Here is a 57671-nt window from a genome sequence, read left to right as displayed (position 1 = left end):
GCATTTTTTATGCCTCGACCTTAAAGTTGTACCTTGCGCTTTACGCTATCAAAGTGCTTACTGCAAAAACGTTACTGGAGGGCATTTATGGCACCAGCTCAGTCCGATCTTCAACCGCAATCAGCGCCCAAGGCCACCGCGGCGGCGCAGGCCGCTATCGGTGACGGTCTTGTTGCAGAAGCTCAGGCGTTTGCCAACGAGCTTGCCGCATGGCGCCATGATCTCCATCAAACGCCTGAGCTCGGTAACAACCTTCCGCAGACGTCCGCCTTTATCCAGGCGCGTCTGGACGAGATGGATATTCCCTATGCCGTGCTTGTTGACGGCACCTGTGTCGTTGGCCTAATCGGTGCCGGCGCGGCAGCTGCTGCTCGGGGTAACGGTACGTGCACGGACAAACAGGCCGGTACGGTCATCATGCTCCGTGGCGACATGGATGCCCTGCCTGTTGCTGAAGAGTCAGGCGAGCCTTTCGCCTCTACGAACGGCTGCATGCACGCATGCGGACACGATATGCACGCGACGGCGCTGCTTGGTGCGGCGCGCCTGCTCAAGGCCCGCGAGTCCGAGCTTGTCGACGCCAACGCCACGATTAAGTTGCTGTTCCAACCGGGCGAGGAAACTTTTGAGGGTGCCCGCGCCGCCATCGCCGACGGTCTGCTGCAGAACCCGCGTCCCCAGGCCGCCTTCGCCATGCACGTTAACAGCCAATCGCCGCTTGGCCTGGTGCTCTACGGCAGCCCGGCGCTCTCGGGCGTGTACGGTTTTCGCATCACGCTTCAGGGCAAGGGCGGCCATGGCTCGAGCCCCGAGATCTGCATCGACCCCATCACGGCCGGCGTGCATGTGCACCTGGCGCTTCAGGAGCTTATCTCCCGTGAGGTGCCGGCGGCCAAGGAGGTCGCGCTTACCGTGGGTAAGTTCGCTGGCGGCTTGGCGGCCAACGTCATCCCCGACACCTGCGTGCTCGAGGGAACGTTGCGCGGCTTCGACGTCGAGCTCATGGAGCACCTCAAGACCCGCATCGCCGAGGTCGTCAACGGTGTGGCCGCAACGTATCGCACGCCGGCGACTATCGAGACGCTTTCGGATGTTCCGCCGCTGGTACTCGACGACGGCATGACGCAGGCGTCGCTTGGCTACGTGGGCGCGGTGCTGCCCAAGTCCGCCTTCCTGCCGCTGTTCCACGCCATGGCGAGCGAGGACTTCGCGTTGATCTCGAGCGAGATCCCGAGTGCGTACTTTACCGTGGGCGCTGCCGTGACTGATACGGACGAGCATTTTGCTCAGCATCATCCCAAGGCACGTTTTAGCGATGCCGAGCTTCCCCTTGGCGCCGCGGCCTATACCGCCGTCGCTTTGGGCTATATCGCCGACCACCGGTAGCACCCAACCTTGCCTTTCAAGCCTGCGGGCATGGCCGTAAGGCCTATGCCCTTGTCTTTCAAGGCAATCTTGGGCACTACCGGCGCCCGGCGCCGGCTATTCGTTTGTTAAATAAGGAGCAGTATGTCCCAGCAGCGTAAGTTCTTCCCCGGCTGGCTCGTTGTGACCTCCGGCTTCGTGATCATGGCCACGTGCTACACGATTTTCGTCAACTGCATGAGCCTGTTCCGGCCGCTGATCGTCAGCGACCTGGGCATTTCCCTTGCGCAGTACAACATCTCCAATGCCATCTCCACCGTGGTGAGTGTCGTGGGTTCGCTCGTTATCGGCCATGTTGCCGATAAGGTGAGTGGCCGCGTATTGGGCTCGCTCACCGTTATCGCTACCTCGGCGGTGCTTGCCGGCATGAGCTTTGTCGGTGAGCTGTGGCAGGTCTACGTGCTCTTTGCCGTCTCGGGCTGCTTTGCTGTGGCCTCGACCCGTCTGCTCATTAGCCTGGTGACCGCCAACTGGTTTACCGCCAAGCGAGGCCTTGCCATCTCCATCGCACTTTCGGGCTCGGGCTTTGGCGGAGCCATTCTCTCGCCGATCGTGAGCTCGCTTATCGTGAGTGTGGGCTGGCGCTCTGCGTTCCTGGTACTCGCTGCCGTCTGCATTGTGGCGGCACTGCCCATCACGGCCTATTCCTTCCGCACCAAGCCTTCTGAGATCGGCCTTAAGCCGCTCGGCGAGAACCCGGGCGATCCGTCCATCTCGACGGCTGGCGACAAGGACGAGCACACGGCGCCCGAGGTTAGCGTCGGCTGGTCTCGTATCAAGAAGAGCCCGGCGTTTTGGCTGCTTGTCGTTGCCTTCCTCTTTATGGGCTTGGTCAATGGCGCCATCCTGCCCAACCAGGTTACCAACATGACGAGTGTTACCGTCAACGGTGCCAAGATCGTCACGGGCGGCCACGATCCCATGTGGGCGGGTACCGTGCTTTCGGCCTATATGGTCACCGTCGTTATCGCCAAAATTTCGCTCGGTGCGATCTATGACCGCTTTGGCCTGCGCTTTGGCAATATCCTTGGCTCCGTTGCGTGCATTATCGCCTGCGTGGCGCTGTGCTTCCCGACGACGGACCTCGGTCCTATAGTCGCCGCTGTGAGCTTTGGTATCGGAACGTGCATGGGCACCATCACGCCCACGATCGCGGCTTCCAAGCAGTTTGGCATGGCCGACCTTGGCAAGGTCACGGGAACCATCACCTCGCTCGAGATGGTCGGCGGCACCGTAGGTGCCATTGTCTCGGGCGTGCTGTTCGATGCCACGGGCTCCTTTGCGAGCACCTGGATCGTGTGCCTGGCGTGCTCCGTGGTCATGCTCGTGTTCCTGCTGGCATCCGAGCCCATCGCCGCCAAGCTGCGCGCGAGCGTGGCGGGGGAGTAGACGTCCGTCGCTCTTTTCTGTTTGCCCTGTTCTGTCCGTGGCCGCCTTGGAAGCCGAATGGATGCTCGTACCATCATTCGGTTTCCAAGGCGGCCACGGGCCTACGAAATGGTCCCTTTTCCTCCGTCCCCAACAGATCACGTGATCCGAAGGGGACGGAGGAAAACGGATCACAAACAGCGGCGGCGCGTCTGGCCGAACGAGTCCCCATACCCTCGTTCGGTCAGACGCGCCGCCGCGTTGCTGCTTTGTGCCGTATAATGACCATTACCTATGACGCGATACAAAAGAAAGGTGTTTGCCCATGCAGGCACAGAAGGCGGAGGGAACCCGCGACCTTATCGGCGCCGAGATGCGCGCCTGGCAAAAGATGCAGCAGATTGCGGCCGGCGTGTTCGAGCCGTTTGGTTTTAAACCCATCGAGACACCCGCGATCGAGCAGGTGGACGTGTTTGTCCACGGCATCGGCCAGTCGACCGACGTCGTGCGCAAGGAAATGTTCCGCGTGTTCAGCGGTGCCAACCTGGAGCGCGTCTTTACCGAGGGCACCGACACCAAACTCAAGCCCAAGCAGCGCCTGGCGCTTCGCCCCGAGGGCACGGCCGGCGTGGTGCGCGCTGTCGTCGAGAACAATCTGGTGCCCCAGGGCTCCACGCCGTTTAAGGCGTACTACGCCGAGGCCATGTTCCGCGGCGAGCGTCCCCAGAAGGGCCGCCTGCGCCAGTTCCACCAGGTGGGCATCGAGTGGCTCGGCGCTCCCGATCCGGCGGCAGACGCCGAGTGCATCATCATGCTCATGGAGTTCTACAAGCGCCTGGGCTTCGATCTTTCCAAGCTTCGTCTGCTCATCAACTCGATGGGTGACGCCCAGTGCCGTCCGGCTTATCGCGAGCAGGTTAAGCAGTTCATTCTCGATCACGCTGACGAGATGTGCGACGAGTGCCGCGAGCGCGCCGAGCTTAACCCGCTGCGCGCCTTCGACTGCAAGAACGACCACTGCCGCGAGATCATGGCCGAGGCTCCGCTGATGGGTGACAACCTGTGCGACGAGTGCCGCGAGCACTACGAGCAGGTCAAGCGCTATCTGGATGCCGCCGGTATCGAGTATGTCGAGGATCCCACCTTGGTGCGCGGCCTGGACTACTACACCCGTACTGTCTTTGAGGTCGAGGCCCCTGGCGCCGGCGTCGGCTCCATCGGTGGCGGCGGCCGCTATGACGGCCTGGTCGAGCTCGAGGGTGGCAGGCCCACGGCGGGCGTCGGCTTTGCCGTTGGTTTTGAGCGCGCCCTGCTGGCCCTGCAGGCCTTTGGCAACGATTTGGGTGCCGATGAGGCCCCGTGCGTCTATGTCGCCAACGCCGGCAAGGAGCTGCGCCAGAACGTCTTTGCCATCACGCAGGAGCTTCGCGCCGCAGGTATCGTGACCGAGGCCGACTATCAGGGCCGTTCGCTCAAGGCCCAGTTTAAGCAGGCCGACAAGGTGGGCGCTAAGCTCATTTTGGTCCTGGGCGGCGACGAGCTTGCCGCTGGCAAGGTCAAGGTGCGCGACATGGAGAGCCATGACGAGGTACTGGTCGATCTGGCCAACGTGGTCGAGGCGGTTCGCGAGCGCCTGTAGCGCATCTTTTTGAGCTGCGGGCCTGCTAACGTGCCCTGCTCATGGAGAGCGATTGTTACGGGGGTGTTTCGCTTTTATGCGGAATGCCCCCGTTTGTGTATGCCGTCCACCGAGAAATACGACCATTTAGGGCAAAAACCCTTGCAATGCAGAAAATACTTTTGTGTGGTAAAGCGCAATCAGTGTCGAAAGTATTTCTCAAGCGCCTATAATGAATACCGCATGTTACGTGCATAGAAGGAGGAATGGGAGGAAACGTGGCTGAGAACCTAAGCAACCAGTCTGTACCCGAAGCCGCGGCGCGCGTCGCTGCCGTGGTCAACCGCCTCGTTAACCGAATCGGCTCGAATGCCGAGTCCAGGGAGCGTCTCGCCGAGATCGAGATCCCCGAGGAGCTGCGCGATGATCTGGCGCTGTTCCTGCGCCTGGAGCGTCGTGTGCTTAGCGAGTATGATCCCGAGATCGCGGACCTGTTCGACAAGATTCTGTCGGCCGAGATTGTGGCCAATGCCGGTAACCCCGGCAGCCGTGCTGCCGACGAGGCCGTCGACGAGCAGGGCGTGCCTACTGCCGATGAGTCCACCGCCGTGGCATTCCGTGAGGTCGTCGATCTGATCGACAGCCTGCCGCTCGATAAGCAGCAGGTCATCGTTCGCGCCTTTACGAGCTTCTTCCACCTGGCAAACCTGTCGGAGGAGAATTACCGCGTGGCGCAGCTGCGCGAGCGCGAGGCCGGTGCGTCGACCGATACCGAGGTCGATCCCGCCAACGAGCTCACCGTTGCCTATCACCAGCTGGTAGACGAGATGGGTGTCGAGGGTGCCAACGAGCTGCTCGGCAAGCTTGAGTTCCATCCCGTCTTTACCGCGCATCCCACCGAGGCCCGTCGTAAGGCCGTCGAGGGCAAGATTCGCCGTATCTCCAACCTGCTGGAGGAGCGTCCGCGTCTGGGCGGCTCCGACCTGGTGGAGAACGAGCGCCATATGCTGCAGGAGATCGACGCCCTGGTGCGTACGAGCCCCATCGCGCTCAAGAAGCCCACGCCGGTCGAGGAAGCCGATACCATCATCGACATCTTCGATAACACGCTGTTTGACGTCATCCCCGTTATCTATCGTCGTTTTGACGATTGGGTGCTGGGCGACAAGGCCGGTACTGTGCCGCCGCTGTGCCCGGCGTTCTTCCATCCCGGCAGCTGGATCGGTTCCGACCGCGACGGTAACCCCAACGTCACCGCCAAGGTGAGCCGTGAGGTCGCCGCCAAGTACTTTACGCACATGGTGCTCAAGCTCGAGGACAAGTGCCGCCGCATCGGCCGCAACCTCACGCTCGAGGCCACCTACAGCAAGCCTTCTGCCGAGCTCATTAACCTGTGGAACCATCAGGTCGAGATGAGCCCTCGGTACACGGCCCGCGCCGAGCTGATCTCCGAGCACGAGCCGCATCGCGCCGTCATGCTCGTCATGGCCGACCGCCTGAACGCCACCGTGCGCCGCATCACCGACACCATGTACCACAGCGCCGATGAGTTCCTGGAGGACCTGCGCGTCGTCCAGCGCTCGCTGGCCGCCTGCGGTGCCGTCCGTGCTGCCTACGGCCCGGTCCAGACCATCATCTGGCAGGTCGAGTCCTTCGGCTTCCACATGGTCGAGATGGAGTTCCGTCAGCACTCGGTGGTGCACGCTCGCGCCCTCAAGGATATCCACGAGAACGGTATCCATGGCGACCTGCAGCCCATGACGCGCGAGGTCATCGATACCTTCCGCGCTATCGGCTCCATTCAAAAGCGCTACGGCAAGAAGATGGCGCACCGCTACATCATCTCGTTCACTAAGAGCGCCCAGCATGTGGCCGATGTCTTTGAGCTTGCCCACCTGTCCTTTGCGCACGAGGAGGATGTCCCCGAGCTCGACGTGATCCCGCTGTTCGAGCAGCTCGAGGACCTCGAGGGCTGCGTCGACGTGCTCGACCAGATGCTTACGCTGCCCGTGGTGCAGAAGCGCCTTGCCCAGACCAACCGCCGCATGGAGGTCATGCTGGGCTACTCCGACTCCTCAAAGGATGCCGGTCCTACCACGGCCATGCTCGCGCTGCACTCCGCACAGGAGCGTATTGCCAAGTGGGCCGAGAAGAACGATATCGACCTGGTGCTCATGCACGGCCGCGGCGGTGCCGTGGGCCGTGGCGGTGGTCCGGCCAACAAGGCCGTGCTGGCGCAGCCCAAGGGTTCGGTCAACTGTTTCTTTAAGCTCACCGAGCAGGGCGAGGTCATCTTTGCCCGTTACGGCAACCGCACGCTGGCTCAGCGCCATGTTGAGTCCGTTGCCGCCGCAACGCTTTTGCAGTCGGCCCCGAGTGTCGAGAAGACCAACACCGAGACCACGCAGAAGTTCTGGGATATGGCCGAGAAGCTCAACGCAGTAAGCCACGAGCGCTATCTGGACCTGCTGAACACCGAGGACTTTACGCCGTGGTTCTCGACCGTGACGCCGCTGACCGAGGTCGGCTTGCTGCCGATCGGCTCGCGTCCCGCCAAGCGCGGCTTGGGTGCCAAGTCGCTCGACGACCTGCGTACCATCCCGTGGATCTTCAGCTGGAGCCAGGCGCGCATTAACCTGGCCGCTTGGTACGGTCTGGGCACCGCCTGCGAGCAGCTGGGCGATCTTGACCAGCTCAAGGCTGCCTACCAGGAGTGGCCGTTCTTCCGCACCTTTATCGACAACATCGAGATGTCGATCGCCAAGACCGACCAGCGCATCGCCAAGATGTATCTGCACCTGGGCGACCGCCAGGATCTGTCCGAGAAGGTCTTTACCGAGATGCAGCTCACCCGTAAGTGGGTCCTTGCCATCGTCGGTGATGAGTGGCCGCTGCAGCGCCGCCGCGTGCTCGGCTGCGCCGTTCGCGTGCGTAACCCCTACGTCGACGCCCTGTCCATCGCCCAGGTCCGCGCCCTTCGCGAGGTGCGTATGAACCAGGACGAGATGGCCGAGGAGAAGAAGGCCGAGTACATGAGCCTGATTCTTTCGACTGTGACCGGCGTCTCGGCAGGATTGCAGAACACGGGGTAATCGATAGCCCTGTAGTCGTCCGGGCCCGCCATTAGTTTACTTTTAGGCACGTCCTCGGACATGCAAGAAGCCCTCGCTGCGCACTTCGTGCGGCGAGGGCTTCTTGCGTCCTGCGGAGTGTGCCTAAAAGTAAACTAATGGCGGACCCTGCGATGTCCGGTCTTCAGGGATTGGGGCTGAAGGGAATAAGGCGCGCTTCGCGCATAGCGTGGAGTGCGGCGAGGGCTTCTTGCGTCCTGCGGAGTGTGCCTAAAAGTAGACTAATGGCGGGCCCTGCGATGTCCGGTCTTCGGCGGATCAGCCGCTGGGTGAGGGTGGTGCTTGGGGCGACGTGCAAAAAACGGAGTTTTCAGCAGCCAAAGATTGATGCATAAGGCCATAGCCGGCTTTCGCTGCCTTTGTTGATGCTTTTGCACGACGATTGGGCTTTGGCGACGATCATATATGGCTGGTTTCTCGCCGCATGCTATCCAGATGGGTCGAGTCATGAGGACTATCTACCTTTTGAAAGATTTTTGGCACCAAAATCTTATCCCGCGATGCTGAATACTCGCAAAAATGCACGCTCCGGAGGGTACTACCCAGTTATGGCCAGAAATCCATGCGCCATCTTATGCAATTAATTAATGAATTTATGCAAAATGGCTTACGTGCGTACGTCTCGGACTAGATGTTTGCCTCGGCGCTGCGTAAATCATCCTGTCTATAGTGTCTTTGACAGGCGGCTGCTGTTCCGTTTGGGGTCGCGGCCGTTTTGTTGTGGGTCAAATATGAACGTTGTGTTAATGAGTCGGTGGACGGTGGTGTTTTTCGGTGAGCGGCGTATCCTTCCAACGGTTTATCTAGTGTGTCAGTTGAAAAGGAAGAGGGCGCTCGTCATTGTTTGAATGTGAACTGCCGTTTGACCACAAGACGTTGCATCTGGAGCTCGAGGATAAGAACTTCGCGGGTGTGATGGAAGGTCATCAAAACGAGTTTAAGACCACGAAATCGCAGGAAGAGCTGGTAGAGGAGTCGCTTGCCAACCCTTATGGCTCGCCGTCGCTCGAGGAGCTTTGTGCTGGCAAGAAGGATATCGTCATTATTAGCTCCGATCATACGCGTCCCGTTCCCTCGCGTGTGACCATGCCTATTCTGCTGCATCACATCCATTCCGCTGCGCCCGAGGCTCGCGTGCGCATTTTGGTTGCTACGGGTATGCATCGTCCGTCGACGCATGAGGAACTCGTCAACAAGTACGGCGAGGAGATCGTTGCCAACGAGGAAATCGTTATGCACGTCGCGACTGACGACAGCATGATGAAAAAGATCGGCACCCTGCCTTCTGGTGGCGAGTGCATCATCAACAAGATTGCCGCCGATTGCGATCTGCTGCTTGCCGAGGGCTTTATTGAGCCGCACTTCTTTGCCGGTTTCTCTGGTAGCCGCAAGTCCGTCCTGCCTGGCATCGCCAGCTACAAGACCATCATGTACAACCACAACGGTCAGTTTGTGAATGATTCCCACTCGCGTGCCGGCAACCTGTGCCACAACCACGTGAGCGAGGACATGTTTGCTGCCGCCGAGATGGCTCACCTTGCCTTTGTGCTTAACGTGGTGCTCAACGGCAAGCACGAGGTCATCGGCTCCTTTGCCGGCGACATCCACAAGGCGCACGAGGCTGGCTGCGAGTTCGTGAAGAGCCTTGCCGGCGTTGAGCCCGTCGAGTGCGAGATTGCCATTACCACCAACGGCGGCTACCCGCTCGACCAGAACATCTATCAGGCCGTGAAGGGCATGTGCTCTGCCGAGGCTACGCTTCCCGAGGGCGGCGTGATCATCGATGTCGCCGGTTGTGCCGACGGTCACGGTGGCGAGGGCTTCTATCACAACATCGCCGACAATGATCCGGCGGAGTTTGAGCGTGCCTGCATCGACCGTCCTAAGGACGAGACCCTGCCCGACCAGTGGACGAGCCAGATCTTTGCCCGCATCCTGGCGCATCACCCTGTGATCATGGTCACCGACCTGTGCGATCACCAGATGATCAAGGATATGCACATGACGCCGGTCAACACCCTCGATGAGGCGCTCAAGCTCGCCTTTGAGATGAAGGGCGCCGATGCCAAGGTGGCCGTCATTCCCGATGGCCTGGGCGTTGTCGTCGCTCAGCACTAGTACGCGGCCTAAACGAATCGTTTATAACCGACAAGAAAGATAAGGTTTTATGCTTACCAAACTCCTCTGCGAATTCGGCGCAACGGCCCTCATGATCATCTTTGGCGTGGGCGTGCACTGCGATACCGTGCTCAAGGGCACCAAGTATCAGGGCTCCGGTCATATGTTTGCCATCACCACCTGGTCTTTTGGCATCTCGGTCTGCCTGTTTGTCTTTGGCGGCGCCGTGTGCATGAACCCGGCTATGGTGCTTGCCCAGTGCATCGTAGGCCTGGTGCCGTGGAGCAGCTGCATCCCCTTCATGATTGCCGATATGCTCGGCGGCTTTGTGGGCGCTGTAATCGCTTGGCTTATGTACGCCGATGAGTTCAAGGCTTCCGAGGGCGTCGTCGACCCCATTGCCCAGCGCAACATCTTCTCGACCAACCCCACCACCGAGGGCACGAACTATGCCCGCAACTTCTTCTGCGAGGCTATCTGCACCTTTGTGTTCATCAGCGCCATCCTTGCTGCTGCTAACCGTGCTGGCGAGAACGTCCTGATGCTCGCTATCTGCGTCGGTCTGATCGTTTGGGCTGTTGGCATGGGCATGGGCGGTATCACTGGCTTCGCCATGAACCAGGCCCGTGACCTTGGTCCTCGCATGGCCTATCAGGTGCTGCCGATCAAGAACAAGGCTGACAACAACTGGAAGTACGGCCTGCTCGTTCCTGGCATCGCTCCGTTTATCGGTGCTGCTCTGGCCGCGCTGTTTGTGCATGGTTTCTTGGGCATGTTCTAGTCTGAGGCTACATAGTTGTCCGCCGTCCGCATTGGGTAACTTCCCAGCGCGTCCTCGGACATGCAAAAAGGCTCGCTGCGCACTTTGCGCGGCGAGCCTTTTTGCGTCCTGCGGAGTGCGCTGGGAAGTTACCCCATGCGGACGGCTGCGGGGTCTTTGTTGCGTTCGTACAAGCAACCCAATATATATCTGAATTTGGATGGGAGGGGCTTGTTGCTGGTAGGGGCGTTGGGCTGCTGTCGACACTTTGGGATGGATTGTGCTTTGGGTTGGGGCGGCGCTTTGAGATGAGGTCGGAACTTTGGGATGAGGGGTTTACTCAGTTGAAGAGAGGCTTAATGGCTGAGAGGTAGTCTTTGGCTACGTCGGCTTTATCTGCTTCGAAGTTGTGCCAGGCCCACCATTGGACCATTCCTACGAAGCTTGAGGCTATGTGGTGTAGTAGGAAACTGCGGTCCATGGTGCCGGCGGGGCCTGCGGGGTCGACGGGCACGGTTTCGGCTGCGCGCGACATGATGGTCTTGCGGAGGCAGTCGGCGAAGACGCGTGAGCCGGCGCCGGCTACGAGGGCTCGAACGCCCTGACGGCGCTCCCAGAGGTTGTTGAGGATATGCTCGACCTGTACGAGTGGGTCATTGAGGGGCGTACCGTCATCATCGAGGGCATGGGTGCAGATATCGCACACGAGCTCAGCGAGCAAGTCGTCTTTGCTCTTAAAGAGGCCGTAGAATGTCGCGCGGCCTACGTGGGCGCGAGCGATGATGTCGCCGACGGTGATCTTGCCGTAGTCCTCTTCGCGCAGCAGCTCGGAGAACGCCGCGACGATCGCGGCGCGGCTTTTTGCCTTGCGGGCATCCATGGCTATGCGTCTGCGTGAACGAGCAGGCAGCGGAGCGTACCGGAGCAACCCTCGTAGGGGCGCTTGCCGGCGCCGTAGCCGACGGCTTCGATGCGGTAGCGTGAGGGCAGTTGGTCGGACGTGCGCAGCGCGGTGACGATGGCGGCGCCCGTGGGCGTCACGAGCTCGCCGGCGACCGGTGCAGGCGTGAGGGCGATATTGCCCGCCTGGCACAGGTTGGCGACAGCGGGGACGGGAATGGGCATGAGGCCGTGGGCGCAGCGGATGGTTCCGTGGCCCTCGGAGAGTGACTCGACCACGATATCCTCAATACCCAGGTCGTCGAGGCAGATGGCGACCGAGCAGACGTCGACGATGGAGTCGACGGCGCCCACCTCGTGGAACATGACGGTCTCGGGCGTTTTGCCGTGGGCCTTGGCCTCGGCGGCGGCGAGCGCGGTAAAGATGGCGAGCGCACGACGCTTAGCGCCATCGCTTAGCTGCGAGCCGTCGATGATGGCGGTGACGTCCGCCAAAGAACGATGGTGATGGTGGTGGGCGTGATGATGACCCTCGTGGCCATGGCCGTGGGTCTCATGATCATGCTCATGGCAGTGCTCATGCTCGTCATGGTCATGATGGTGGTGCTCGTGCTCGTGCGTGTGCTCGGCAGCTGCTTCGTTGCCGTAGAGCCAGGCCATATCGTGATCGTGGTTCTCGAGCTCCTCTGCAAGCTGAACGTCAAAGTCGCAGGCGTCGATGCCATGCTTGTTTGCACGCGTGACGGCGATCGTAAAGCCGTCGACCGGCAGTGTGGCGAGCTGTTCGCGCAGGTGCTCCTCGCTGGCGCCCAGGTCGAGCAGGGCCGCGACAGTCATGTCGCCGCTGATGCCCGAGGTGCCGTCGATGATAAGCGTGTGCTGATGATTGGACATGGAATGCTCCTTAACGGGCGCAGGGCGTGCCGGCGTTCAGATGATTGATAAGACTTGCCTGGTAGGCGGCACCAAAGCCGTTGTCGATATTGACGACCGAAACGCCGCTGGCGCAGGAGTTGAGCATGGCGAGCAGCGCGGCTACGCCGCCGAAGCTCGCGCCGTACCCCACGCTGGTGGGAACGGCGATGACCGGGCAGCTCACCAGACCGCCGACGACGCTCGCCAGTGCGCCCTCCATGCCGGCGATGGCGATGACCACCTGTGCCTGAGCAAGTTCCTCGGCATGCGCGAGCAGGCGGTGCAGGCCGGCGACACCTACGTCGTAGAGGCGGTCGACCTCGTTGCCATAGAACTCGGCCGTCAACGCGGCTTCCTCGGCGACGGGCAAGTCGCTCGTGCCGGCGCAGGCGACGACGATGCGTCCGTTGCCAGTAGGGGAGGGCTTGCCGCCCACGAGGGCGAGCTGCGCGTCCGGGACATATCCCAGGTCGATGTCGTTGTCGAGGAGCTCCGAGGTACGGGCTGCTTTTTCGCTGTCCAGGCGCGTGACCAGGATGCGCTCCTGGCCGGCATCGCGCAGCGCCTCGATAATGGCGGCAATCTGCTCGGCGGTTTTACCGGCACCGTAGACAACCTCGCCGGCTCCCTGGCGTACCCCGCGTGAAAGATCGAGCTGCGCAAAACCCAGATCGGCGGTTGGCGCCGTCTGGATGCGCGTGAGGGCGACTGCCGGAGTGACTGCTCCGCAGGCAACATCGCTCAGCAATTGCTCAAGATCTCGCTTATCCATATATGTTCCTTTCGACGGCGCAAAGTCTAGCACTCAAAGGGTATGTTTCCGAACACTAAGACAAAATTGTTCGGAAACTATAGGACAGACTGATTCAATTGTTGGGCGGATCGACTAGTCACGCAGGATGATGTCCATGGCGAGCATCAGGTTGCGCTCGTCGATGGCAAACGGGGCGGCCTCGCGCGTCTTGGGCTTGGCGCAAAACGCGATGCCCGTGCCCGCAGCCTGAATCATGGGGATGTCGTTGGCGCCGTCGCCGATTGCCACGGTATGGGCCATGTCGACACCGCACTCAACTGCCCAGTCCAGCAGCTGGATGAGCTTGGACTCCTTGGTCACAATGTCTGCCGCCAGCTTGCCCGTGAGCTTGCCGTCTACGACCTCCAAGCGGTTGGCCAGGCAAAAATCGATGCCCGCGGCAGCCACGATCTTGTCGGCGACCTCGTGGAAGCCGCCACTCACGACGCCGACCTTCCAGCCCTTGCTGTGCGCCGAGCGCACAAGCTCCAGCGCACCGGGTGTAAATGTCACGCGCTCAAAGGTGCGCTCGAACACACTCTCGTCCAAGCCGGCAAGCAGCCCCACGCGTTCCTCGAGCGCCTGCTTAAAGTCGAGCTCGCCGCGCATGGCGCGTTCGGTGATCTTCGCCACTTGCTCGCCCACGCCGGCTTCCTCGCCCAACAGGTCGATGACCTCCTGGTTGATGAGCGTGGAGTCGATATCCATAACGATGAGGCGTGCAGTCATGGCGGGCCTTTCCGAGTGCAGTTGTATTGGGGCACATTGTCGCACGTGGCGCGCCTTGGCGACGGCCACGGTGCGTCAATTGTTTCGTCTCCGTCAAGTCTTTGGGCAGGAGCTACTTTTCCGCGGCACATCGACACAGGTGCGATAAGATAGAACGCCATGTCCGGCTGCGCGGTTTACGCAGGCTGGGCAAATCTGTACGACGCCGCCCGGAACGACACGGGGCGGCACAGATCCATAAAGGAGGATCACTGGTATGAGCCAGACCCGTCCCATTGACGAGCATTCCATGCACACCCGCACCTGCGGCGAGCTTCGCTTCGAGAACGTGGGCGAAGAGGTCACCCTCACCGGTTGGGTGAGCCGTCGCCGCGACCACGGCGGCCTTATCTTCTGCGACCTTCGCGACCGCGAGGGCATCACGCAGCTCACCTTCGACCCCGAGCATTCCGACGGCGACGCCTTTAAGATCGCCGAGACCATGCGTCCCGAGTGGCCCATCAAGATCCACGGCGTCGTGCGCGCTCGTGGTGAGGAGACCACCAACACCAAGCTCGCGACCGGCGAGATCGAGGTCCTGACCGACCACGCCGAGGTGCTCAACACGTCTGTCACCCCGCCTTTCCAGATCGAGGACGGCATCGAGACCAGCGAGGACACCCGCCTGCGCTATCGCTATCTGGACCTCCGCCGTCCCGAGATGATGGCCAACCTCAAGCTGCGCTCCGACTTTACCTTTGCCATTCGCGAGGCGCTGCACAACCGTGAGTTCATGGAGGTCGAGACGCCCTCCCTGTTTAAGTCCACGCCCGAGGGCGCCCGCGACTTCATTGTTCCCAGCCGCATCCAGCCGGGCAACTTCTACGCCCTGCCGCAGTCCCCGCAGCTCCTGAAGCAGCTGCTCATGGTTGGTGGCGTTGAGCGCTACTACCAGGTTGCCAAGTGCTTCCGCGACGAGGACCTGCGTGCCGACCGTCAGCCCGAGTTCACCCAGGTCGATATCGAGATGTCCTTCGTGGACCAGAACGATGTCATGAGCGCGCTCGAAGAGGTTCTTGCCGATGCCTTCGGCCGCATGGGTGTCGAGATGCCCACGCCGCTGCGTCGTATGAACTACTGGGATGCCATGGACACCTATGGCTCCGACAAGCCCGATACCCGCTATGGCATGCACCTGGTCGACCTGACCGACATCTTTGCCAACTCCAAGTTCAAAGTCTTTGCGACTGCCGCAAACGAGGAGGGCTCCGTCGTCAAGGCCATCAACGCCAAGGGCGCCGGTGCCTGGGCACGTGCCAAGATCGATAAGCTCGCCGGCGTGGCCTCCACGTTTGGCGCCAAGGGCCTGGCATGGATCGCCTTCCGCGAGGACGGCTCCATCAACAGCCCCATCGTCAAGTTCTTCTCGGACGAGGAGATGGCGGCTCTGCGCGAGCGCATGGACGTCGAGCCCGGCGACCTTGTGATGTTCGCCGCCGGCCCGCGCCTGCTCTCTGACGAGATCCTGGGCGGCATGCGTTCCCACATGGCCAATGCGCTCGAGATCAAGCGCGAGGGTCACGACTTCCTGTGGGTCGTCAACTTCCCGCTGTTCCATTGGGATGAGGACCGCAAGGCTTACGCTGCCGAGCACCAGCCCTTTACCCTGCCGACCGAGACCGACATCGCCAAGATCGAGGCCGACCCGTTGGCAGCCGGTTCTTGCACCTACGACTTTGTCATGGACGGCTTTGAGGCCGGCGGCGGCGGTATGCGTATCCACAACGCCGAGATGCAGATGTCCATGCTCAAGCTCCTGGGCTTTACCGAGGAGCGCGCCGAGTCGCAGTTTGGCTTCCTCATGGAGGCCCTCAAGTTTGGTGCGCCCCCGATGGGCGGTTTCGCTTTGGGCCTGGACCGCGTGTGCATGCTGCTTACCGGCTCCGACTCCATCCGCGACGTCATGGCGTTCCCCAAGACGGCCAGCGGCTCCGACCTCATGTCGGGTGCTCCGAGTACCGTTAGTGGCGCCCAGCTCAAGGACGTCAGCCTGCGCCTGATGTAGGCGAGCGGCTACATATTGCCTGTAACGAGGGAAGGACGCGTGCCTTCCCTCGTTTTTTATGCGCGGGCGTTGCGAGGGCATAGGTTGACTGGGCGTCGCGGAAACTACGACCCGGAATTTGCGTCCAGAACGGGTCGCAGTTTCCCAAACAGGCCCCTTTGGGAAACTGCGTCCCAGAATCCAGCCAAATAATGGGGCACAGTTTCCGGTTGAGCTGTCTAACGGAAACTGTGCCCCAGAATGAGCGCTCAAAACGGGGCAGGCTTTCCGCAACAACTGTCTGGCAGAAAGCCTGCCCCAGTTTCTTATAGCGAGTCTCTCTGGATCAGCTGCATGTGCATCACGGAGGTGGTGGGCTCGGCACCCTTGATCATGTCGAGCACAATGTTGGCGGCCATGTGTCCTTCTTCGCGCAGGGGCTGGCGGACGGTCGTGAGCGCGGGGACGCAGCGCGCCGCAATCTCGTGATCGTCGAAGCCGACGACAGAAACGTCCGCAGGAACGGATAGGCCTGCCTCGTTGAGTGCGGTGATGACGCCAGCCGCGATACGGTCCGATCCGCAGAGCACGCCATCGAAAGCGATCTCGCGCGCGAGAATCTGGTGCATGGCCTGATAGCCGTCTCCGCTGTTCCAGCCGGTATAGATAACGTTTGCGTCTGGGAGGTCTTCGCCCAAGACGGCGCGGTAGCCGCGCAGGCGGTCGGCAACAGCGGGGTTGTCTTGCGGTCCCAACACGGCGACGATATCTTTGCGCCCGCGATCCTTTATGGCGAGTGCCGCAAAGCGTCCGCCCTCTTCGTCGTCAGAGTAGACTGTCGAGAACACATCGCGATAGGGGTGGCCCTCGAGCTGGCCGCACAACACGGTGGGTACGCCCAGCTCGCACAGTACCTCGAGCAGCTCGCTGCCCTTGTAGGGGGAGACGTCGATCACGGCGTCGAACGAGCGGCGCTCAAAGTGCTCGCGTGCGCGGTTGCGCTCATGCGTAGAAGACGCCTGCAAGATAACGGGCAGATAGGACGACTCCGACAGTTCCTCGGTAATGCCGCTCAAAAACTCGCTATAGGTGGGGTCGCTGAAGAGTTCACTCAGAGGCTCGGTCACGAGCACGGCGATGATTTCCGTGCGCCCGACAGCGAGCGCTCGGCCACGAGCGTTGGGGACAAAATTGACTTCCTTGGCCGCCGCGCGGACGCGCTTTTTGGTTTCCTCGCTAATGCGGGGCGAATCGTTGAGGGCGCGCGATGCCGTGGAGCGCGACACGCCGGCAGCTGCGGCAACCTCGGCAAGCGTAGGTGCGGTGCGAACTGGTTGTGTCATGGCGTCTCCTGGAAAATGCGGTCGATGTTGTCACTGATACGGGCTAGTGCGGATACAGCTTACTATAGTGCGCCTGAACAGCGTTCATGATATCCGGTGACCGGTGTCGTTTTGCAACCAAGCCGAAATCGAATACGTCTCGTGTGGGTGAGATATCAGCGGGCGTGGAGGTTGCCTACGAGCTTAAGAACGATGTCTTGTGCTGAGTTTCGATACTCAGGGTGACATAAGTGTTGCGATTGTACAACCGGTTGCACAAGAATCACTACGATGATGAAGGAGCATCACCATGGACGCCATTAACGATTGGGAAAACCAAGCGCTCACCCACAGGAACCGCCTGGCACCCCATGCGTACTTTATGGGTTACGAGACCGCCGGTCTCGCTGCAACGTACAGCCGCGAGCTGTCGCGCGGGTTTGTCCAGCTGTCCGGCTCGTGGCAGTTCCGCCTCTTTGAGGGCCCCGCTGCCGTCTCCAACGAGGAACTCTCCACGTACAAGCCCGAGTGGGATCACGTGGAGGTTCCGCACCTGTGGCAGGTGGACGGCTATGGCAACCTTGCCTACACCGACGAGGGTTTCCCGTTCCCGGTTGATCAGCCGTTCGTTCCCTCCGACGACCCCACGGGCGTCTACCAGCGCATCGTCAACCTTCCCGCCGTTCCTGCCGGCGCTCGCGAGATCATTCGCTTCGACGGCATCGAGAGCTATGGCGAGCTGTACGTCAACGGTCAGTATATCGGCATGACCAAGGGTTCGCGCCTGTCTGCCGAGTTCGACGTGACCGACGCGCTCGTCGAGGGCGACAACCTGTTTGCGGTCAAGGTCCTGCAGTACAGCGATGGCAGCTACATCGAGGATCAGGACATGTGGTGGGCCTCGGGCATCTTCCGCGATGTGTACCTTATGCAGCGTCCCGCCGCGCACCTGGTCGACTTTAGGTTCCGCACGCACCGCGAGGGCGATGCCGCTCTGATCACGCTCGATACGGTTGCCGAGGGCGCTTCCCGCGTTGTGTTTACGCTCAGCGATGGCGAGAACGTGGTGGCTACGGGTGAGTGCGTCGACAGCCATGCCGAGTGCAGCGTGACCGATGCCCACTTCTGGAATCCCGAGGACCCCTTCCTCTACGATCTTACGTTTGAGGTCTACGACGACGACAAGGTGAGCGAGTACGTCCCGCATCGCCAGGGTCTTGCCGAGGTGACGGTCGAGGGCAATCATATCTACCTCAACGGCACTTACTTTAAAATGCATGGCGTCAACCGCCACGATCACGACGATCACAAGGGCCGCGCCGTGGGCCTCGATCGCATGCGCCGCGACCTGGAGCTCATGAAGCAGCACAACATCAACGCAGTGCGCACCTCTCACTATGCCAATGACCCGCGCTTCTACGAGCTGTGTGATGAGTATGGCATCATGCTGGTCGCCGAGACCGATATGGAGAGCCACGGCTTCGAGAATATCGGCAACATCGCCCTGGTTACCGACGACCCGGCATGGGAGCCGGCCTACGTCGACCGTATTGAGCGCCTGGTGATGCAGGAGCGCAACCACGCGTGCATCATCATGTGGTCGCTGGGCAACGAGAGCGGCTATGGCTGCAACATCCGCGCGATGTACGCCAAGGCTCACGAGCTCGATGGTCGTCCGGTCCACTACGAGGAGGACCGCAACGCCGATACCGTCGACGTCATTTCCACGATGTACTCCCGTGTGTCGCAGATGAACGACTTTGGTGAGCATCCGTTCCCCAAGCCGCGCATCAATTGCGAGTACGGTCACTCCATGGGCAACGGCCCCGGAGGCCTGTCCGAGTATCAGGAGGTCTTCGATCGCTGGGATTGCATCCAAGGCCAGTTTATCTGGGAATGGTGCGACCACGGTCTGGCTGCTGTGACCGAGGACGGCATTGCCTACGATATGTATGGCGGCGACAACGGCGATTACCCCAACAACAGCAACTTCTGCATCGATGGCATGGTGTTCCCCTGGCAGCAGCCGAGCCCGGGCCTTACCGAGTACGGCCAGGTCATCTGCCCGGTTCGCATGGCTTATGACGCCGAGGCGGGCGAGCTGACTGTCACCAACAAGCGCTGGTTTACCACCCTCGAGGATGTTTGCCTGTCGGCGGAGACCCTGGTGGACGGCGACGTGGCCTGCCGCAAGACGCTCATGCCCGGTGCGGTTGCCCCCGGTGAGTCCGTCCAGCTTCCGCTGGTGATTCACGAGGCCGCGGTAGGCGAGACCCTGCTGACTGTGCGCGCCTACACCATGGCCGCTCACGTCTGGTGCGAGCCGATGTTCCAACTGGGCGCAAACCAGTTTGCCATCGCAAACCATCCGGCGCCGGCCATTGCGGCTCCCACTCGTCCTGAGCTTACGGTCGAGGAGACCGAGCAGGAGATTCGCATTCACTCCCTCAACGGCGAGCTGACCTTCAGCAAGGTAAACGGCACCGTGAGCGAGTGGAAGGCATCCGGCCGTGACGTCATGGCCTCTGGTCCCCAGGTTGGTTTTTGGCATCCGCTCGTCGACAACCACGCCCAGGAGTACGACTCCCTGTGGAAGGACAACTTCATTGATGTAATGCAGACGTCCACCCGCCAGGTTTTTTGGAAGCAGGACGGCAATGCGGTCGTCGTTACCGTGAGCCAACGTATTGCTCCTCCCGTCCGCGCGTTCGGCATGCGCGTCGAGCTTGTCTACACCGTGCTTCCGAGCGGTCGCGTCGACCTCAAGGTTTCCGGCGAGCCCTACGGCGACTATTCGGACATTATCCCGCGCATCGGCATCTCCTTTGAGGTTCCCGGTTGCGATCGTGCCGTCGAGTGGTATGGCCACGGCCCGGGCGAGAACTATCCGGACTCGCTGCGTGCCAACCCGGTCGGTCATTACCGCACTACGGTCGACGACATGTTCACGCCCTACGTTATGCCTCAGGACTGTGCCAACCGCGAGGGTACCCGCTGGGTTGCCCTGCGCTCTAGCCACGGTGATGGCGTGCTGGTGACTCGTCCGGCCGACGCCGCTTCCAACCCGTTCTCGTTCTCGGCATGGCCCTATAGCTGCGAGGCTATTGATAATGCCAAGCACGTCTACGACCTTGTTCCGGGCGACACGGTCACGGTTAACATCAACGACCAGCTGCTCGGCCTTGGCTCGAACTCTTGGGGTTCCGAGGTGCTCGATTCCTATCGCACCCGTTTTGAGAGCTTCAGCTTTGAGGTGTCCCTGCGACCGCTGACGTCTGCCGATTTGGCTCAGGCGCTGGCACCCATTAAGGAGGCATAAGCCATGCATGTCTTTAACTCGCGCGCCGATTTCGACGCTCAGATGAAGTCCGTCAAGAAGTGGATGCGTACCGGCCAGGCGCTCGACGGCGTTTCTGAACTGCAGCACGATGTGGCGTACTCCATCGGCGACTCGCTGGTGTACTGGTGGGTCTATGCCCGCGAGGCCGCAACCGCCGACCTGGTCGGTCACCGTCGCTACCATGCCGTGCTCGCTCCGCTCGACGGCGACCTGACCGTCGAGGTTGCCCCCAAGGCAGGCCTCACCTGCACCCGCGCTTACAGCGATATCGATGATCGCGAGCGCTTTGAGGGGGCGGGGGAGACCGTGACGATTCCCGCCGGCGGCGTTGCCGTCGTCGAAATTGACGAGGCCTACCGTGTCGTGGCCGATGCCGCGGATCCCCGCGTCGTGGTACTGCACGTGACGGTCGAAGGTTATTCCTTCCCCAACAAGTAGTATTCGTCCGCCTGGACGTTTGCTTCGCGCCGTTAAGGGGGATGGCTTTGTTGACTCCCTTTTCCCCATTCCCCTTAGCAGGTGCGCCGTCCGTGTTTGCACTTGCAGCTCGGACGGGTTTAGATGACATTTAATAGATGATTGGGAGGGCTTATGAGCTCTGAAAAACGAGGAACGATTGGTTCGTTCGCTCTGCTGGGCATGACGGTCGCCGCCGTGTTCGGTATCAAGAACATCATCAACAACAACGCGGCCATCGGCTTAGCAGCCGCGCCGTCGTTCTTCTTCGCCACGCTTTTGTACTTTGTCCCCTATACCCTGGTTACCGCCGAGTTCGTCGGCCTTAACAAGGACTCCGAGTCGGGCGTGTACGCATGGGTTAAGACCTCGATGGGTGGTCGCTGGGCGTTCCTGACGGCATTTAGCTACTGGTTCGTTAACCTGTTCTTCTTTGCGTCCGTCCTGCCCAACGTCATCATCTACGCGAGCTACGTGTTCTTTGGTGCCAACGCCGAGCTTTCGCAGCTGTGGATCACCATTATCGAGATCGTTGTCTTTGCTATCGCCACGTGGGTTTCGACCAAGGGCGCTAAGTGGATCGGCTCCATTTCCTCCTTCGGTTCGACCGCGGCTCTCGGCCTGACCGCCGTGTTCATCCTGCTGTCCCTGGCTGCTGCCTTTGGCGGCGTTGAGTTCGCTACGGCTCCTACTCCCGCTAACATGGCTCCCGACATGAGCAACTTCGCAACTGCGTGGGGCTTCTTCGGTACGCTTGCCTGGATCATCCAGGGCGTTGGCGGCGCTGAGTCTGTCGGCGTGTTCCTTAACGACCTTAAGGGTGGCGTCAAGGCCTTCGTGCGCACCGTCGTTATCGCCGGCCTGACCATCGGCCTTCTGTATGCAGGCGCTTCGCTGCTGGTTAACCTGTTCATCCCCGAGGGCGGCGTTGCCATCTCCACCGGTATCTTCGACGTATTCGGCGCTGTCTTTGCCCACTTTGGCATTCCCATGGAAGTGTCTACGCGCGCCATCGGCTTGATCCTTCTCGCCGCCACGCTGGGCTCCCTCATGATGTGGACCTCCGCTCCCATCAAGGTCTTCTTCACCGAGATCCCCAAGGGCGTCTTTGGTAGCAAGATCGTCGAGCTCAACGAGCATGGCATTCCTGCCCGCGCTGCTTGGCTGCAGTTCGCCATCGTCGTCCCCATCCTGATCATCCCGGCCCTGGGCTCCGGCAACCTCGACGACCTGCTCATGATCGTCACCAACATGACGGCTGCCACCGCTCTGCTCCCGCCGCTGCTGATTCTGCTTGCCTACTTTATGCTGCGCAAGAACTTCGACGCCGCTCCCCGTGACTTCCGCATGGGCTCGCGCAGCTTTGGCCTGGTCGTTGCCGCATTCCTGCTTGTGGTCTTCTGCTTCGTGCTTATCTGCGGCACCATTCCGCTCGATCAGCCGCTGTGGCTGACGCTGGTCTACAACGTTGGCGGTGTGGTTGTCTTCCTGGGCCTTGCCGTGATGTGGTACAACCGCTATATCAACCGTCTGCGCGAGACCGATCCCGAGGCTGCCGAGAGCGAGCTGCGTCCGTCTGTTCTCGACATGATGGAGTAGAAGCTGGGATTTATTCACAGCTGAGGAACAACTTGATTCCCTTTCCTAAGGAGGGGCCCTTCGGGCCCCTCCTTTTGTGTTTTGAGACATGTTTTGGACCCTGTGGTCAAAAAATGCCAAATATGAGTACTGTTGCAAAAGAAGTGCCATATTTTTCGGCCTGCTCTGAGCGAAAATGGGCTCAAAATCGATTTATCTAACTCCCTTTAAAGGGCGTTTGACGGCTTTCAACCTCTTCGAATCGCTCAAATTAGGCAATTTGCTCTCGATTTTGCTGCTACTAAATTGGTGACAGTACTCATATTTGCCACTTTTTGACCACGAGGTGTTCAGAGGAGCTCTCGAGAAGCATCTAACGGTACAATAGCTACCACGTGGCTGGGTTTTGCCGGCCGAATGTGCGATGTCGTGGGAGGGGACATGGTCGAGTTTACAAAGACGATTAAAGATCCGTTGGGATTACATGCCCGCCCGGTTGCGCTGCTCTATGACATCATTGCCAAGCATCGTAGCGACGTGTCAGTCAGCATCGGCGATCGCCACACGGATGGCCGCGATGTCATGGGACTCATGGCTCTCTACGGCGAGTGCGGCGAGGACATCATCTTTCGCGTTTCGGGCGTAGATGAGGCCTCCTGCGTTACGTCGATCAGAAACCTCTCGCTCTAATCTCAACAATGTGACAAAGGGGCAGTCCCCTCTGTTGCATCAATTGGTGTGGCAAGGCGCCGCAAAGAGACAGTCTTTGCGGCGCCTTTGTTTCGTATAGGAAACTTTTTCGAAATCTGAATGCGGACCCTTTCCAAAAAGTTAACCACGTGTTAGTTTACTATAACGAACATAGGCGTGGTTAACTTTTACCGTGTCGATGTTAAGGACGAACTGACGTTAGGAGCCACTCATGTCTTGCGGACCGCAGATGCCGGCCATGCCGCTTTCGATGGTAAAAGCGGGCGAAACCGTGCGCGTGTCCCGTGTAAAGGGCAATGAGGACATGAAACACCACCTCAAGGACCTCGGCTTTGTCGAGGGCAACGAAATCCACGTGGTGAGCTCGAGTGGCGCCAATATTATCGTCACCGTGCTGGGCGCACGCTTTGGTATCGATTCCAAGGTTGCTATGCACATCATGACCGTCGGTTAGTCTGCAGCATTTCATAAAAACCGAAAGGGGGACAAGAGGATGAAGACGTTGGGTGACGTTAAGGTGGGCGAGAGCTCTACCATCGTCAAGCTTCACGGTGAGGGTGCGCTTCGCCGCCACCTTATGGACCTGGGGCTCATCAAGGGCACTTCGTTCAAGGTCGTAAAGGTTGCACCGCTCGGTGATCCGGTCGAGATCAACGTGCGCGGCTACGAGCTTTCCATCCGCAAGGAGGAGGCCGCCGTCGTCGAGGTCCAGTAAGGACTCGCGGCGCATATTTCTGCAGATAAAGTTAGGTATTTCTAACTTAATGCTGCAATTTTAAGCACATTATCCAGCCTGCGCGGAGAAAGCAGCACAGGCACACAAGGAAGAAGGATTGAATGGCGGATTCTCAGATCCATGTCGCGCTGGCGGGTAACCCCAACTGCGGCAAGACCACGCTTTTCAACCTGATCACCGGCGCCAACGGCTACGTTGGCAACTGGCCCGGCGTCACGGTTGAGAAAAAGGAAGCCAAGCTCCTAAGCGACAAGAACGTTACCATCACGGACCTCCCTGGCATCTACTCGCTTTCCCCCTACAGCCCCGAGGAGCAATGCTCGCGCGATTACCTCATGAGCGGCGAGCCCGATGTGGTCGTCCAGGTTGTCGACGCCACCAACCTCGAGCGCAACCTGTACCTGGCGCTTCAGGTTATCGAGACCGGCCTGCCCGTGGTCGTTGCCCTCAACATGGCCGACCTGGTCGAGAAGAACGGCGATAAGATCGACACGGACAAGCTCTCCAAGAAGCTCGGCTGCCCGGTCATGATGATCTCGGCTCTTAAGAACAAGGGCATCAAGGAGCTCTTCGAGCAGGTCAAGAAGTCCGCTGCTTCTAAGGGCCAGGTGCCGGAGCACAAGTTCGATTCCTCCATCGAGGACGTTCTGGACCACATCGAGAACAATCTGCCGGCAAGCGTTCCCGCCAAAAAGCGTCGCTACTACGCCGTCAAGCTGTTCGAGCGTGATGCAGACGCCTGCAAACTCATCAACCTCACCAAGGAGAAGGCCACTCGCGTGGAGGAGCTGGTCGCCCAGTGCGAGCAGGACTGCGACGACGATGCCGAGTCCATCATCACCGGTGAGCGCTATGGCGTCATCGCGCACATCATCGATGAGTGCCTCACCAAGGCCCCGGCCAAGATGAGCACCTCCGAGAAGATCGACCGTGTGGTTACCAACCGTATCCTGGGCCTGCCGATCTTTGTGGTCATCATGTTCTGCGTGTACTACATCGCCGTTTCCACCCTGGGCGGCACGGTGACCGACTTCACCAACGACCAGCTCTTCGGCACCGACGGCTGGTATGTGCTCGGCCAGGGCCGCGACGCCTACGACGCAGCTGTCGAGGCTGCGGGCGACAATGCCGACTCGGTCGACCCGGCACAGTACGGTCCCTATGTCCCGGGTATCACCACCGCGGTGCATAACGCTCTTGTGGCGGGTGGCACCGAGGACGGCGGTCTTGTCGATTCGCTGGTCTGCGACGGTATCGTGGCCGGCATCGGCGCCATCATGGGCTTTGTCCCGCAGATGTTCTTGCTGTTCGTGATGCTGTCCTTCCTGGAGGACTGCGGCTACATGGCCCGTGTCGCCTTCATCATGGACCGCGTGTTCCGCCGCTTTGGCCTGTCCGGTAAGTCCTTTATCCCCATGCTCGTGACCTCGGGCTGCGGCGTTCCCGGCGTCATGGCCACCAAGACCATCGAGAACGAGAAGGACCGCCGCATGACGGTCATGACCACCACGTTTATTCCCTGTGGCGCCAAGCTGCCGATCATCGCCCTGCTCATGGGTTCCATCATCGGCGATTCTTCCACCACCGCCGCGTGGATCAGCCCGCTCTTCTACTTCCTGGGCGTCTTTGCCGTCGTCGCCTCGGGCCTCATGCTCAAAAAGACCAAGCTCTTCGCCGGTCGCCCGACGCCGTTCGTTATGGAGCTTCCTGCCTACCACTTCCCGGCGATCCGCTCTTGGGCGCTGCACGTGTGGGAGCGCTGCTGGGCCTTTATCAAGAAGGCCGGCACGGTCATCTTCGCGTCCACTGTCGTGGTTTGGTTCCTGTCCAACTTTGGTAGCTACAATGGTTCCTTTGGCTACCTGCCCGCGATGGACGGCATCTCCGAGGAGTTCATGGACTACTCCGTGCTTGCCATGCTCGGCAACCTGGTCTCCTGGATCTTCGCCCCGCTTGGCTTTAGCACCTGGCAGGCAACAGCGCTGTCCGTCTCGGGCCTTGTCGCCAAGGAGAACGTCGTCGCCACCGCCGGCTCGCTGCTGTCCGTTGCCGACGCGGGCGAGACCGACCCGAGCCTGTGGACCGCGTTTGCCGGCATGTTCCCCACCATGGGCGCTTGCGTCGCCTTTGGCGCGTTCAACCTGCTGTGCGCTCCGTGCTTTGCCGCCATGGGTGCCATCCGCAACCAGATGGATTCCGGCAAGTGGACCGCGATTGCCCTCGGCTACGAGTGCGCCTTCGCTTGGGTGATCGGCCTGTTCATCAACCAGTTCTATAACCTGCTTGTCCTTGGGCAGTTTGGCTTCTGGACGGTTGTGGCTATCGTGCTGCTGGTCGCGATGCTCTTCCAGATTTTCCGTCCTATGCCCAAGCACGCTTGGACCGACGAGGACGAGACCAACACTGCTTCCGCTGCAGTTTCCGCTTAAGTCAGAATAAGGATTAACCCCTTTCCACGAGCCCGGGTGTCTCAGTGACACTCGGGCTTTTTGACGCAATGGGGGGACAGATTGCTTTGCTCCAGAAGTAAGATGTGGCGTTTCCGCAGATAAAACTGACCAAATTAAACCTGTCCCTATTCGGTAGGTGGAGAATGGAGTAAAGTAAGTGATGGTTAACTAGAGGAGGCTTGCTATGGCACCTATCGATATTGTTGTACTGGCTGTTATCGGTATTGCGTTTGTCGCGGTATGCGTGCGCATCTACCGCAAGGGCACCTGCGCTGACTGCGCTCAGGGTGGCGTTTGCACGGGGCATTGCTCCAACAAAAAGACGTGCGCCGCACTTAAGGGCGTGGACAAAATCGCCGAAGACTTGGGCCGCGGTATCAAATAAGGTCCGGACATCCAAGCGCTCCGCGGGCATCCGTTCGCGGGGCGCTTTGTGCATTTGAGGGAGAGCACGGCGAGTCGAAGAGTATTTTTGGGGTATCGTTAACTGGACTATTAATTGGCAACTTATCTATAACGGAGTAACCGCATGAGCGCTCGCGTAACCATGAAGGACATAGCCGCCGAGCTTGGCGTTTCCATCAATACCGTGCACAAGGCTCTGACGGGAAAGGCCGGCGTGAGCGAATCCGTGCGCGCCAAGGTGAACGCTAAGGCCGAGGCCATGGGCTATCACCGCAACACAAGTGCCTCAAGCCTGCGCCGCAAGGATATCAATCTGGTGTTTTGCCTGCCCCGCGCATCGCGCGAGGGAGCGTACTTTTTCCGTTACCTGTGGGAAGGCTGCAATCGCTTTGAACAGGAGGTCATCGACCGGGGCATTACGGTTGAGCGCGTTGAATTTGGCGTGGGCGGCTACGCTGATGCACTCGAGCAAATCGACGAGCGTCTGCAGGTGGGCGAGAAGATTGATGGCTTGCTCGCCTATGCGCCGGGCGACGATCGTGCGACTGAGCTTTTGGGGCAGATCGCCGAGGCGGGCGTGACGATTGAGCTTGTCGACGGCGACCGTCCGCATTTGAATCGTTTGGGTGCGAGCTTGGCCGATTATTCGACGGCAGGCAGCCTTATGGCCGAGCAGGCGGCAAACCTGGTCCATGCTTCTGGGGCCGACGCCCGCGTGCTCCTTTTGACAGGCGACCCATATACCGATTCGCACTATCTAACCGCCCGCGCCTTCCACAATTACCTGCGCGAACGAGATATTCCATGGCAGGTCGAGGACCTTGCCGGTGCCCATGCGCAAGTCAAACAGCTCAAGCATGAGCTCGAAAAGCGCTTGAGTGCGCCGGACGCCCCTGAGCTCATTTGTAGCGTTTTTGCCGTTGGTTCCGAAGTGGTTGCCGACGCGCTCGTCTCGACCGGCAAGGCCGGTCAGGTCATGGTGATCGGCAACGACCTGTTTCCCGAAAGTGCTCTGGCCTTGCGCCGCGGTATCTTTACCAATATTGTCTATAAGGACCCGACGAGCCTGGCGTATCGCGGCGCTAAGACGCTGGGCGATTATCTGCTGTGGGGAAGGACCCCGACGGTGCCCGTCCAGAAGGGCGCCGTCGAGATGGTATTTGCCAGCAATGTCGATCGCTACTGCGAACTTGCGGGTATTTAGCCGATTGAGCAGGTACCCCCTCTTGCGACGTGCATTTTTGGGAGTATTCAGCATCGGCATGCCCTGAATGAGGTGCAGAACGACTGTTTTAAGTGCCCCCGATGGCGCAATTTGCCATCGGGGGCACTTTTTATGCCGATCGGGCGCTATCTGCGTTCCAAATAGGACGCTGAGGATGGCGCACGGCGCGCTCCAATGCTGAATACTCCCAAAAATGTACGTCGGGACATGACCCACCTGAGCAAAAGCGCTCAAGTTTGGTGATCGGGGACGCCAACCAGTCCGCAATACATGCAAGTCACATCTCCAGCAACCGTTGAACGGGCAAAATCTACCGTTCACCCCGTGGTTGTTAGGTGAACGTTCACCTTTTGAGGTGCAATAGATTAGTATAGTGAACGTTCACCTAAAGGATAACGAGCGCGCCGTGCGCCCGCGTTGCCAGCAAAGGGGCTGTTTGATGAAAAACTTTATGGACGATCAGGATTTCCTGCTGAGCACTAAGACCGGCGAGGAGCTATTCCACAACTTTGCCGAGGGCATGCCCATCGTCGACTACCACTGCCACATTTCTCCTAAGGAGATTTGGGAGGACAAGCGTTTCGAGAACATCACCGAGGTTTGGCTGGGCGGCGACCACTACAAGTGGCGCCTGATGCGTGCCAACGGCGTCGACGAGCGTTTTATCACTGGCGACGCCCCTGCTCGCGAGAAGTTCCAAAAGTGGGCCGAGACCCTGGGTCGCTGCGTTGGCAACCCCGTCTTTGAGTGGAGCCACCTGGAGCTTAAGCGCTACTTTGGCTACGAGGGCGTCCTCAACGGCAAGACTGCCCAGGAGGTCTGGGACCTTGCCAACGCCAAGCTCGCTGAGGCTAGCTTTACCTGCCGCAACCTGATCAAGCAGTCCAACGTCCGCATGATCTGCACTACCGACGACCCCGCCGACAGCTTTGAGTGGCACAAGAAGATTGCCGCCGACGACAGCTTTGACGTTCAGGTCGTTCCCGCCATGCGCCCCGATGCCGCTTTGCGCATCGAGCGCGGCCAGGAGTTTGCCGACTACTGCAAGCACCTTTCCGAGGTTGCCGGCGTTGAGGTCAGCGACTTTGAGGGCATGAAGGCTGCCATTTCCAAGCGCTACGACGTTGCTCACGAGCTGGGCTGCCGCGCCTCCGACCACGCACTCGACTACGTTATGTACGTCCCGGCTACCGCCGACGAGATCGAGGCTATCTTTGCCAAGGGTCTGGCTGCCGAGCCGCTTACCGAGGAAGAGGTCCTCAAGTACAAGACTGCCTTTATGCAGTTCGTTGCCGGCGAGTATGTCCGTCTGGGCTGGGCCATGCAACTGCACTTTGGCTGCAAGCGCGACAACAACCGCGCCATGTTCGCCAAACTCGGTCCCGACACCGGCTACGACTGCATCTCCAACTACACGCCGTCCGACCAGCTCGCCGATTTCCTCAACTCCATCCAGGAGACCTGCGGCCTGCCCAAGACCATCCTGTACAGCCTGAACCCCATCGATAACACCATGATCGATACCGTCATGGGTTGCTTCCAGGAGGCTCCGACTGCCGGTAAGATCCAGAACGGCTCCGCCTGGTGGTTCAACGACAACGAGGTCGGCATGCGCGAGCAGCTTACGGCTCTGGCTAACGAGGGCGTGCTGGGCAACTTTGTGGGCATGCTTACCGACTCCCGCTCTTTCCTGTCCTATCCGCGCCACGAGTACTTCCGTCGCGTGCTGTGCAGCGTGATCGGCGAGTGGGTCGAGCAGGGCAAGTACCCGGCCGACATGGAGCTGCTGGGCAGTATCGTGCGCGACATCAGCTACAACAATGCGGTCCGCTACTTTGGCTTTGACCTGGACACCGACGAGGCCTAAGCCCGCATCGAATCACATCGAACCCTGGGCGCCGTTGCCACACGCGGAGCCCCGTTTTGCTTGCACGCTAACAAACATCTAAGGAGACACATAGATGGAGAACATCAGCTACGATGCGCTCGAGAAGATCGGCTACAAGGGCTATTTGCTGCCCAAGGATGCTCCCGAGAAGGTTTTGCAGTTTGGCGAGGGCAATTTCCTGCGCGCCTTCGTCGACCGCTTCTTTGACATGGGCAACGAGGCCACCGGCTGGAACGGCAAGGTCGTCATGGTGCAGCCCATCAGCGGTGCCTTTGGCTTTGCCGACGGTATCAATGCCCAGGACGATCTGTACACCGTGCTGGTGCGCGGCAAGGAGAACGGCAACACGGTTGACGAGTCCCGCGTGATCAGCGCCTGCAGCCGCTGCCTTAACCCGTATCGTGAGGACGACTACCGCGCCATGATGGAGGTCGCTGTCTCCGACGACCTAGAGATCATCGTCTCCAACACCACCGAGGCCGGTATCGCCTATGACCCGTCCTGCAAGGCCGACGACATGCCACCCGCGAGCTTCCCCGCCAAGCTTGCCCAGGTGCTCCACACCCGCTGGGCTGCCGGTAAGCCGGGCGTCATCGTCCTCGCCTGCGAGCTCATCGATCACAACGGCGAGGAGTTGCTGCGCATCATGAACCAGTATGTGAGCGACTGGGGCTGGGAGGACGAGTTTGCGCAGTGGATGGCCAACGACTGCACCGTCTGCACCACGCTCGTCGACACCATCGTACCGGGCCGTATCCGCGACGCATCCGAGGCCGCGGCGGTTGCCGAGCGTCTGGGCTACGAGGATCCCTTCCTGGCCGTGCGCGAGCCCTTCCAGATGTGGGGCATCCAGGGCGACGAGTCGCTTGCCGAGAAGCTTCCCTTTGTGAAGGCTGGTCTTCCGGGTGTCTTTGTGACTCCCGACGTCACCCCGTACAAAAAGCGCAAGGTCCGCATCCTCAACGGTGCCCATACCGCCTTCGTTCCGGGTTCCTGGGTTGCCGGCTTTGATATCGTGCGCGACTGCATGCATGACGAGACCATTCGCGGCTTCATGAACACCATGCTCTACGACGAGGTCATTCCGACGCTTGCCGCCGACTTGGATGTCGAGGACTGCAAGGCCTTTGCCGCCGCCGTCGAAAACCGCTTCGACAACCCGTTTATTGATCATGCGCTGCTCTCCATCTGCCTCAACTCCACGGCTAAGTGGCGCGCTCGCGACCTGCCCACGCTCAAGGACTACGTTGCCGAGACCGGCAACCTGCCCAAGTGCCTGGCGACGAGCCTCGCTACGCTCATCTCCTTCTACACGCAGGAGCTCGTGTCCCGCGAGGGCGACGGCCTGCACCTGCGTCGCTCCGACGGCACCGAGTACACCGCTCAGGACGACGCCTTCGTACTCGATTTCTACGCCGCCCACGCCGGTGCCGACGATGCCCAGCTGGTGCACGACGTGCTCACCAACGAGCAGATGTGGGGCGAGGACCTTACGCAGATCGCCGGTCTTGAGGAGTTTGTCGTCAGTGCGCTCGCCGTCGTGCGCACCGAGGGTGCCAAGCAGGCCTTCGCCAACGCTCAGGCGTAAATTTCCGGCGCAGACGCGGGCGCGGGACGGCGTGCCCGCGTCTCGACTTCTGCTCAACCTGTAGGGTTAGGACCATTTGCAATGAACACTATCCAGATCAATCCGGCCGACAACGTGATCGTCGCGCTGTCGCCGCTTGCCAAGGGCACCGCCGTCGCGGTTCCCGGGGTGGGCGAGGTCGTGGCCGCGGAGGATATTCCGCAAGGCCACAAGATGGCGGTGCGCTCGATTGCCGCCGGCGAGGACGTCATTAAGTACGGCCTTCCTATCGGACACGTGACGGGCGATGTCCAGCCCGGTCAGTGGCTCCACACGCACAATGTGAAGACCAACCTTTCGGGCGAGGTCGAGTACACCTACAACCCCACGCATCCGGTCGTTGAGTCGGTTGAGCCCGAGACCTTTATGGGGTTCCGCCGCGCCGACGGTCGTGCCGCGACGCGCAACGAGCTGTGGATCATCCCCACGGTCGGCTGTGTCAACGAAGTCGCCCGTGCCATGTGCGAGCAGGCCCAGGATCTGGTCGATGGCTCGCTGGAGGGCGTCTACTACTTCCCGCATCCGTTCGGTTGCTCGCAGACCGGCGCCGACCATGTCCAGACGCGTCGTCTGCTGGTGGCGCTCTCGCGTCACCCTAATGCGGCCGGCGTGCTGTTCCTGTCGCTCGGTTGCGAGAACTGCACACACCAGCAGGTGCTCGACGAGCTCGGTGACTTCGATCACGAGCGCGTTCGCTTTCTCACCTGCCAGGATGTAGCCGACGAGCAAATCGAGGGCCACAAGATTCTGGCCGAGCTGGCAGACCTGGCAAAGCAGTCCAAGCGCGAGCCCATTCCGGCCTCCGAGCTGGTCATTGGTCTTAAGTGTGGCGGCTCCGACGGTCTTTCGGGCATTACCGCCAACCCCACGATCGGTCGCGTGAGCGATATGGTCGTCGCCCGTGGCGGCACGTCGGTGCTTACCGAGGTGCCCGAGATGTTTGGCGCGGAGAGCATCCTGCTCGACCGTTGCGAGAACGAGCAGGTCTTTAACGCTGCCTCCGACATGCTCAATGGATTTAAGGACTACTTTATTAGCCACGGCGAGGTCGTTTATGAGAACCCGAGTCCCGGCAACAAGGACGGCGGTATTGCCACGCTCGAGGACAAGAGCTGCGGCTGCGTGCAAAAGGGCGGATCTGCCCCCATCGTCGACGTGCTGCCGTATGCCGGCCAGGCAAATAAACACGGCCTGAACATGCTGTGCGGTCCGGGCAACGACATGGTATCCACCACGGCGTTGACGGCTGCCGGCTGCCACGTGATTCTGTTCTCGACCGGCCGCGGCACACCGTTTGGCGCGCCGGCGCCTACCCTCAAGGTGTTCACCAATCAGCGTTTGTGCGACCACAAGGCCAACTGGATGGACTTTAACGCTGGCGTGATTGCCACGGGTGAGCGCACGCTCGACGAGGCTGCCCACGATCTGTACCAGCTGGTGCTGGAGACGGCGAGCGGTAAGCTCACGAGTGCTGAGCGCCGTGGCTGTCACGAGATCAGTATCTGGAAGGACGGCGTCTGCCTGTAGTGGCAAATGCGCCCAAGCATAGCGCGATGTCATCGGCCCCGTCGGGAGTGTTCTCGGCGGGGCTTTTTCGTTTCGTGGTTAAGTGAATATGTGGAAAATCTGATAAACGTTCACCTATCTCATGGCTGTCCAGCATGGCACCTTTACCAGCAGAAAATAGGTGTGAGGATCTCAATTGTGTCCGTTCAGCGGTAAAAATCGACCGTTCGAGGATAATATGCAAGTGAACGTTCACCTTTCGTAAGGAATCGCGCATAATCTAACTAAACGTTCACCCTGAACGCTGGGCAGACAGATGTCAGTGTGGACTCCAATGTCTTGCTGCAAGACAATCGAGAAAAGAGAGGGAGCTCGATGACTAATAAGATCGGAAAAAAGCGTAAGATCACATTCTGGACGCGCTTGGGCTTTGGTATGGGCGGTATGCTCAATTCCGGTGCCCTGACCTTTACGCACAGCTACATGGTGCTGTTCCTGTCCACGGAGTGTGGCCTGTCCGCAGGCGAGGCTGCACTGATCAGCTCGTTTGCCATCTATGTCAACGCCATTCTTTGCCCGCTGATGGGCTTTGTGGCCGATAACTTCTATGCCACCAAGATTGGCCGCATCTTTGGTCGTCGTCGTTTCTGGATCTTGCTGGCCATCCCGATGATGATCGCCGAGCCGCTCATCTTCGTGGCTACGCCGTTTGGCTTCCCGTACTACTTTGTGCTGTACCTGATCTACAACGTCGCGTACACGTTCTGCACCGCCAACCTGTCGCCGCTTACCATCGAGATGACCGACGACTTTAAGGAGCGTACGTACCTCACCGGCTACAAGCATCTCTTTGGTAACGCCGCCGGCTTCCTGATGGCTGCACTTGTGGGCTTCGGCTTTGGCACCTTCGGCGAGACCAACCCGTTCAGCTACTTCATCATCGCTACGGTCAACGCTTCGGTCATGGCAATCTCGCTGCTTTGTGTGTACCTGTCCACGTGGGAGCACACCCCCGAGGAGGTCGCTCAGGAGAAGATCGAGAGCGTCGGCGAGGGTATCAAGAAGTTCTTTGTGGACGTTATCTCCACCTTCCGCAACAAGTCCTTCCGCAAGGTCCTGTACGCACAGGTCTCCACGAAGCTCGCTGCTGCCTGCTGGTCTGCCTGCCTGTCCTTCTTCATCGTCTACTGCCTGCAGATTCCTAAGTCCTACGAGTCCGTGATGGAGATGCCTGGCAAGGTCGTCGCTATCGTCTGCACCGCCATCTGGGTCGCCCTCATGGCCAAGAAGGGCTTCCACAAGTCTTGGTACCTCGCAAATGTCGGTTGCGCTGCGTGCATCATTGCCTACAACTACTTCGCCTTTGGTCAGATCAACGGCACCTCCACGGTCGCCATCGCCATGATCGCCTACCCCATCATCTTCGCCATCTGGAAGTTCTTCTACGTCGGCTTCCAGTACCTGCCCGATGTTCTGCTCAACTACATCCCCGATGTCGATGAGCTCATCACCCTGCGTCGTCGCGAGGGCATCTACAGCTCCGCGCAGCAGCTCTGCCAGCAGATCGCCCAGGCTATCGCCGTCAACGTGTGGGCTATCGTCCTTGCTGCCTCCGGCTTCATTCAGACCGCCGGCAATAGCGACGCCGTGACCCAGCCCGCTACCGTGCCTCTGTATATCTGCGGCTACATGATCATCGGCTGCGCCGGCTTCTTCCTGCTTGCGGCCGTCCTTGCCCGCGGCATCAAGATCGACAAGGAGCAGTGCGACGTCCTTTGCGACGAGATTCACCGAGTCAAGGAGGGTGGCAAGATGGCCGACGTCAAGCCCGAGGTCAAGGCGCTTTGCGAGGAGCTCTCCGGCTTTAAGTACGAGGACTGCTTTGCCCACAACAACGTTGGCTTCCAGGACGGTAGCGTAACTCCCGCCGAGTAAGGCCGACATATCGTCCAAATCACAGGGCCGTGCCACCGGAATTCCGCCGGCAGGTACGGCCCTTTTTTAACAGCGTACAATTTGCCTTTAGAGCATCTTTTTGAGGGAGAAATCCATGGAGACGAACGTTATCTGGCGCAACGCGCGCGCGGCGGTTATCGAGCTTGACGACGGCGGTTACTTTACCTGCGCCGATACGTGGGAGATCTTTGTCAACGACGAGCCCGCCGGTACCACGAATACGGTCGAGACCTATGTCGACGGCCTGACCCCCGGCAAGCGCAACCTGGTTCGTTTTGTTTGTGGCGAGCGTGAGCTGAGCGTAGGTGTCACCACGCCGGCTGAGCCCTTTACCATCAACGTTCGCGACTGTGGCGCCAAGGGCGATGCCGAGCATGATGACACCACCAACATCCAGGCTGCCATCATGGCCTGCCCCAAGGGTGGCCGCGTGCTGATCCCCGCCGGTAGTTATCGCATCAAGTCTCTCTTCCTTAAGAGCAATATCAACATCGAGCTCGCCGAGGGAGCGGTGCTGTTGGCCCGTCACGATCGCGCGGCGCTTGCCTACATTCCGGGCACGGTCACAGGCGACGAGGGCGCCGGGTATGCCGGCACCGATATGCTGCCCCTGGGCCGCTGGGAGGGCGAGAGTTTCTCGACCTACTGCTCTACCTTTACGGGTCTGAGCGTGCACGACGTGTGTATCTATGGCCGCGGCGCGATTGACGGTCAGACTGATTTTGCCGAGGACAACTGGTGGAACAAGGACTTTAAGAACATCTTCCGCCCCGAGGAGGGCCGTGAGGTCGCCCGCCCGCGCATGATCTTCCTGTCCGAGTGCCAAAACGTGAGCTTGGCTGGCTTCACCGTCCGCAACAGCCCGGCGTGGAACGTCCACCCCATCCTGTGCGAGCACATCGATGCGCTCTGCCTGTCGATCGAGGGCCCCAAGAACTCCCACAACACCGACGGCTTCGATCCCGAGAGCTGCGGTTTTGTTCGCATCCTTGGTTGTCAGTTCTCGGTGGGCGACGATTGCATCGCCATCAAGAGCGGCAAGCTGGGCATTGAGCCCGAGCTTCGCCCCGCTACGCACGACGTGCTGATCTCTCACTGCTACATGCACGATGGCCACGGCGCCGTGGTCCTGGGTTCAGAGGCTGCCGGCGGCATCAAGGACCTTACCGTGAGCAAGTGCCTCTTTGAACGCACCGACCGCGGCCTGCGCGTCAAGACCCGCCGCGGGCGCGGCAAGGACGCCGTCAACGAGGGCATTACCTTTGAGCACATTCGCATGGACGAGGTGCTCACGCCCTTCGTGGTCAACTCGTTCTACTTCTGCGACAAGGACGGCAAGACCGATTACGTGCAGTCTCGCGAGGCGCTGCCCGTCGACGACCGCACGCCCGGCTTTGGTGCCACGACGTTTTGCGATATCGAGGCCACCAACTGCCATGCTGCCGCGGCCTATATCACGGGTCTGCCCGAGAGCAAGGTGACGCGTCTGACGTTCCAAGACGTTCACGTTACCTTTGCCGACGATGCCGAGCCCTTTGTCCCGGCCATGGCCTGCGGCGTTGAGCCCATGGTACGCCAGGGCATCATCGCGCAAAACGTCAAGGTACTCGATCTGCAAAATGTGGTGATCGAGGGCCAGGACGGCGAGGAACTGCAGCTCCAGAACGTCGACAAGGTTATCCGCTCCTAACTCGGGGTGATGACCAGGGCTGCATTGTCGGATAAATCGGCAATGCAGCCCTTGTGCGATACGGCCGTGTGCGCTGCGCTACGCATCATGGTGAAAGGGAATACATGCTCAATAAAACGATTCCTGTCGGGGTCGATGGCTCGTCTGCCACGATTACGTCTTATGTTTTTGCCCCGACCGAAGATGCTTATGCTTTAAAACCGCTGCCTGCAGTTGTGGTCGTGCCAGGAGGCGGCTACGATCACATTTCGCCGCGCGAAGGCGAGCCGGTAGCGCTCCGTTTGTTGGCGATGGGCTACCAAGCGTTTGTACTGAACTATTCGGTTGCTCCGGCTGTCTATCCGCTGGCATTGCAAGAACTCGCGCGGGCGGTCGATACCGTCCGAAGCCATGCGGCAGAGTACTGTGTCGATCCTGATCGGATTACGGTCATGGGTTTTTCGGCCGGTGGGCATCTAGTTGGCTTGCTCGGGGCGCTTTGGGACCAACCCTGGCTTGCAGAGTCGATTTCGGCATCGCCTGAGTCGATTCGGCCTGACACACTTTGCTTGGGCTATCCGGTCGTAAGCTCGGGGACCTATGCTCATCGTGGTTCGTTTGAACACCTAACGGGTGCCGATGGCGCTTTGGCTCAAAAGTTGTCGATCGAGAATATGGTGGGCGATGGCTTCCCCCGTACATTCTTGTGGCATACCGCCGAGGATGCATCGGTACCAGTTCAAAATAGCCTCCTTCTTGCGCAGGCTCTTGCCGACCACGGGATTGGCTTTAGCCTACATGTCTTTCCGCATGGAAAGCATGGGGCATCGCTCGCCACGGCCCAAACGGCATTTAAGGGCTGCGCCGAGCATATTCAGCCACAGGTTCAGGGCTGGCCTGAACAGTTCGCTTCCTGGGAGCGTGATGGACGATGAGCGAAAGTATCTATACGCTGTGCGTTTCGAGGGCTGCGGCAGGAGCGTATCCAACGATTTCCGATGCCTTGGCGGCAGCCGATCAGCTCTATCCGGATGCCGAGCAACCGGTGATGATTCGCGTCGATCCGGGCGAGTATTGCGAGCGGGTCGAGATTCATCGCTCGCATGTGACGATTGAGGGAGAGACGGCCGACAGCGTGCGTATCGTGGGCAGCCTGGGTGCCAAGATGCCTTCGGAGGACGGCTCGGGCGTCGACGGCACGCTCGGCACGTTTAGGACCTATACCGTTTTGGTCGATGCCGACGACGTACGGCTCGAGAACCTCACGATCGAAAACGATGCGGGCGATGGGCGCGAGGTCGGTCAGGCGATTGCCCTGTATGCCGATGGCGACCGTCTGGTTGTCGATGCCTGCTGCATTAAGGGACACCAAGACACGCTGTTTTTGGGTCCGCTGCCGCCGCATGAGGCCAAACCGGGCGGGTTTATAGGACCCAAACAGTATGCGCCGCGCCGGGTGGGGCGCCAGTATTTTCGACGTTGCCGGATCGAGGGCGATGTCGACTTTATCTTTGGCGGCGCGCGTGCCTACTTTGAGGGGTGCGAGATTCGCTCGCTCAACCGCGATATGGACGTGAACGGCTACGTGACGGCGGCGTCGACGCCCGAAGGCGAGCCGCACGGCTTTGTGTTCCACGGCTGTTCGTTTACAGCTCCGGATGGCGTGGCGCCGGATTCGGTCTACCTGGGTCGTCCTTGGCGCGAATGGGCGCAAACTGCGCTGATCGATTGCTGGCTGGGGCGACATATCAAGCGCGAAGGCTGGTGGGATTGGAATAAGCCGGCGGCACACAACTGCGTGCAGTATGCTGGCGCGATTCTGCATGGGCCGGCGGGTGATACTACCGGCTGGGTGCCGTGGGCGAATGAACTCGATGTGATGGCTGCCGCCGGGTACGCTCGCGAGCAGGTGCTTGCCGGTGGGGATGGCTGGGATCCCGAGGGCGGCGACGGTGATGCGGTTGAGACGGTTGAACTGTCTGCCAATGGCCGCACCGTGCACATCGAGACGTACTGCGAAGACGAGCCTGCGCTGCGTGCCCGGCTGAAGCGCGAGGGACGTTCGGCTGCTTTTACGGGCAAGACTCCTGCAGATTTTGAGGCATGGAAGATTGCGACCAGGACTCGTCTGTACGATGTTTTGGGCCTTTCGCTTATGGACCGCGTCCCGATTGAGATTCGTGAGCTCAGCCGCGTGCTGGTTGCCGGCGGCATCGTGCGCACCCATGCGATGTTGCAGGTCGAGCGTGATGTTTGGATGCCGTTCTACCTGCTCGAGCCGCAGTCGCCTAAGCTCGATGCGCGCGGCCGCAAGTGTTGCTATATCTGCCCGCATGGCCATCAGGGAGCGGGTGCTGCAAGTGTAGCTGGTGTTGCGGGCGTGCCGGCTGTCGATGATGCCGTGCGTAAGTTCAATTACGACTACGGTCTGCGTTTGGCACGCATGGGTTACGTGACCGTCTGCCCTGATGCGCGCGGTTGGGGATACCGTCGTGACTGGAAGGGTCAGGGCGATGACGAGAACAGCTACCTGCGCGGTACGTGTCTGAATCAAGCACGTATGGCCGAGCCACTGGGTCTCACGGTTGCGGGCCTCAACGTCTGGGACAACATGCGCTTGATCGATTACTTGGAGGCGCGCGGCGACATTGCCATGGATGACTTGGGTTGCTTTGGTTTTTCGGGTGGCGGCTACATGACGTTGTACCTGGCCGCACTCGACCCGCGTGTGCGCAAGGCGTTTGTCTCGGGCTATCTGTACGGTGTCGGTGATTCACTGCTGCACCTCAATGGCAATTGCAGCTGCAACTACACACCCGGACTTTGGCGCTTACTCGACATGGGCGATATTGCCTCGCTCATCGCGCCGCGCCCGCTGTTGGTGCAGAGCTGCGAAGAGGATCATCTGAACGGTGCGCGCGGGCTGAAAAATGTTGACGAGCAGCTCAAGATCGTGCGCGATGCCTACAAGTTGCTGGGTCGCAGAGATGGCCTGCGGCACGAGGTGTGTCCGGGTGAACACCATCTGGGCGTGGCACATCTTGCCGAGGATATCGAATGGCTCGATTCGCACGTTGCGGAATGCGCCCCCGTGCATAGCCCCTCGGCATGCTGCGAATAAACGGTACGTTCCTGTATGACCGCCGATGGGCGGATGAGGAGAAGATTATGGAAACGAAGAGCTTGAGTGAATCGACCATTTGCTGCTTTGGCGACTCAACGACCTGGGGCGACAACGGCTGCGGTGGGGGAGGCAACGACATCTCGTGGACCTCGCATTTGGGCGCGTTGCTGGGAGGCGCGGTCATCGAGAACTTTGGCATCAAGGGTTCGCGTATCGCCATCAAGGCCGACCGCAGCGATTCGTTTGTCGAGCGCCTGGACGGCATCGGCAATGCGGCTGATATCTACATCGTCTTTGGCGGCGTCAACGACTTTAGCCGCAACGTGCCGCTTGGCGAGTTGGGCAGTACCGATGTGCACGAGTTCTATGGTGCACTCGATTACCTGATCCGCACCATCACGGCGCGTTCGCCCCAGGCAAAGCTTGTGTTTATGACGCCGTGCAAGACGAGCGGTAAGCACGAGAAGGATATCCCGGCAAGCGATGAGCTCAATCACCTGGGGTTGACGCAGGTCGCCTACGTAAAGGCGATGCTCGAGGTCTGTGACCGCTACTCCGTTCCGGTGATTGACCTGTATGCGCAAAGCGGTATCAGCCCGTTTTTGCCGGAGCACTGCGAGCTCTATATGCCGGACGGTCTGCATTACAGTCCTGCCGGCTATGAGCGCCTGGCGCATCGCATCGCCGCGGGTCTCACCGCCGTTTGCCGCTAAAAGTCTGCCGTTTGCGGGGAATATAGGGTTAACGTTCACCCTATATTCCCCGTTCGCGTTACACTAGGGGTAACGTTCACCTATCGTTTATGTCAGAGGGGACAGCAATGGGTTGCAATCAAATCCTGGACCGTTATATCGAGCAGTTGATCGAAACCTCTACGCCGCAGGCGCCGGCTTGGAATATCGAAAAGATTCGCGCCGGCAAGGAGAACACCTGGAACTATATCGACGGCTGCATGATCAAGGCGCTCATCGAGCTGTACGAGATCACGGGTGAGCAGCGCTACCTGACCTTTGCCGATGACTACATCGATTTCTTTGTCCAGGACGACGGTACCATCAAACATTACAACCCGCAGGATTACAACCTCGATAACGTCAATGCGGGCAAGACCCTCTACAAGCTGTATGACCTGGTGGGCAAGCCCAAGTACCGTGCCGCCATGGACACCATCTACCGCCAGCTCGAGACCCAGCCGCGCACCAAAGAAGGCGTGTTTTGGCACAAGGCCGTCTATCCCAACCAGATCTGGCTCGATGGCATGTATATGGCCCAGCCGTTCTACATGCAGTACGAGCTGAGCTTCCACAACCGTCGTGCCTGCTCGGACAGCTTCCATATGTTCCAGGTCGTGCATGACCTGATGCGCAACCCCCTCAACGGTCTGTACTATCACGCTTACGACGCGAGCCGCAAACAGTTCTGGTGCGACCCGGTCACCGGCCTTTCGGCTAACTTCTGGCTGCGCGCCGAGGGCTGGTTTGCCATGGCACTCATCGATACCTGGGAGCTCATGCCGCCTTCGATGTCAGCCGAGAAGGACGAGATTCGCAAGATGTTCCACGACCTGATCGACGCCATGCTGCCGTATCAGGACGAGAAGACCGGCATGTGGCATCAGGTCATCAACCTGCCCAATATCGCCCCCAACTACCTGGAGGAGTCGGGCAGCGCCATCTTTGCCAACGCCATCATGAAGGGCGTGCGTCTGGGCGTGCTGGGCGAGCGTTACTACCAGTACGGCCGTCGCGCCTTCGACGGCATCTGCGAGACCTGCCTGTCCGAGTATGACGGGCAGCTGGCGCTCGACAACATCTGCCTGGTTGCGGGCTTGGGAAACACCGCGCACCGCGAGGGCACGTTTGATTACTACATGAGCGAGCCCGTGGTCAAAAATGATGCAAAGGGTGTGGCGCCGCTGGTGCTTGCCTATATCGAGACCATGCATCACGACAAGCTGGCCGGTAAGCGCGATCCGCTCGCCCCCTCGGGCGTGTGCTCCATCGAGGACCCGTTTGGCGGATACACCCCGGGCATCAACGCTCATAAGGGATGTGAATAACGTGGGGGCTATTACTCCGGGTGTACGTTTGCACGACCTTCCGCAGGGGACCGTCGAGGAACGCATTCGCATGGCGGGAGAGCTGGGCTTTTCGTGCATTCAGCTGCCGAGCAAGGTGCTCTACGCATCGATGGGGATCGATCGAGGCGGCCTGACCAGCGAGCTTGCCGACCATTTGCGTGCCGTGCTCGATGAGGCGGGCGTTTCGGTCGCCGTGCTCGGCTGCTATAAGAATTTGGCGACGCCCGATCGCCAACAGCTCATGGATAACTTTGCCGAGTACGAGGCGTGCCTGAACTTTGCCCAGATGCTCGGCGGCTGCCCGGTGGGTACCGAGACCGGTCGCCCCAATGCACAGAACCGCGTTGCTGACGACCGCATGACCGATGAGGCGCTCAATGCGTTTGCAGACGGGCTTGCACACGTCTGCGATCGGGCCGAGGCCGTGGGTGGGCAAATTTTGATCGAGCCCGGTTGGAACGAGACGGTCAACACGCCGGATCGCTGCCGCGAGGTGCTGGAGCGCGTCTCGAGCCCGTCGCTCGGCGTGATCTATGACCCGGTATCGCTGCTGCACCCCAGTGTTGTTGACGAAGCGCAGGAAATCACAGCGCGCATGCTCTACTTATGCGGCAGTAAGATCCGCGTGCTGCATGCCAAGGATTTTGAGGTCGTCGACAACGAGGACGAAGCCGGTTGGTGCGACGGCACGGGTTCACGCCTGGTGTGCCACGGCGTGGGCGAGACGGGACGATATGACTTTGAGCCCGTGGTGGCCTGGGCGGCTGCCGCCTGCCCTGGGATTCCCTGCGTGGTCGAGAACAGCGTGCCGGCGACGGCGGCTGACTGCCTGGCGACACTCAAGCACATGTCCGCTCGCTGCGGGGCTTCGCATCGCGAGTTATAGCATTGGCTTTTGCCGTGTCGGCAGATTGAGATTACCTGTATGGGGGCGGCGGTGAAGGGTCTTTATCGTCGCCCCATTGGATTGCATTAAAAAGGGGAGTTGCGTGGCTATCCACATTGTCGAAGAGGCGAATCGTTGCCTGGGTTGTAAAAGGGCGTTCTGTCAGATTGAGGGCTGTCCAGTTCAGACGCCTATTCCGCAGGTCATCGACCTGTTCAAGCAGCGTCGTCTAGAAGAGGCGGGCGAGCTACTGTTCCAGAACAATCCCATGAGCGCGGTCTGCTCCATGGTGTGCAATCATTCGGGCCAGTGCGAGGGCGCTTGCATTCAGGGCCGTAAGGGCACACCCGTGCATTTTTCGAGCATCGAGCACTACATCTCCACAGCGTATTTAGATCGTAAGGAGTGGACGCCCGCGCCGTCGTGTGGCAAACAGGTTGCTGTGGTCGGTTCCGGTCCCGCCGGTATTACCGTGGCCATTAAGATGGCCCAGCTGGGCTGTGCCGTCACGGTATTTGAACAGCGCCCCGAGATCGGCGGTGTGCTGGAATACGGTATCCCCGAGTTCCGCCTGCCCCGTGCGCTCGTACAAAAGTACCGTCACGTGATGTGCTCGCTTGGCGTGCGCGTGCGCCCCTCGACCACCATCGGCGGCGCACTGCACATCGATGACCTGCTACGTGACGGCTACGACGCGGTCTTTGTCGGTACCGGTACCTGGCGAGCTCGAAAGTTGGGTATTCCCGGCGAGTCGCGCGGCAACGTGCTGTTTGGCATCGATTACCTGGTCGATCCCGCGAGCGTGGCAATCGGGCAGAACGTGGCGGTCATCGGTGCCGGCAATGTTGCCATGGATGTTGCCCGCACAGCCCTGCGCTCGGGCGCTCGCAAGGTCACCGTGTATGCCCGCTCGCGCCATATCTCGGCCATCGACGACGAGGTCGAGCTGACCGAGCTCGATGGTGCCGAGATTGTGTGCGGCAAGGCGATCTGTGCCATCGACGATAACGGTCCGGTCTTCGAGACGGCTATCTTCGACGAGGAGAATAACGTGGTGGGGTACGAGGAAGAGCTCGACCATGCGTCTGCCGACACAGTTGTGATTGCGGCTTCGCAGGTGCCCAAAGACAAGCTTGTGCTTACGACGGGTGGTCTGGAGACCGACCATCGCGGCCTGCTTTCGGTCGATGAATGCGGTATGACCACCGTGCCTGGCGTCTTTGCCGCCGGCGACGTGGTTAACGGCCCGCTCACCGTGGTTCATGCCGTGGCAGGCGCCAAGCTCGCCGTCGAAGGCATGACTGCCTATTTGGGTCTCTAACATATCCCATCCATTAGTTGCGGTGAAATACGGACTGTTTTGGCTGTCAAAAGCCTCGATTGCTCCGTATTCCACCGCAACTTTTTTGTGAGGATCGGGATGGAAAGTGGGGAGTGCGAGCGAGTACGAATGCGGCGGATACTGATACGATAGGTACGTCAGCAACTGCCGCCGAGCGGCTCAAATGAAAGGAACCCTGGATGGAGTCCTCCGCCTACCCGATGCTCTTTAGTCCGATCAAGGTCGGTACGACCGAGGTCAAGAACCGCGTCTTTATGCCGCCGGTGTCCACGAACCTGGCCGATCATGGTTATGTGACCGACGACTTGGTCGATCATTACTGTGCCCGTGCCAAGGGCGGCGTTGGCCTGATCATCACCGAGGTCGTGACGGTCGAGCCTACCTATACCTATTTGCCGGGTGACATGTGCTGCTACGACGACACGTTTATCCCCGGCTGGGAAAAGCTCGCCGCGGCCGTCCACAAGTATGGCTGCAAGATCATGCCGCAGCTCTTCCACCCCGCCTACATGGCCTTTAACATTCCGGGCACGCCGCGCCTGATCGCCCCGTCCTTTGTGGGCCCGTCCTATGCCCGCGAGGCGCCGCGTCCTATCACGGTCGACGAGATTCACGAGCTCACGCATCAGTTTGGCGACGCCGCTGTGCGTATGCAAAAGGCTGGCGTCGATGGCGTCGAGGTCCATGCGGCGCATGCCCACGGCATGCTTGGCGGCTTTTTGACCCCGCTCTACAACAAGCGTACCGATGAGTACGGCGGCTCGCTCGACGCCCGCATGCGCTTCTTGCTCGAGGTCATCGCCGAGATTCGCGAGCGCTGCGGCAAGGACTTTATCATCGACGTCCGCATCTCGGGCGATGAGTACACCGATGGCGGTCTGACCCTCAACGACATGATCTACGTCTCGCGTCGCCTGGAGAAGGCCGGCGTCGACATGATTCACGTGTCGGGCGGCACCACCATCAAGCGCGGCTCCGCGATTCCCGCCGCCGGTACGCAGCAGGCCTCGCACGCCGCCTGCTCGCGTGAGATTAAGAAGCACGTGAACATTCCCGTTGCCACGGTCGGCCGCATTAACGAGGCCTGGATCGCCGAGGAGCTGATCGAGGACGGCGCTGCCGACATCTGTATGATGGGCCGCGCCAATCTGTGCGATGCCGAGTTCTGCAATAAGGCCGCTGCCGGCAACGCCGACGAGATTCGTCCCTGCATCGGTTGCCTGCGCTGCCTGAACGGTATCATGTTTGGCAAGCGCATCTCCTGTACCGTCAACCCGGACGTGGAGCGCGACGAGGCCGGCTACGAGCCTGCCGCCGAGGCCAAGAACGTGCTGGTTGTGGGCGCTGGTCCTGCGGGCATGGAGGCAGCCTACATTGCCGCCAAGCGCGGCCACAACGTGGTGCTCGTGGATAAGCAGGACGAGCCGGGCGGCGAGATGCGCATCGCGGCCGTTCCGCCGGCAAAGCAGGAACTCACCCGCGTGATCAAGTATCAGTACCGTCGCTTGGCCGAGGCCGGCGTCACATGCGTCTTTGGCACCGAGCTTTCGGCCGAGGACATTCAGCGTGACTACGCGGGCTACGAGGTTGTCCTTGCTTATGGCGCCGAGCCCATCGCCCCGGCCTTCATGCAGGGCTTTAAGCAGGTTATGACGGCTGACGACCTACTGGGTGGCAAGGCTTTCCCGGGCAAGAAGATCGTCATCGTGGGCGGCGGCACCGTTGGCTGCGAGACGGCCGATTACCTGGCCCCGTTGGTCAACGACCTGTCGCCGGCCAATCGCGACGTCACCGTCATCGAGATGACCAAGACGCTTGCCGCCAACGAGGGCGGCGCCGGTCGCGCGGTGCTCATCACGCGCATGCTCTCCAAGGGCGTTCACGTGCTGACCGAGGCCAAGGTGACCGAGATTACCGAGGATGCCATCAGCTACGAGAAGGACGGCGAGGTCCACACCATCGCCGATGCCGATACGCTGGTACTTGCCATGGGCTATCGTCCCAATACCAAGTTGGCCGACGACCTTGCTGCAGCCGGCGTTACCACCCACGTGTTGGGCGATGCCAACAAGTGCGGCAACATCCGCGACGCCATCGGCGACGGCTACAAGATTGCCTGCGAGCTCTAGTTAATCCCTTGGTGCATGGGGCCTGTCCCCGCGGCGTCAGTCGGTAGATAGCAAAAAGCGGCGGTCGTCCCGTACGTGGGACGACCGCCGCTTGCGTTAGCTGCAATGAGTCGTGCGATTAGAGGCCCAGGATCTCCTTGACCTTGGTGATGATGGCCTCGTCGGTTGCGTTGGCAAAGAAGTACTCCTGGAAGTGCTCGCCGGCAAGTGCGCCCTTCACCAGGTCCTGATCGATCTCGCCCAGGACGTCGACGAGCGGACGCATGGTCACAGCGCGCACGCCGTCGAGGATCTTCTTGTTGCGCTGCTCGGGCTCAACACGCTCGGCAGGATAGCCGTTGCCCGAACCAAAGCCAAAGAGCTTCTCGAAGGTGTACTCGAGGTTGAGCTCCTGGCCCCAGCCGTTCTTAAGAGCGAAGGGCATGGCGACGGCGTTGCCATCGTTGACCTGGGCAAAGGTGTAGGCGTCGAGCGGGTCGGCAACGTGGCCGCACAGCACGCCGGGGAAGGAGTTGCAGGCGAGCATGGCGCCCTCGCCGGTGCCGCAGCCGGTCACGACGTAGTCGGCAGCGCCGGAGTTGAGCAGCACGGCGGCAAGGATGCCGTTCTGCACGTAGGTGAGGGGCTTGGAGTCGGCGTCGGCATACATACCATAGTTAAAGACAGTGTGGCCCATGGGCTCGACAACCTTCTTAAGGGCAGCCTCGATCATGGGGTTCTTGGAGTTCTGAGAGTTCTCATTGATCAGAGCGATTTTCATTGCGAATTACCTTTCTATTTCTAACTTGCGGTGAAATACGGACTGTTTTGCCTGATAGAAGCCAAAACCAATCCTTATCTCACCGCAACTCAAATGAAAAACGATTGGGGAAAACTGATGTGGGCAGTTGCGGTGACGCTTATTGAGGCTGCTTGCCGATATAGGCGAGGATGCCGCCGTCGACGTAGAGGATATGGCCGTTGACGAAGTTCGACGCGTCGGAAGCCAAGAACACGGCGGGGCCCTTCAGATCCTCGGGCGTGCCCCAGCGGGCAGCCGGCGTCTTAGCAATGATGAACTGGTCAAACGGGTGGCGGCTGCCGTCGGGCTGCGTCTCGCGCAGCGGCGCGGTCTGCGGCGTGGCGATGTAGCCGGGCCCAATGCCGTTGCACTGGATATTGGCCTCGCCAAACTCCGAGCAGATGTTCTTGGTGAGCATCTTCAGGCCGCCCTTGGCCGCGGCATAGCCGGCGATGGTCTCGCGGCCCAGCTCACTCATCATCGAGCAGATGTTGATGATCTTGCCGTGGCCCTTGGCGATCATGCCGGGCAGACAGGCCTTGGACACGATAAACGGTGCGTTGAGGTCAATATCGACGACACGACGGAAGTCCTCGGCGCTCATGTCGAGCATCGGGGTGCGCTGAATGACGCCGGCGTTGTTGACCAGGATATCGGGCGTGGTACCAAAGTCGGCCTCGATCTTGGCGATGAGCTCGGCGACGACGGCCTCGTCGGTGACGTCTGCCACGTAACCATGAGCCTCAAAGCCCAGCTCGCAGTAGTGCTTCTCGGCCTCGGCGACCTTGTCGGCGTGACGTGCGTTAAAGGCGATCTTGGCGCCGGCCTCTCCGAGCGCCTCGGCAATGGCCATGCCAATGCCATAGGTGGCGCCGGTTACCAGTGCGACCTTGCCGTCCAGACGGAAGCTGTCCATAAGATCAGACATAGCGATCCTTTCAAAAGAAACGTTCATCTATATAAGTCTTGCTTTTCATACAAGGTCAGTATAGGAGAAGAGGAGGATTTAAAAATCAGATTCTCCTAAAATCAGGTGAACGTTCACTTTTAAAAGGTAAACGGTGATCTCGCCCTTGCCGCGCGGACGTTTATTCGCTCTGTTCCTGCGTGCCCTCTGCGATCATGTTGCGGTTGTACACCAGATGCAGGTACATCGCGTCGTGCGCTGCGGTGGGATTGCGCGCGGCGATGGCGTCGGCCACGCCACGGTGGGTGCGGATGGTTTCCTCAACCAGCTTTTTGCCGGTCACGTCAATAAACAGGGGGACAGACGCCTTGAGCACGCCCATTAGGCGGGGAACGACAAGGTTGCCGGAGCTTTCGGCAATGGCATTGTGGAACGCGGTGTCGGCGGCGGAGTAATCCTCACCGGCCTCGGCCAGGCGCTCGGATTCGTCGCAGAGCTCTTTGATACAGACGACCTGGTCGTTAGTTGCGTGCTCTGCGGCCATGCTGGCCATCTGCGGCTCGATCATAAAGCGCACCTCGAGTAGGTCGCGCGCCAGACGCTGCTTGTCGTCGATAAAGGTAAAGCCCAGCGGGTCGTCGGCAACGCCGGGGTTTGACGCCACATAGGTGCCCGAACCCTGCTTAATGCGCACGATATTGCGCGACTGCAGCAGCTTCATGGCCTCGCGCACCGTGCTCCTGCCGGCGCCCAGGCGCTCGACGAGCACGGCCTCCTTGGGCAGGCGATCGCCTTGTTCAAGATGCTCATCCAGGATCAGTTGAATGATTTTCTCTGAAATCTGCTCGGGGAGTCCCGAATCGGCTCGTGCCACGCTTCACCTCATATCAAAAGAATTCATCAGAGCTATTCTAGCTCATTTACAGAAGCCGCGGTGGTTCGCTCCGACAATGGAGAGCTGTAAGTAGCCGTTTACCGTCAAAAACAGATCGTTCAGGAAATACATCAGATGTATTTTGAAAAAAGTTTCCCTTTTAAACATCAGACCTATTGAGAACACGCTATAGTCTAAGGCGAATTCAAAAGGTCTGATGAATTGGAGGAAAGATGTCAGACCCAACGTTTATGGCCGACCCCACCAGGCTGGTCATCGCCGCTATCGTGGGCATCGCGCTGCTGCTTGCGCTCATCATTAAGTTCAAGCTGCATCCTGTGCTTTCGATGATGGTCTCGGCGCTCGCGATCGGCATCGGCGCCGGTATGCCGCTCGACCTGGTGGCGGACACTGTCACCAAGGGCGTGGGAACCACGCTGCAAAACATCGCCCTGCTCATTGGCCTCGGCTCGATGTTTGGCCAGATTCTTGAGGAGAGCGGCGGCGCCAAGAAGATCGCCCAGACCTTCATCGATACCTTTGGGCAGGGTCATTCCAGCTGGGCGCTGGGCATTACCGGTCTGGTTATCGGCACTACGGTGTTCTTTGAGGCCGGCGTGGTCGTTTTGATTCCACTTGCGTTTAGTGTGGCATCGCAGACCAAAAAGTCGACGCTCTACTACGGCATCGCGCTGCTCGCGGGACTTGCCGCTGGTTATGCGTTTGTGCCGCCATCGGCCGGGTCGGTTCTGGTCGCCGGCACGCTCGGTGTCGACCTGGGCACCATGATTCTCGTCGGTATCCCTACCGCCTTCATCGCCATGGCGATCGCCGGCGTCATCTGGGGTCGCAACGTGGGCGGTCGCATCTTTACCGATGTTCCGGAGCACTTTACCTCTGCCGAGGGCGCGAGCGACGAAAAGGAGCTTCCCTCCTTTGGCATGGTGCTTGCCATCGTGCTCACGCCGCTTTGTTTGATTTTGCTGGGCACGCTGTCCTCTTATATCCCCATGCCCGCCGAGCTCGCCTCGATTCTCGCCTTCCTGGGCAAGCCGTTCGTCGCTTTGACGCTCGCCACGCTCGTCGCGATGTATCTGCTGGGCGCGCGCCGCGGCTACTCCGGCGCCGAGCTCAAGGCCTTGCTCGACCGCTCTCTTAAGCCCGTCGGCATGATCTTGCTGGTTATCGCTTGCGGCGGCGTCATTCGCTGGATGCTGCAGGACTGCGGCTTGGGCCAGGTTATTGACCCTATGCTCGAGGCCTCACCGCTGCCTTTGGTGGTCGTTGCCTTTTTGATTGCCGTCATGGTGCGTGCCTCTGTCGGCAGCTCCATCGTCGCTATGACCATGGCATCGGGCATTATGGCCGCCATGCCCGCGGTTTCCGGAGCCTCAGTGCTCATGCGTGCCGCTATCTGTCTTGCTATCTGCGGCGGTGCCACGGCCCTCTCGCACGTCAACGATGCCGGTTTTTGGATGTGCTCCTCGTTCCTGGAGATTGACGAGAAGACCACCCTCAAGTCCTGGACCATTATGGAGACGCTCATCGGCCTTTCGGGTCTTGCCTGCGCCCTGGTGATTTCGTTCTTCGCCTAGTTCGCGTAGCTAAGCATCTTTTGCCGAGTGCATCGCTCGGTACCCATTTACACCTGATTCATTAACCAACGATTGGTACAACCGTTCAAATCAAAAGAGGAGAGCATCATGGACGAGAAGACCAAGGCACAGATTCAGCAGGAGGCAGCCGACCTGGTTGCCAAGCTGCAGCCGCGTTCCGGCAAGTTTCGCACCATCAGCCCCGAGATGGACCCGCTGCGTCTGGGCTCTGGCTGGTCCATCGAGGATCTGGACAAGCCGCAGGTCATTATCGAGTCGACGTTCGGCGACTCGCACCCGGGTTCTGCCGGCCTGTTCGAGCTGGTCGAGGAGGTCCGTGCTGGCGTTGCCGAGGCTGGCGGTCACGGTGCCCGTTACTTCTGCACCGATATCTGCGACGGCGAGGCCCAGGGCCACGACGGCATTAACTACTCGCTGCCCAGCCGCGACATGATCGCCAACATGATCGAGATCCATGCCAAGGCCACCCCGTTCGACGCCGGCGTCTTTGTCGCCAGCTGCGATAAGGGCCTGCCTGCGAACCTTATGGCCATGGGCCGCATCAACATCCCCTCCATCGTCGTTACCGGCGGTGTCATGGATGCAGGCCCCGACCTGTTGACCCTGGAGCAGCTCGGTGCGATTTCTGCCCGCTACGAGCGCGGCGAGATCTCTCGCGAGGAACTTGAGTTTGCCAAGCACAACGCATGCCCCAGCTGCGGCGCCTGCTCCTTTATGGGCACCGCGTCGACCATGCAGGTTACCGCCGAGGCCCTGGGCCTTATGCTCCCCGGCACGGCCCTGCTGCCCGCAACCAGCTCCGATCTGCGTGAGTTTGCGCGCGAGGCCGGCCGTCAGTCCGTGTGGCTCTCCGAACACAACCTGTGCCCGCGCGACATCGTGACCAAGGAGTCCTTCGAGAACCTCATCATGGTCCACGGCGCCATTTCCGGCTCCACCAACTCGCTGCTGCATATCCCTGCGATCGCCCGCGAGTTTGGCATCGAGATGTCCGCCGACGACTTCGACCGTCTGCACCGTGGTGCCCACTACCTGCTCAACGTTCGTCCCGCAGGTGAGTGGCCGGCGCAGTTCTTCTACTATGCGGGTGGCGTGCCGCGCATCATGGAGGAGATCAAGTCGATGCTCCACCTCGACGTCATGACCGTCACCGGCAAGACTCTCGGCGAAAACCTCGAGGACCTTAAGAACAACGGCTACTACGAGAAGTGCGGCCGCTACTTGGAGAAATGGAACCTCAAGCGCGAGGACATCATTCGCCCGTTTGACCAGGCTTTTGGTACCGACGGCTCCATCGCCATCCTCCACGGCAACCTTGCCCCCGAGGGCGCCGTCGTCAAGCACACGGTTGTTCCGCGCGAGATGTTCCAGGCCACGCTTAAGGCCCGTCCGTTCGATTGCGAGGAGGACGCCATCCACGCCGTCCTGACGCACGAGGTCAAGCCCGGCGATGCCGTTATCATTCGCTATGAGGGCCCCAAGGGTTCCGGTATGCCCGAGATGTTCTACACCACCGAGGCTATCGCCAGCGATCCCGAGCTGGGTGCGAGCATTGCCCTTATCACCGATGGCCGCTTCTCCGGCGCCTCCAAGGGCCCGGCTATCGGTCACGTTTCGCCCGAGGCTGCCGTGGGCGGCCCGATTGCCCTGATCGAGGAGGGCGACCTTATCCAGATCAACATCCCCGAGCGCTCGCTGTCTATTGTGGGCATCGCCGGCAAGGAGATGGAGCCGGCCGAGATCGATGCCGTCCTGGCCGAGCGCCGAGCCGCTTGGAAGCCCAAGGCTAATCGCTATACCTCCGGCACGCTCAAGTTCTTTACCGAGCATGCAGTTTCCGCCATTCAGGGTGGCTACATGGAGTAGCGCCCATGCGCATCAAATATCTCCTCTCATAGATGCGCGGCACAAAGAGCCCCGAGCCACGTCACCGGGGCGCGTTGTTCAGCGCCGCCGGGGCGCTCCACTCAAACGACAAGAGACGTCTTACGCAAGCGCCCGCGTCCGTGGATAAAACCACGGGCGTGGGCGCTTCACTTTATTCCCAGCCGCTTTATTCCCAGCCCTTCCACACGTCAGGCTCGTAGCCAACGGTTGCCTGGCGGCCGTTGCGAACGATGGGCTCACGAAGAATCTGCTGGTTATCGAGCACCTTTTCGAACTTCTGGTCGGCAGCAAGATGCTGTACGAGCGCAACCGTGTCGGCATCTTTCGCCTTTGGATCGATCACAGCGTCGATCCCGCCGACGGCGCGCGCCACGCTTTCGAGCTCGCCTTTGCTCATCCCCTTTTCCTTCTAGTCGATGAACTGGAACTTCACACGACGTTCCTTGAAATAGCGCTGCGCCTTCTTAGTATCGAAGCTTTTCTTCGTGCCGAATATCTGGATGTTCATACGTACCGCCTTCGCTCAATTCTCGTCCGTCCATGATACGACAAGGGAGCCGAGCAAAAACAGAGCAGGCGGAGATGGAGGAGGACGGCGACCGACCGTCGGCAAGAGTCGGCCGGATCGGACTGGCGCCCAGCGCGCGCCGGCGACACGCTCGCAGCTGCACACATAGCCGATGTACAAGCTCGCCGCGGCGTTCCCTCGCCCCGCGGTGTGGCGATAGAGAAGCACGCCACCCGTCAACGATGGCGCCTCGGTGAAGAAAATCAACGTCTGGGTTACATCCCTTGAAAGGGGCGAAGACGGCTGCTAGAATACCTCCCCGCTATGAAGGATTTGACCAAAGCATACATCGCAATTCGGCGGCCCCTGGTATACGGGGCCTCTCCTGTTGTTCCCCAAGTGCGCTCTGAGCAGCCGCTTTCTTCCTGTCGTATCTGATGCACGCATAGCACGTGCATGTTATTTCGCCCGTGGGCCGGCGCGCCTTCGGCGAAGAATCGAATAGATACGAAGGAAGCTTATGTCTGATAATTGTACGGTCGCGCCCGCCAATGGGCGCATTACCGGTACCCAGATCCGCATCGTCGCGGTCGTCGTCCTGGGTGCCTTCTTGGCGCTACTGAACCAAACGGTGATGTCGCCTGCGCTGCCGGTCATCATGTCCGATTTCGCCATCGATGCCTCGACTGCCCAGTGGATCATGTCCATATACCCGCTGGTGAGCGGCATCATGGTCCCCGTTTCGGCGTTCCTTATCGACAAGTTCAGCACCCGCGCGCTATTCTTCGGGGCGACGCTGGTGTTCGCGCTGGGCACGCTGCTGTGCGCCGCAGCCCCTGATTTCCTGTTCCTCATCATCGGTCGCGTGTTACAAGCGGCGGGCTCAGGCGTGCTCATGCCGCTTGTCTCGGTGGTTCCCATGCTGGTGTTCCCCGTCGAGAAACGAGGAACGGCTATGGGCATGGCGGGCATCGTCATGTCGGCGGGTCCCGCGGTCGGCCCCGTCGTAGGCGGTGCGGTGATCGACACGTACGGCTGGCGCACCATGATCGGCGCCATCGTCCCCCTCGCAATTCTCGTGCTGGTGCTGGGCGTGTTCATGCTGAAAAACGTGGGCGAGCTGAAGAACCCCAAGCTCGACCTGCCCTCGGTCGTCCTCTCCACCATCGCCTTCGGCGGACTTCTCTACGGGTTCTCGAGCGCCTCGTCGATGGGTTGGGGCAACCCCGTGGTGCTCGGCTCGATCGTCGCGGGTGTCGTGTGCTTGGTGCTGTTCGTCGTACGCCAGGGCAAAATCGAGGACCCGCTGCTTCAACTGGGCACGCTCAAGACGCGCGAGTTCCGCGTGGCCGCCATCATCGTCACGCTCATCAACGCCGCATGCCTGGTCACCAACACGCTGTTGCCGTTGCTGCTGCAAACCTCGCTTGGCGCTTCGGCCTTCGAAACCGGCATGGCCATGCTTCCCGCCGCGGCGGTGGGCATCATCATCAGCCCTATCTCCGGCGTGGTGTTCGACAAGTTCGGTCCGCGTGCCATCTCGATCGTCGGCCTGGCCCTCATGACCGGCGCCCTGTTCCTGCTCTCGCTTTCGACGGTAAACACGCCCATCTTGGTGGTTGCGCTGTTCTGCATGCTGCAGTCCGCCGGCCAGTCGCTCGCGAACATGCCGGTGAACACATGGGGTGTCAATGCCTTGAAAAATGACATGATCGCCCACGGCAACGCCATCGCGAACACCGGCCGCCAGGTCGCCGGCGGTTTGTGCACGGCGCTCATCATCACGGTCATGACAAGCGTCACCGCGTCGGCCGGCGTCGATGCGAGCATCCAAGTAGCCACCGCCGTGGGCGCGGGCGTCGCTTACAAGGTGTGCGCGGCAATCGGCCTCGTTTCCCTTATCTGCGCCATATTCAGCGTGCGCACCAAGAAAACCGCACCGAAAACGAAGGAGGCATAAGCGATGTCCGAGATTCTGTCCGAGCGCATCCCGCTCGAGCTCGAGGGGACGCCCGTTTCGAGCATCATGATTGAAGAGCCGTTCACCTGCACGCAGGATTGCACGATTTCCGACGTGGTGCGCATGCTCGCCGAAAACGAGGTGAGCAGCATGCCCGTAATCGATGAGCGCAACCAGGTGGTCGGGTTCATCTCCGACGGCGATGTCATGGGAGCCATCGCGCAGCATCGCGCTCACACCATCTTCACGGGCGGCGACGCGTCCATGCTGTACTTCGACGATCAGAGCCTTGAGCAGCGCATCGAAGACCTGAAGGATCGCTGCGTCATGGATTTCGCGACGCGCAAGGTAGTGTGTGCCCGTCCCGAGCAGAGCATCGCCCGCGTCGCCGCGCTGCTGGCGAAGAAGAAGTTCAAGAAGCTTCCTGTGGTTGATGACGAGGGCAAACTCGTGGGGGTCATCCGCCGCTCCGCCATCACCAAATACATCTTCGGCATCCTTTTCCAATAGGGGCAGGTCGCACTTGAGGCGAACATCTCGAGGCATCGAGCCAGCAACTGGACCAGACAACCTTGACACGCACGCGCTTTCCCTCGATGCTTCGGTAAGGGGAGCTGCGAAAATCGCAGCACGGGTGATCGGCGCCGCGCCCCCGAAGGCAAAAGCGAACACGGGGGCGATACGATGGGAAAAGTCCTGGACGAAGATTTGGTTTATGAGATTCTCTCCGTCGTGGCAGAGATTCCGGCGGGATGCGTCGCCTCGTACGGTCAGATAGCGCGCCTCATCGGCAGGGAGAAAAACTCTCGCCTGGTCGGAGCGGTGCTGAGCGAGGCGGATCGCTACGGCGATTATCCCTGCCACCGCGTCGTCAACCACGCGGGACGCCTCGCGCCAAACTTCCCCGACCAGCGAGCACTACTGACGGAGGAAGGGGTCGCCTTCCGAGACAACGGCTGCGTCGACATGAAAAAGCACCAGTGGAACGAGTAGCCAGGCAGCGTAGCGTCGAAAGGAGCGACGCCACGGGGAACGACCTGCGCCCCGCCGCCGGACAACCTATGGCAAAGTGACACGTCCCACAAAGAGCGGCGCACCAGTACGAGACACGACCGCGACGTAAAAAGACCCTATGATACTCGTAAGCATCTATCTGATTGCCCGCCTCGAGGTACCCAAAGAACGAGAGATGCCGAAACCCCTAGACAAAGAAAAAGGTCGGGAGCTTTTATGCTTCCGACCTGAAGTTTCATGGTCGCGGGGGGCGGATTTGAACCACCGACCTTCGGGTTATGAGGTCGCTACGACGTTGTTTCATTCAGACATTTCGACCCAAATTCGACCCACAACGAGCTTGAAAGCGGTCAGGCGGAGCATTACCCTTGGGGTGTGACCCCACGCAGGGCCCACCACCAAGGGTAATGCCCACCCGCCCCAGCCCTTTGCGCCATTCCGCGCAACCGAGCGCGATTCTCAGGCACTTCAGGCAAGGAACACGATGAACGACCGACCTCTCGTCATAGGCAAAGGGACGAAGCAACGCCGCGACAAATACACGTGGCGCTACCGTCACAGCCTCGGCAAGGATCCGGTCACGGGCAAATACCGCTATTCGCCGTGGCAGACCATACATACCACCAAAAGCCGAGAGGTCGACGCCGCACTCGAAGCCTACAAGGCAGAACTCAACAGCGGCACCTACGTCCAAAAATCGAGGGGCACCGTCGGCTCGTACGCAAAAAAGTTCCACGACAACCGCGAAGGAACCATCACGCCGCTCGCCTACTCGACATCCTACTCAATCGAGAACCGGACGCGCACATCACATGCGTGATGCTCATGCTCGACACCGACATGAGAAGGGCGGAAGCCCTCGGGATGACGTGGTCCGATGTCTCCGTCGAGAACAGAAGCATCCTCATTGAGCAGCAGTTCGCGGCCGATCGAAGCGTTCGCTCGCCCAAAAGCAAGAAAAGCGTGCGGAGGATCTCGATAAGCGAGACGCTGACGTCGTATCTCGAATTCTGGAAAAAGGAGCAGGCCCGCGAAATGGAAGCCTTCGGCCTGGAACAAGTCAAAGGCACTCCGCTCGTCCACTCATTCGAACGAACGAAAGACAGGCATCCCCAAGTCAACTTCATGGACCTGAATGGGTTTTCGCGCTGGTTCAGAAACTTCAGCGTCGAGAACGGGTTCGGCAAGTTCGAAGGCGTTCGAACATACCATTATGTGAAGGAAACTGTCGACGGGGAAACGATTTCGAAGCGTTATGAGCGTAAAGAGTGGCTCGAATTGAGGGATTACCTCAGGAAGCATCCCAAGGTTCGCGAGGCGAGGCATATCAGCACATATGAGAGCGAGCACCTTCCTTACGGATATTCGGGCCTATCGAGCCACACCGCTACTGCCGCTACTGCCCGCCAGCTTCCGAACCAGCGGGCGGTAGCAGCACCCCGAACATCTCGCCGACAGCGCAGAGAGTCGTCGACCTGGCGGCCAAGGCCGACATCGAGGACGTGATGCTGTGCGACCTGCCCGGCGTCCTGTCCTTCCTAGGGCTGCCACCTGAGACGGAGATGCCGCCGGGCAACAAGGGGAAGACGAAGCTCAAGAAGCTCTACAGGAAGGTGGCGCCGAACAAGGCATACCACTCCGGCGAGCGCGCCAAGGATTTGATCTCGCACCTCGACATGGCAGAGATCTGGAGTGGGTATGATGAATTGGACACCTAGTTAAGAGCGAAAGGTGTTCAAGATGACCCAAAGAAGAAAGCGATACGACAGGCAGTTCAAGGTCTCGGCGGCAAAGGTGGTCCTGTCCGGGGAAATGACGGTCAAAGGCCTATCGGAGGAACTCGGCATAAAGGATTCGACGCTGAGAAGGTGGGCCCGCGAATACGAGGAGATGGGAGACGGCGCGTTCCCCGGA

At 60.1% G+C, this 57671-nt stretch carries 45 protein-coding genes and 1 pseudogene; 37 read left to right on the top strand and 9 right to left on the bottom strand.

Annotation, left to right across the window (positions count from 1 at the left end):
- Positions 1 to 87 precede the first annotated feature (87 nt).
- From AAAX77_RS07275 to larD, 6 genes are all read left to right on the top strand, one after another.
- Entirely contained in the window at positions 88 to 1386 is a 1299-nt protein-coding gene (locus tag AAAX77_RS07275) for a M20 family metallopeptidase (protein WP_117645933.1), read from the top strand.
- A gap of 123 nt (positions 1387 to 1509) precedes the next feature.
- Complete coding sequence (locus AAAX77_RS07270; RefSeq protein ID WP_349105552.1) at positions 1510 to 2814, top strand: MFS transporter; 1305 nt, start codon at positions 1510 to 1512, stop codon at positions 2812 to 2814.
- Between the two features lie 304 nt (positions 2815 to 3118).
- The gene (gene hisS / locus AAAX77_RS07265) at positions 3119 to 4432 is read left to right on the top strand and encodes a histidine--tRNA ligase (protein ID WP_349105550.1); all 1314 of its coding nucleotides are present in this window, start codon (positions 3119 to 3121) and stop codon (positions 4430 to 4432) included.
- Positions 4433 to 4770: 338 nt separating this feature from the next.
- The gene (locus tag AAAX77_RS07260; protein ID WP_349105568.1) at positions 4771 to 7503 is read left to right on the top strand and encodes a phosphoenolpyruvate carboxylase; all 2733 of its coding nucleotides are present in this window, start codon (positions 4771 to 4773) and stop codon (positions 7501 to 7503) included.
- Positions 7504 to 8382: 879 nt separating this feature from the next.
- Positions 8383 to 9660 (top strand): nickel-dependent lactate racemase, encoded by a 1278-nt coding sequence (gene larA, locus AAAX77_RS07255; protein ID WP_022093875.1) that lies wholly within the window; start codon positions 8383 to 8385, stop codon positions 9658 to 9660.
- A gap of 49 nt (positions 9661 to 9709) precedes the next feature.
- Entirely contained in the window at positions 9710 to 10441 is a 732-nt protein-coding gene (gene larD / locus AAAX77_RS07250; protein WP_195521806.1) for a D/L-lactic acid transporter LarD, read from the top strand.
- A 319-nt stretch (positions 10442 to 10760) separates the two neighbouring features.
- On the opposite strand, the gene AAAX77_RS07245 is transcribed toward larD, so the two are convergent.
- The 4 genes from AAAX77_RS07245 to serB form a co-directional block, all read right to left on the bottom strand.
- Entirely contained in the window at positions 10761 to 11300 is a 540-nt protein-coding gene (locus AAAX77_RS07245; RefSeq protein ID WP_349105548.1) for a TetR/AcrR family transcriptional regulator, read from the bottom strand.
- A gap of 2 nt (positions 11301 to 11302) precedes the next feature.
- Positions 11303 to 12214 carry a LarC family nickel insertion protein gene (locus tag AAAX77_RS07240; RefSeq protein WP_349105546.1) on the bottom strand — a complete coding sequence of 304 codons (912 nt, stop codon included), beginning with the start codon at positions 12212 to 12214 and terminating at the stop codon, positions 11303 to 11305.
- A gap of 10 nt (positions 12215 to 12224) precedes the next feature.
- On the bottom strand, positions 12225 to 13007 hold the full coding sequence (larB, locus tag AAAX77_RS07235) for a nickel pincer cofactor biosynthesis protein LarB (RefSeq protein ID WP_349105544.1): 783 nt from the start codon (positions 13005 to 13007) through the stop codon (positions 12225 to 12227).
- Between the two features lie 114 nt (positions 13008 to 13121).
- Positions 13122 to 13757 carry a phosphoserine phosphatase SerB gene (gene serB / locus AAAX77_RS07230; protein WP_055285969.1) on the bottom strand — a complete coding sequence of 212 codons (636 nt, stop codon included), beginning with the start codon at positions 13755 to 13757 and terminating at the stop codon, positions 13122 to 13124.
- 256 nt (positions 13758 to 14013) lie between these two features.
- Between serB and aspS the strand changes: the two genes are divergently transcribed.
- Positions 14014 to 15801 (top strand): aspartate--tRNA ligase, encoded by a 1788-nt coding sequence (gene aspS / locus AAAX77_RS07225; RefSeq protein WP_349105542.1) that lies wholly within the window; start codon positions 14014 to 14016, stop codon positions 15799 to 15801.
- 305 nt (positions 15802 to 16106) lie between these two features.
- Here aspS and AAAX77_RS07220 read toward each other — a convergent pair whose 3' ends face one another.
- Positions 16107 to 17123: a LacI family DNA-binding transcriptional regulator gene (locus AAAX77_RS07220; protein ID WP_349105540.1), complete on the bottom strand. Its 1017-nt coding sequence runs from the start codon at positions 17121 to 17123 to the stop codon at positions 16107 to 16109.
- 289 nt (positions 17124 to 17412) lie between these two features.
- On the opposite strand from AAAX77_RS07220, the gene AAAX77_RS07215 reads away from it, so the two are divergent.
- The 21 genes from AAAX77_RS07215 to AAAX77_RS07115 all read left to right on the top strand — a co-directional run bounded on the left by AAAX77_RS07215 (position 17413) and on the right by AAAX77_RS07115 (position 46210).
- Positions 17413 to 20421, top strand: a complete 3009-nt coding sequence (locus tag AAAX77_RS07215) for a glycoside hydrolase family 2 TIM barrel-domain containing protein (protein WP_349105539.1) — start codon at positions 17413 to 17415, stop codon at positions 20419 to 20421.
- Between the two features lie 3 nt (positions 20422 to 20424).
- Positions 20425 to 20880 (top strand): hypothetical protein, encoded by a 456-nt coding sequence (locus AAAX77_RS07210; RefSeq protein ID WP_035136853.1) that lies wholly within the window; start codon positions 20425 to 20427, stop codon positions 20878 to 20880.
- 153 nt (positions 20881 to 21033) lie between these two features.
- Complete coding sequence (locus tag AAAX77_RS07205; RefSeq protein ID WP_329738563.1) at positions 21034 to 22497, top strand: amino acid permease; 1464 nt, start codon at positions 21034 to 21036, stop codon at positions 22495 to 22497.
- A 420-nt stretch (positions 22498 to 22917) separates the two neighbouring features.
- Entirely contained in the window at positions 22918 to 23166 is a 249-nt protein-coding gene (locus AAAX77_RS07200) for an HPr family phosphocarrier protein (protein ID WP_022094361.1), read from the top strand.
- Positions 23167 to 23398: 232 nt separating this feature from the next.
- Positions 23399 to 23641 carry a FeoA family protein gene (locus tag AAAX77_RS07195; protein WP_022094360.1) on the top strand — a complete coding sequence of 81 codons (243 nt, stop codon included), beginning with the start codon at positions 23399 to 23401 and terminating at the stop codon, positions 23639 to 23641.
- A 39-nt stretch (positions 23642 to 23680) separates the two neighbouring features.
- Complete coding sequence (locus AAAX77_RS07190) at positions 23681 to 23902, top strand: FeoA family protein (protein WP_006234774.1); 222 nt, start codon at positions 23681 to 23683, stop codon at positions 23900 to 23902.
- A 122-nt stretch (positions 23903 to 24024) separates the two neighbouring features.
- Positions 24025 to 26352 carry a ferrous iron transporter B gene (locus AAAX77_RS07185; protein WP_349105538.1) on the top strand — a complete coding sequence of 776 codons (2328 nt, stop codon included), beginning with the start codon at positions 24025 to 24027 and terminating at the stop codon, positions 26350 to 26352.
- 205 nt (positions 26353 to 26557) lie between these two features.
- On the top strand, positions 26558 to 26758 hold the full coding sequence (locus AAAX77_RS07180; protein WP_035136858.1) for a hypothetical protein: 201 nt from the start codon (positions 26558 to 26560) through the stop codon (positions 26756 to 26758).
- A 144-nt stretch (positions 26759 to 26902) separates the two neighbouring features.
- Positions 26903 to 27982, top strand: a complete 1080-nt coding sequence (locus AAAX77_RS07175; protein WP_347492187.1) for a substrate-binding domain-containing protein — start codon at positions 26903 to 26905, stop codon at positions 27980 to 27982.
- A 460-nt stretch (positions 27983 to 28442) separates the two neighbouring features.
- Positions 28443 to 29870 (top strand): glucuronate isomerase, encoded by a 1428-nt coding sequence (gene uxaC / locus AAAX77_RS07170; protein ID WP_196031468.1) that lies wholly within the window; start codon positions 28443 to 28445, stop codon positions 29868 to 29870.
- A 94-nt stretch (positions 29871 to 29964) separates the two neighbouring features.
- Positions 29965 to 31479: a tagaturonate reductase gene (locus AAAX77_RS07165; protein ID WP_006234769.1), complete on the top strand. Its 1515-nt coding sequence runs from the start codon at positions 29965 to 29967 to the stop codon at positions 31477 to 31479.
- 81 nt (positions 31480 to 31560) lie between these two features.
- A complete protein-coding gene (locus AAAX77_RS07160) occupies positions 31561 to 33045 on the top strand; it encodes an altronate dehydratase family protein (protein WP_349105535.1) in 1485 nt (494 codons plus the stop codon).
- A 354-nt stretch (positions 33046 to 33399) separates the two neighbouring features.
- Positions 33400 to 34959 (top strand): MFS transporter, encoded by a 1560-nt coding sequence (locus AAAX77_RS07155; RefSeq protein WP_117848131.1) that lies wholly within the window; start codon positions 33400 to 33402, stop codon positions 34957 to 34959.
- 115 nt (positions 34960 to 35074) lie between these two features.
- Positions 35075 to 36670, top strand: coding sequence for a glycoside hydrolase family 28 protein (locus tag AAAX77_RS07150; RefSeq protein ID WP_349105534.1), 1596 nt, complete (start codon positions 35075 to 35077; stop codon positions 36668 to 36670).
- Between the two features lie 104 nt (positions 36671 to 36774).
- A complete protein-coding gene (locus AAAX77_RS07145; RefSeq protein ID WP_349105533.1) occupies positions 36775 to 37584 on the top strand; it encodes an alpha/beta hydrolase in 810 nt (269 codons plus the stop codon).
- On the top strand, positions 37581 to 39770 hold the full coding sequence (locus AAAX77_RS07140; RefSeq protein ID WP_349105532.1) for a pectinesterase family protein: 2190 nt from the start codon (positions 37581 to 37583) through the stop codon (positions 39768 to 39770). Before AAAX77_RS07145 ends, AAAX77_RS07140 begins: the two co-directional genes overlap by 4 nt.
- A 47-nt stretch (positions 39771 to 39817) precedes the next feature.
- Complete coding sequence (locus AAAX77_RS07135; protein WP_349105530.1) at positions 39818 to 40486, top strand: SGNH/GDSL hydrolase family protein; 669 nt, start codon at positions 39818 to 39820, stop codon at positions 40484 to 40486.
- Positions 40487 to 40593: 107 nt separating this feature from the next.
- The gene (locus AAAX77_RS07130) at positions 40594 to 41832 is read left to right on the top strand and encodes a glycoside hydrolase family 88 protein (RefSeq protein ID WP_349105528.1); all 1239 of its coding nucleotides are present in this window, start codon (positions 40594 to 40596) and stop codon (positions 41830 to 41832) included.
- Between the two features lies 1 nt (position 41833).
- A complete protein-coding gene (locus AAAX77_RS07125; protein WP_349105526.1) occupies positions 41834 to 42739 on the top strand; it encodes a sugar phosphate isomerase/epimerase family protein in 906 nt (301 codons plus the stop codon).
- Between the two features lie 103 nt (positions 42740 to 42842).
- Positions 42843 to 44060, top strand: a complete 1218-nt coding sequence (locus AAAX77_RS07120; RefSeq protein WP_349105525.1) for an FAD-dependent oxidoreductase — start codon at positions 42843 to 42845, stop codon at positions 44058 to 44060.
- A 200-nt stretch (positions 44061 to 44260) separates the two neighbouring features.
- Positions 44261 to 46210, top strand: a complete 1950-nt coding sequence (locus AAAX77_RS07115) for an NAD(P)/FAD-dependent oxidoreductase (protein WP_349105523.1) — start codon at positions 44261 to 44263, stop codon at positions 46208 to 46210.
- A gap of 118 nt (positions 46211 to 46328) precedes the next feature.
- Here AAAX77_RS07115 and AAAX77_RS07110 read toward each other — a convergent pair whose 3' ends face one another.
- The 3 genes from AAAX77_RS07110 to AAAX77_RS07100 all read right to left on the bottom strand — a co-directional run bounded on the left by AAAX77_RS07110 (position 46329) and on the right by AAAX77_RS07100 (position 48772).
- Positions 46329 to 46970: an RpiB/LacA/LacB family sugar-phosphate isomerase gene (locus tag AAAX77_RS07110; protein WP_195520940.1), complete on the bottom strand. Its 642-nt coding sequence runs from the start codon at positions 46968 to 46970 to the stop codon at positions 46329 to 46331.
- A gap of 139 nt (positions 46971 to 47109) precedes the next feature.
- On the bottom strand, positions 47110 to 47919 hold the full coding sequence (locus AAAX77_RS07105; RefSeq protein WP_349105521.1) for a gluconate 5-dehydrogenase: 810 nt from the start codon (positions 47917 to 47919) through the stop codon (positions 47110 to 47112).
- 160 nt (positions 47920 to 48079) lie between these two features.
- On the bottom strand, positions 48080 to 48772 hold the full coding sequence (locus AAAX77_RS07100; RefSeq protein ID WP_349105520.1) for a FadR/GntR family transcriptional regulator: 693 nt from the start codon (positions 48770 to 48772) through the stop codon (positions 48080 to 48082).
- Positions 48773 to 49005: 233 nt separating this feature from the next.
- On the opposite strand from AAAX77_RS07100, the gene AAAX77_RS07095 reads away from it, so the two are divergent.
- Both AAAX77_RS07095 and ilvD read left to right on the top strand, forming a co-directional pair.
- Positions 49006 to 50367: a gluconate:H+ symporter gene (locus AAAX77_RS07095; RefSeq protein ID WP_349105518.1), complete on the top strand. Its 1362-nt coding sequence runs from the start codon at positions 49006 to 49008 to the stop codon at positions 50365 to 50367.
- 108 nt (positions 50368 to 50475) lie between these two features.
- On the top strand, positions 50476 to 52254 hold the full coding sequence (gene ilvD, locus AAAX77_RS07090) for a dihydroxy-acid dehydratase (protein WP_198019891.1): 1779 nt from the start codon (positions 50476 to 50478) through the stop codon (positions 52252 to 52254).
- Positions 52255 to 52441: 187 nt separating this feature from the next.
- Here the strand turns inward: ilvD and AAAX77_RS07085 are convergent.
- A pseudogene (locus AAAX77_RS07085) lies at positions 52442 to 52783 on the bottom strand (ArsC/Spx/MgsR family protein).
- Between the two features lie 520 nt (positions 52784 to 53303).
- Here AAAX77_RS07085 and AAAX77_RS07080 point away from each other — a divergent pair.
- From AAAX77_RS07080 to AAAX77_RS07050, 7 genes are all read left to right on the top strand, one after another.
- Positions 53304 to 54743, top strand: a complete 1440-nt coding sequence (locus AAAX77_RS07080) for an MDR family MFS transporter (RefSeq protein ID WP_035136865.1) — start codon at positions 53304 to 53306, stop codon at positions 54741 to 54743.
- Between the two features lie 3 nt (positions 54744 to 54746).
- The gene (locus AAAX77_RS07075; RefSeq protein WP_349105517.1) at positions 54747 to 55253 is read left to right on the top strand and encodes a CBS domain-containing protein; all 507 of its coding nucleotides are present in this window, start codon (positions 54747 to 54749) and stop codon (positions 55251 to 55253) included.
- A gap of 174 nt (positions 55254 to 55427) precedes the next feature.
- A complete protein-coding gene (locus AAAX77_RS07070) occupies positions 55428 to 55736 on the top strand; it encodes an MGMT family protein (protein WP_006234744.1) in 309 nt (102 codons plus the stop codon).
- Positions 55737 to 56241: 505 nt separating this feature from the next.
- On the top strand, positions 56242 to 56577 hold the full coding sequence (locus AAAX77_RS07065) for a hypothetical protein (RefSeq protein WP_349105515.1): 336 nt from the start codon (positions 56242 to 56244) through the stop codon (positions 56575 to 56577).
- Between the two features lie 5 nt (positions 56578 to 56582).
- Positions 56583 to 57263 (top strand): hypothetical protein, encoded by a 681-nt coding sequence (locus AAAX77_RS07060; RefSeq protein ID WP_349105513.1) that lies wholly within the window; start codon positions 56583 to 56585, stop codon positions 57261 to 57263.
- The gene (locus AAAX77_RS07055; protein ID WP_349105512.1) at positions 57263 to 57475 is read left to right on the top strand and encodes a hypothetical protein; all 213 of its coding nucleotides are present in this window, start codon (positions 57263 to 57265) and stop codon (positions 57473 to 57475) included. The genes AAAX77_RS07060 and AAAX77_RS07055 overlap by 1 nt, the downstream gene beginning before the upstream one ends.
- Positions 57476 to 57497: 22 nt before the next feature.
- On the top strand, positions 57498 to 57671 hold a 174-nt coding region (locus AAAX77_RS07050), incomplete at its 3' end, for a transposase (protein ID WP_349105567.1).

Source organism: Collinsella sp. CLA-ER-H6, from assembly GCF_040092305.1.
Classification (GTDB): domain Bacteria; phylum Actinomycetota; class Coriobacteriia; order Coriobacteriales; family Coriobacteriaceae; genus Collinsella.
Note: the sequence above shows the minus strand (reverse complement) of the source record. Positions and strands in the feature narration are given on the sequence as shown.

Bases quoted from the DNA above. Each gene is read 5' to 3' on its own strand.
- AAAX77_RS07075 (WP_349105517.1), top strand. From the start codon at position 54,747: ATGTCCGAGATTCTGTCCGAGCGCATCCCGCTCGAGCTCGAGGGGACG.
- AAAX77_RS07065 (WP_349105515.1), top strand. From the start codon at position 56,242: ATGAACGACCGACCTCTCGTCATAGGCAAAGGGACGAAGCAACGCCGC.
- AAAX77_RS07175 (WP_347492187.1), top strand. From the start codon at position 26,903: ATGAGCGCTCGCGTAACCATGAAGGACATAGCCGCCGAGCTTGGCGTT.
- AAAX77_RS07165 (WP_006234769.1), top strand. From the start codon at position 29,965: ATGGAGAACATCAGCTACGATGCGCTCGAGAAGATCGGCTACAAGGGC.
- AAAX77_RS07055 (WP_349105512.1), top strand. From the start codon at position 57,263: ATGCTGTGCGACCTGCCCGGCGTCCTGTCCTTCCTAGGGCTGCCACCT.
- AAAX77_RS07245 (WP_349105548.1), bottom strand. From the start codon at position 11,300: ATGGATGCCCGCAAGGCAAAAAGCCGCGCCGCGATCGTCGCGGCGTTC.
- AAAX77_RS07155 (WP_117848131.1), top strand. From the start codon at position 33,400: ATGACTAATAAGATCGGAAAAAAGCGTAAGATCACATTCTGGACGCGC.
- AAAX77_RS07130 (WP_349105528.1), top strand. From the start codon at position 40,594: ATGGGTTGCAATCAAATCCTGGACCGTTATATCGAGCAGTTGATCGAA.
- AAAX77_RS07190 (WP_006234774.1), top strand. From the start codon at position 23,681: ATGAAGACGTTGGGTGACGTTAAGGTGGGCGAGAGCTCTACCATCGTC.
- larD (WP_195521806.1), top strand. From the start codon at position 9,710: ATGCTTACCAAACTCCTCTGCGAATTCGGCGCAACGGCCCTCATGATC.
- ilvD (WP_198019891.1), top strand. From the start codon at position 50,476: ATGGACGAGAAGACCAAGGCACAGATTCAGCAGGAGGCAGCCGACCTG.
- AAAX77_RS07140 (WP_349105532.1), top strand. From the start codon at position 37,581: ATGAGCGAAAGTATCTATACGCTGTGCGTTTCGAGGGCTGCGGCAGGA.
- uxaC (WP_196031468.1), top strand. From the start codon at position 28,443: ATGAAAAACTTTATGGACGATCAGGATTTCCTGCTGAGCACTAAGACC.
- AAAX77_RS07070 (WP_006234744.1), top strand. From the start codon at position 55,428: ATGGGAAAAGTCCTGGACGAAGATTTGGTTTATGAGATTCTCTCCGTC.
- AAAX77_RS07115 (WP_349105523.1), top strand. From the start codon at position 44,261: ATGGAGTCCTCCGCCTACCCGATGCTCTTTAGTCCGATCAAGGTCGGT.
- AAAX77_RS07195 (WP_022094360.1), top strand. From the start codon at position 23,399: ATGTCTTGCGGACCGCAGATGCCGGCCATGCCGCTTTCGATGGTAAAA.
- AAAX77_RS07270 (WP_349105552.1), top strand. From the start codon at position 1,510: ATGTCCCAGCAGCGTAAGTTCTTCCCCGGCTGGCTCGTTGTGACCTCC.
- aspS (WP_349105542.1), top strand. From the start codon at position 14,014: ATGAGCCAGACCCGTCCCATTGACGAGCATTCCATGCACACCCGCACC.
- AAAX77_RS07180 (WP_035136858.1), top strand. From the start codon at position 26,558: ATGGCACCTATCGATATTGTTGTACTGGCTGTTATCGGTATTGCGTTT.
- AAAX77_RS07215 (WP_349105539.1), top strand. From the start codon at position 17,413: ATGGACGCCATTAACGATTGGGAAAACCAAGCGCTCACCCACAGGAAC.
- AAAX77_RS07145 (WP_349105533.1), top strand. From the start codon at position 36,775: ATGCTCAATAAAACGATTCCTGTCGGGGTCGATGGCTCGTCTGCCACG.
- AAAX77_RS07150 (WP_349105534.1), top strand. From the start codon at position 35,075: ATGGAGACGAACGTTATCTGGCGCAACGCGCGCGCGGCGGTTATCGAG.
- AAAX77_RS07110 (WP_195520940.1), bottom strand. From the start codon at position 46,970: ATGAAAATCGCTCTGATCAATGAGAACTCTCAGAACTCCAAGAACCCC.
- AAAX77_RS07105 (WP_349105521.1), bottom strand. From the start codon at position 47,919: ATGTCTGATCTTATGGACAGCTTCCGTCTGGACGGCAAGGTCGCACTG.
- AAAX77_RS07160 (WP_349105535.1), top strand. From the start codon at position 31,561: ATGAACACTATCCAGATCAATCCGGCCGACAACGTGATCGTCGCGCTG.
- AAAX77_RS07275 (WP_117645933.1), top strand. From the start codon at position 88: ATGGCACCAGCTCAGTCCGATCTTCAACCGCAATCAGCGCCCAAGGCC.
- AAAX77_RS07095 (WP_349105518.1), top strand. From the start codon at position 49,006: ATGTCAGACCCAACGTTTATGGCCGACCCCACCAGGCTGGTCATCGCC.
- AAAX77_RS07185 (WP_349105538.1), top strand. From the start codon at position 24,025: ATGGCGGATTCTCAGATCCATGTCGCGCTGGCGGGTAACCCCAACTGC.
- AAAX77_RS07060 (WP_349105513.1), top strand. From the start codon at position 56,583: ATGCTCGACACCGACATGAGAAGGGCGGAAGCCCTCGGGATGACGTGG.
- serB (WP_055285969.1), bottom strand. From the start codon at position 13,757: ATGACTGCACGCCTCATCGTTATGGATATCGACTCCACGCTCATCAAC.
- AAAX77_RS07205 (WP_329738563.1), top strand. From the start codon at position 21,034: ATGAGCTCTGAAAAACGAGGAACGATTGGTTCGTTCGCTCTGCTGGGC.
- AAAX77_RS07220 (WP_349105540.1), bottom strand. From the start codon at position 17,123: ATGACACAACCAGTTCGCACCGCACCTACGCTTGCCGAGGTTGCCGCA.
- AAAX77_RS07080 (WP_035136865.1), top strand. From the start codon at position 53,304: ATGTCTGATAATTGTACGGTCGCGCCCGCCAATGGGCGCATTACCGGT.
- AAAX77_RS07135 (WP_349105530.1), top strand. From the start codon at position 39,818: ATGGAAACGAAGAGCTTGAGTGAATCGACCATTTGCTGCTTTGGCGAC.
- larB (WP_349105544.1), bottom strand. From the start codon at position 13,007: ATGGATAAGCGAGATCTTGAGCAATTGCTGAGCGATGTTGCCTGCGGA.
- hisS (WP_349105550.1), top strand. From the start codon at position 3,119: ATGCAGGCACAGAAGGCGGAGGGAACCCGCGACCTTATCGGCGCCGAG.
- AAAX77_RS07240 (WP_349105546.1), bottom strand. From the start codon at position 12,214: ATGTCCAATCATCAGCACACGCTTATCATCGACGGCACCTCGGGCATC.
- AAAX77_RS07210 (WP_035136853.1), top strand. From the start codon at position 20,425: ATGCATGTCTTTAACTCGCGCGCCGATTTCGACGCTCAGATGAAGTCC.
- AAAX77_RS07200 (WP_022094361.1), top strand. From the start codon at position 22,918: ATGGTCGAGTTTACAAAGACGATTAAAGATCCGTTGGGATTACATGCC.